Below are 57,671 nucleotides of genomic sequence, written 5' to 3'. Positions count from 1 at the left end.
AGGGGCCGGTGAGCTGCTCGCCGAAGACCTGCGCCTGGCGCAACAGTCTCTGGGCGAGATCACCGGGGCGTTCAGCTCCGACGACCTGCTCGGGCGGATATTCTCCAGCTTCTGTATCGGCAAGTAGGTCTCCGCCAGACTGTCTCGCTCCCCCCTTTCTGTAGATCCTATGTTTATGCACAAGCCTCGCAGGGCTTAGAAATCGTAGGAGCGGCGGGGGCGCCTAGCCCATGCCCGCGATGCTTTTTGCCGTCCCGTCCCGGATAAAATCCGGTGAAACCTAGCGTCTATAAAATTGCTCCCGGATTGCATCCGGGCTACCCCCCCATGGTCGCTAAGCGCTGCCGTGCTGGATTGCTACAAGCCGTTCTTGGAGCAGACCGTACTCCTTCATATTGTTGATGGGTTACGCCGCATCCGACCTCCTTTCTAATCCACTATTTCCTTCCTGCGCTAACCCCCCACTGCCTACCGAGCCCCTGAAAACTCTCTTTCTGTCATTCCGGCAGGCATCCGCCTGGGCGAAATATGTGCGACCACCCACTTTTTTACCCACCTAAGCCCTGTGGAAAACCGCCCCTGAGCCCAGTCCATAACCCGGTGATAAAACTGAGGATAAACGCCCCTGTGGATAACCATCACTTTCATCCACAGGCTGTCTACGGCTAGCGAACAGGCTGACGGCAGGATCAGCACAGCCTTTTGAAACGCTACAAGCCACGTGAACATTGGGCTGTAGCCATCTATCCACAGAAAAGCGCTGCATACTTAATAAACATAAAAACAAAGATCTATATAAATTCATTCTTTTATTCTTTATTAACCGTCAGCTCTGGAATGACCAAGGCAGGCTGGCTATTTTTTGTGCAAAAGGCTTCTTTCACACGGGCTAAATCCCTATACTTCCCGGCTTTCCAGCTTTTCAAAGCCAAAAGCCCCCCATTTCTCAACAGGCACGAGGTGCGTGGTGGATTTCCCTTCCCGTTTTCAGGTGATCGTGATCGGCGGTGGTCATGCCGGCACCGAAGCTGCTTTGGCAGCGGCACGCATGGGGGTAAAAACCCTGCTGCTGACCCACAACGTGGAAACCCTCGGCCAGATGAGCTGCAATCCGGCCATCGGCGGGATCGGCAAGAGCCACCTGGTCAAGGAAATCGATGCCCTGGGCGGCGCCATGGCAACGGCCACCGACAAGGGCGGCATCCAATTCCGCGTGCTCAACAGCCGCAAGGGCCCAGCCGTGCGCGCCACTCGCGCCCAGGCCGATCGGGTGCTGTACAAGGCGGCCATTCGCGAAACCCTGGAGAACCAGGCCAACCTGTGGATATTTCAGCAGGCCGCCGATGACCTGATCGTCGAGAACGATGAAGTCAAAGGCGTGGTCACCCAGATGGGCCTGCGCCTGTTCGCCGATTCGGTGGTCCTGACCACCGGCACCTTCCTCGGCGGACTTATCCACATCGGCATGCAGAACTATTCCGGCGGCCGCGCCGGCGATCCGCCGTCGATCGCCCTGGCCCAGCGCCTGCGCGAATTGCCGCTGCGCGTCGGTCGCCTGAAGACCGGCACACCACCGCGCATCGATGGCCGTTCGGTGGATTTTTCCGTGATGACCGAGCAACCGGGCGATACGCCGATTCCGCTGATGTCGTTCCTCGGCAGTCGGGAGCAGCATCCACGCCAGGTCAGTTGCTGGATCACCCACACCAATGCCCGGACCCACGAGATCATCGCCGCCAACCTCGATCGTTCGCCGATGTACTCCGGGGTGATCGAAGGCGTTGGCCCGCGTTACTGCCCGTCGATCGAAGACAAGATCCACCGTTTTGCCGACAAGGACAGCCATCAGGTATTTATCGAGCCTGAAGGCCTGACTACCCACGAGCTGTATCCCAATGGCATTTCCACTTCCCTGCCGTTCGACGTGCAGTTGCAGGTTGTGCGCTCCATTCGCGGCATGGAAAACGCCCATATCGTGCGGCCGGGCTACGCCATCGAGTACGACTACTTCGATCCGCGTGATCTGAAATACAGCCTGGAAACCAAGGTCATCGCCGGTTTGTTCTTCGCCGGCCAGATCAACGGCACCACCGGTTACGAAGAAGCCGGTGCCCAGGGTCTGCTCGCCGGTGCCAATGCGGCGTTGCGCGCCCAGGGCAAGGACAGCTGGTGTCCGCGTCGCGACGAGGCCTACATCGGCGTGCTGGTCGACGACCTGATCACCCTGGGCACCCAGGAGCCGTACCGCATGTTCACTTCGCGGGCCGAATACCGCCTGATCCTGCGCGAAGACAACGCCGACCTGCGCCTGACCGAAAAAGGCCGCGAGCTGGGCCTGGTCGATGACGTGCGCTGGGCCGCGTTCGCGACCAAGCGTGAAGCCATCGCCCTGGAAGAACAGCGCCTGAAAAGTACCTGGGTCCGCCCCGGCACACCCCAGGGCGAGGCGATTGCTGCGCGCTTCGGCACCCCGCTGACCCACGAGTACAACCTGCTCAACCTGTTGTCGCGCCCGGAGATCGACTACCTCGGCCTGGTCGAACTGACCGGCGCGGGAGCAGAAGACCCGCAGGTCGCCGAGCAGGTCGAGATCAAGACCAAGTACGCCGGCTACATCGACCGCCAACAGGATGAAATCGCCCGGCTGCGCGCCAGCGAAGACACCCAGTTGCCCGCGGATATCGATTACAACGGGATCTCCGGCCTGTCCAAGGAAATCCAGCACAAGCTCGGCAACACCCGTCCGCAGACCCTCGGTCAGGCCTCGCGGATTCCAGGGGTCACCCCGGCGGCGATTTCCCTGCTGCTGATCCACCTGAAAAAACGCGGAGCTGGTCGCCAGCTGGAGCAAAGCGCCTGATGTCTGTGGTAACCAGCAAGCACGCCGAAGAACTGGCGCAAGGCGCCCTCGAACTGGGTGTCGAGGTATCGCCCAAGCAACAACAGCAGCTGCTCGCCTACCTGGCGCTGCTGATCAAGTGGAACAAGGCCTACAACCTCACCGCGGTGCGTGATCCCGACGAAATGGTCTCGCGCCACCTGCTCGACAGCCTGAGTGTGCAACCCTTCGTCCTCGGTGCTGGGGACAACTGGCTGGACGTCGGCAGTGGCGGTGGCATGCCGGGCATCCCCCTGGCTATCCTGTTCCCCGAGCGGCGCTTCACTCTGCTCGACTCCAACGGCAAGAAGACCCGCTTCCTGACCCAGGTGAAGCTGGAACTGAAACTGGCCAACCTGGAAGTTATCCACAGCCGGGTCGAAGCCTTCAAGCCTGAGCAGGCATTCAGCGGCATTGTTTCCCGCGCCTTCAGCAGCCTGGAAGATTTTGCCAACTGGACCCGCCATCTCGGCGACGGCCAGAGCCAATGGCTGGCCATGAAAGGCGTGCATCCGGACGACGAACTGCAAGCCCTGCCGGCCGACTTCCGCCTGGCAGCCACCCATGTGCTCAAGGTTCCCGGTTGCCAAGGTCAGCGTCATCTGCTGATACTGCGTCGCTCGGTCTAAGGGGAACGCAACATGGCTAAAGTATTCGCAATCGCCAACCAGAAAGGCGGCGTGGGCAAGACCACCACCTGCATCAATCTGGCGGCCTCGCTGGTTGCGACCAAGCGCCGCGTGCTGCTGATCGACCTCGATCCCCAGGGCAACGCGACCATGGGCAGCGGTGTGGATAAGCATGCCCTGGAACATTCGATCTACGACGTGCTGATCGGCGAATGCAACCTGGTCGAGGCCATGCAGTACTCCGAGCACGGCGGTTACCAGCTGCTGCCCGCCAACCGTGACCTGACCGCCGCGGAAGTCGGCCTGCTGGAAATGAAAATGAAGGAGAGTCGCCTGCGTAACGCCTTGGCGCCGATCCGCGAGAACTACGACTACATCCTCATCGACTGCCCACCGGCGCTGTCGATGCTCACGGTCAATGCCCTGGTCGCCGCCGATGGGGTGATCATCCCCATGCAATGCGAGTATTTCGCCCTGGAAGGCTTGAGCGACCTGGTCAACAGCATCCAGCGCATCGCCCAGATGCTCAATCCTTCGCTGAAGATCGAAGGCCTGCTGCGCACCATGTACGACCCGCGCATCAGCCTGACCAACGATGTTTCGGCGCAGCTCAAGCAGCATTTCCCCGACACGCTGTACCAAACCGTTATTCCGCGCAACATCCGCCTGGCCGAGGCCCCCAGCTACGGCATGCCGGCGCTGGTATACGACAAGCAATCCCGCGGCGCCATCGCCTACCTGGCCTTGGCTGGCGAGCTGGTTCGCCGTCAGCGCGCCAGCGCCCACACCGCAACCGCATAAGGAATTCCGCATGGCCGCCAAGAAACGAGGGCTGGGACGAGGCTTGGACGCCCTGCTGGGTGGTACCACCGTCACTGCTCTGCAGGAAGAAGCCGCCCAGGCCGATAGCCGAGAGCTGCAATACGTGCCCCTGGATCTGATCCAGCGCGGCAAATACCAACCGCGGCGCGACATGGATGCCACTGCACTGGACGAACTGGCCCAGTCGATCAAGGCCCAGGGCGTGCTGCAGCCGATCGTGGTGCGGCCGATTGGCCAGGGCCGTTTCGAGATCGTTGCCGGCGAGCGGCGCTGGCGTGCCTGCCAGCAGGCTGGCCTGGAGAAGATCCCGGCGATGGTGCGCGAACTGCCCGACGAGGCGGCGATCGCCATGGCGCTGATCGAGAACATCCAGCGCGAAGACCTCAATCCGATCGACGAGGCCGTGGCCCTGCAACGGCTGCAGCAGGAATTCCAGCTGACCCAGCAACAGGTGGCCGAAGCCGTGGGCAAATCCCGCGTGACCATCAGCAACCTGCTGCGCCTGATCGGCCTGCCGGACGAGATCAAGACCCTGCTGTCCCATGGCGACCTGGAGATGGGCCACGCTCGTGCCCTGCTTGGTCTGCCGGCGGAACAACAGGTCGAAGGGGCGCGACACGTTGTCGCACGAGGGCTGACCGTACGGCAAACCGAGGCCCTGGTACGCCAGTGGTTGAACGGCAAACCCAAGGTCGAAGCAGCGGCCAAAAGCGACCCGGACATCAGTCGCCTGGAACAGCGCCTGGCCGAGCGCCTGGGCTCTCCGGTGCAGATCAAGCACGGGCAAAAGGGCAAAGGCCAACTGGTGATTCGCTACAACTCGCTGGATGAATTGCAGGGCGTCCTGGCCCACATTCGCTGAAACAATTGACCGTGTAGCGGCTTCACGGAAATCACTACCTGGCAGTTGAACCGGGGGGTATACGCCCCTATACTTTGCGCGCTTTTGTCGGCACGAAATATGCCAAGTCGTTGATTTGAGGCGGCCGACGCCGTAAGGACCGTGACGATGGATGTTCGCACGCCAAATCGCCTGCCCTTTCATCGTTTAGCGGTGTTTCCGGTCTTGCTGACCCAGCTGGCTGTACTACTGTTAGCGGCTGCGGTGCTGTACGCCACACGCGGAGCAGTAAGTGGTTATTCGGGATTGTGTGGCGGGCTGATTGCCTGGTTGCCGAATCTGTACTTTGCCCACAAGGCGTTCCGTTTCAGTGGAGCGCGGGCCGCCCAAGCGATAGTCCGGTCTTTTTATGCCGGTGAAGCGGGCAAACTGATTTTGACGGCAGTGCTGTTCGCACTGACCTTTGCAGGCGTGAAGCCATTGGATGCGCTGGCGGTATTCGGCGTATTCCTGCTGACCCAATTGGTCAACTGGTTCGCGCCCTTGCTAATGAAAACAAGATTTTTAAGACCTTAGCGCTCGAGGGATATATGGCAGCAGCAGAAACCGCTTCGGGTTATATCCAGCATCACTTGACCAACCTGACCTACGGTCAGCACCCGGTCAACGGCTGGAGCTTTGCCCACAACGTCAGGGAAGCTCAAGAAATGGGCTTCTGGGCATTCCATGTCGATACCCTGTTGGTGTCGGTGGTGCTCGGCCTGATCTTCATTCTGTTGTTCCGCGCCGCAGCCAAGCGCGCCACTTCCGGGCAACCGGGTGGTCTGCAGAATTTCGTCGAAGTACTGGTCGAGTTCGTCGATGGCAGTGTCAAAGACACCTTCCATGGTCGCAACGCGCTGATCGCACCGCTGGGTCTGACCATCTTCGTCTGGGTCTTCCTGATGAACTTCATGGATCTGATCCCGGTGGATTGGCTGCCGCTGCTGGCTGCAACCCTCGTCGGCGATCCGCACCTGTACTTCCGCGTGGTGCCGACCACCGATCCAAACGCAACCCTGGGCCTGGCCCTGTCGGTGTTTGCCCTGATCCTCTACTACAGCATCAAGGTCAAAGGTATCGGCGGTTTCATTGGTGAGCTGACCCTGCACCCGTTCGGCAGCAAGAACATCCTGATCCAGGCCCTGTTCGTGCCGGTCAACTTGCTGCTCGAGTTGGTGACCCTGGTCGCCAAGCCGATTTCCCTGGCTCTGCGTCTGTTCGGCAACCTCTACGCCGGCGAACTGATCTTCATTCTTATCGCAGTCATGTTCAGTGGCGGTTTGCTGCTGGGCGGTCTGGGTATCGTCTTGCAGTGGGCGTGGGCCGTCTTCCACATCCTGATCATCGTGCTGCAAGCGTTCATCTTCATGATGCTGACCATCGTCTACCTGTCGATGGCGCACGAAGACAACCACTAAGCGCGCGACGCGCATCCTGATGCCCTTCCCCGACGGGGAAACGGCAGATCAGGCTGCGCTCTGCTCAAGGTGGACGCCCGCAAGGGCAACACAGGCAATGATTTAGCTTTACCGCTTTACCTTAGAAAACCTTAAACCAATACGACATAAAAGTCGGGAGGAAAGATGGAAACTGTAGTTGGTCTGACCGCGATCGCTGTAGCACTGCTGATTGGCCTGGGTGCCCTGGGTACCGCCATTGGTTTCGGCCTGCTGGGCGGTAAGTTCCTGGAAGGCGCTGCGCGTCAACCGGAAATGGTTCCGATGCTGCAAGTCAAGATGTTCATCGTCGCCGGTCTGCTCGACGCCGTGACCATGATCGGCGTTGGTATCGCACTGTTCTTCACCTTCGCGAACCCCTTCGTTGGTCAAATTGCAGGCTAATCACTCGAGTATTCGAGTGGATTGGTTTGACGGACAACGAACGAGCGAGGTGTTGGCGTGAACATTAATGCAACCCTGATTGGCCAGTCCGTTGCCTTCTTCATCTTCGTGCTGTTCTGCATGAAGTTCGTATGGCCTCCGGTCATTACGGCTTTGCAGGATCGTCAAAAGAAGATTGCAGATGGACTGGACGCTGCCAGCCGTGCGGCTCGTGACCTGGAGTTGGCCCATGAAAAAGTGGCTCAACAACTGCGCGACGCCAAAGGCCAAGCAGCCGAAATCATTGAGCAAGCCAAGAAACGTGGAACCCAGATCGTCGACGAAGCCCGTGAACAGGCCCGTGTCGAAGCTGACCGCGTGAAGGCTCAGGCTCAGGCCGAGATCGAACAGGAACTGAACAGCGTCAAAGACATGCTGCGCGCCCAATTGGGTAGCCTGGCCGTCAGCGGTGCCGAGAAGATCCTGGGCGCATCCATCGACCAAAACGCGCATGCGGAGCTGGTTTCCAAACTGGCAGCCGAAATTTAAGCGAGGGCGCGATCATGGCAGAACTGACCACGCTGGCCCGACCTTACGCCAAGGCTGCTTTCGAGTATGCCCAGGCCCACCAGCAACTGGCCTCTTGGTCAGCCATGCTTGGCCTGGCCGCTGAGGTGTCGCAAGACGACACCATCCAGCGCATGCTCACGGCTCCGCGTCTGACGAGTACAGATAAGTCCACCACCTTCAGCGAGGTGTGTGGTGACAAGTTCGACGCCCAGGTACGCAATTTCATCCATATCGTCGCCGAAAATGATCGTCTGGCCCTGTTGCCGGAGATCGCCGATCTGTTCGAGCTGTATAAAGCCGAACAGGAAAAATCGGTCGACGTGGATGTCACCAGTGCCTTCGCATTGAGCGATGAACAGCAAGACAAACTCGCCAAGGTTCTCAGTGCACGGCTCGGCCGGGAAGTGCGCCTGCATGCTACGGAGGATGCCAGCCTGATAGGTGGTGTCGTGATCCGCGCCGGCGACCTGGTAATCGATGGCTCAGTTCGCGGCAAGATCGCGAAGCTGGCCGAAGCATTGAAATCTTGAGTTTGAAGGGGCAGCAGAGCTATGCAGCAACTCAATCCTTCCGAAATAAGTGAAATCATCAAGGGGCGTATCGAGAAACTCGATGTCGCCTCGCAAGCCCGTAACGAAGGCACAGTCGTCAGCGTGTCCGACGGTATCGTGCGGATCCATGGTCTGGCCGACGTAATGTACGGCGAAATGATCGAGTTCCCGGGTGCCGTCTACGGCATGGCGATGAACCTCGAGCGCGACTCTGTCGGCGCCGTGGTTCTCGGTGCCTATCAGTCGTTGGCTGAAGGCATGAGCGCCAAGTGCACCGGCCGCATCCTCGAAGTACCGGTAGGTCCGGAACTGCTGGGTCGCGTGGTCGATGCCCTGGGTAACCCGGTTGACGGTAAAGGCCCTCTGAACAACGTCCTCAGTGACGCGGTTGAGAAGGTTGCACCGGGCGTGATCTGGCGTAAGTCGGTCGACCAGCCGGTGCAAACCGGTTACAAGGCCGTCGACGCCATGATCCCGGTTGGCCGTGGCCAGCGCGAACTGATCATTGGCGACCGTCAGATCGGTAAAACCGCTCTGGCGATCGATGCCATCATCAACCAGAAGAACAGCGGCATTAAGTGCGTCTACGTGGCAATCGGTCAGAAGCAATCGACCATCGCCAACGTAGTACGCAAGCTGGAAGAAAACGGTGCCCTGGCTAACACCATCATCGTTGCCGCCAGTGCTTCCGAATCCGCTGCGCTGCAATTCATCGCACCGTACTCCGGTTGCACCATGGGCGAGTACTTCCGCGACCGCGGCGAAGACGCGCTGATCGTCTATGACGATCTGTCCAAGCAAGCAGTGGCGTACCGCCAGATTTCCCTGCTGCTGCGCCGTCCGCCAGGCCGTGAAGCCTACCCGGGCGACGTGTTCTATCTCCACAGCCGTCTGCTGGAGCGCGCCTCGCGTGTTTCCGAAGAGTATGTCGAGAAGTTCACCAATGGTGCCGTGACTGGCAAGACCGGTTCCCTGACCGCTCTGCCGATCATCGAAACCCAGGCTGGCGACGTTTCCGCGTTCGTTCCGACCAACGTGATCTCGATCACCGACGGTCAGATCTTCCTGGAATCGGCCATGTTCAACTCCGGCATCCGTCCGGCAGTGAACGCCGGTGTCTCGGTTTCCCGCGTAGGTGGTGCCGCTCAGACCAAGATCATCAAGAAGCTTTCCGGTGGTATCCGTACCGCTCTGGCTCAGTACCGTGAACTGGCGGCTTTCGCCCAGTTCGCCTCCGACCTGGACGAAGCCACCCGCAAGCAGCTCGAGCATGGTCAGCGCGTTACCGAGCTGATGAAGCAGAAGCAATACGCGCCGATGTCCATCGCCGACATGTCGCTGTCCCTGTACTCGGCCGAGCGTGGCTACCTGCAGGACATCGAAATCGCAAAAATCGGCAGCTTCGAACAAGCTCTGATTGCTTACTTCAACCGCGATCACGCCGACTTGATGGCGAAGATCAACGTGAAGGGTGACTTCAATGACGAAATCGACGCTGGCCTGAAAGCCGGTATCGAGAAGTTCAAGGCCACCCAAACCTGGTAAGCCGCAGCGGAGGTCTGATGACCTCCGCCTGCTAACCCGATAGGTGTCAAATGGCAGGCGCAAAAGAGATTCGCAGCAAGATTGCGAGCATCAAAAGCACGCAAAAGATCACCAGCGCCATGGAAAAGGTAGCTGTCAGCAAGATGCGCAAGGCTCAAATGCGCATGTCTGCCAGCCGTCCTTACGCGGAGCGCATCCGCCAGGTGATTGGTCATCTGGCCAACGCCAACCCGGAATACCGTCATCCCTTCATGATCGAGCGTGAAGTAAAGCGCGTCGGTTATGTGGTGGTGAGCAGTGACCGCGGCTTGTGTGGTGGCCTCAATACCAACCTGTTCAAGGCCCTGGTCAAGGACATGGTGGTAAACCGCGAACAGGGTGTAGAGATCGACCTCTGCGTGATTGGTGGCAAGGGTGCGGCTTTCTTCCGCAGCTTTGGCGGCAATGTCGTTGCTGCGATCAGCCACCTGGGCGAGGAACCGTCGATCAACGATCTGATCGGTAGCGTCAAGGTCATGCTCGATGCATACCTCAATGGTCGTATCGACCGTTTGTCCGTGGTCTCGAACAAGTTCATCAACACCATGACGCAACAGCCGACAGTGGAACAGTTGATTCCCCTGGTCGCTGATTCGGATCAAAAGCTCAAGCATCACTGGGACTATCTCTATGAACCCGATGCCAAGGAGCTGCTGGACGGCTTGATGGTGCGCTACGTGGAGTCGCAGGTGTACCAGGCGGTGGTCGAGAACAACGCGGCTGAACAAGCGGCGCGGATGATCGCGATGAAGAACGCTACCGACAACGCCGGTGATCTGATCAGCGATTTGCAGCTGATCTACAACAAGGCGCGTCAGGCGGCGATCACCCAAGAGATCTCGGAAATCGTTGGCGGCGCTGCCGCGGTCTGATACCGGTTCATATATTCAGAGGATCCAGCTATGAGTAGCGGACGTATCGTACAAATCATCGGCGCCGTGATCGACGTGGAATTCCCACGCGATCAGGTTCCGAGCATCTACGACGCCTTGAAAGTTCAAGGCGCCGAAACCACCCTGGAAGTTCAGCAGCAGCTGGGCGACGGCGTGGTGCGTACCATTGCGATGGGCTCGACCGAAGGCTTGAAGCGCGGTCTGGACGTCAACAACACTGGCGCAGCCATCTCCGTACCTGTCGGTAAAGCGACCCTGGGCCGGATCATGGACGTACTGGGCAACCCGATCGACGAAGCCGGTCCGATTGGCGAAGAAGAGCGTTGGGGCATTCACCGTCCTGCGCCGTCTTTCGCTGAACAGGCCGGCGGCAACGACCTGCTGGAAACCGGCATCAAGGTTATCGACCTGATCTGCCCGTTCGCCAAGGGCGGTAAAGTCGGTCTGTTCGGTGGTGCCGGTGTCGGCAAGACCGTAAACATGATGGAACTGATCCGTAACATCGCCATCGAGCACAGCGGTTACTCCGTGTTCGCCGGTGTGGGCGAGCGTACCCGTGAGGGTAACGACTTCTACCACGAGATGAAGGACTCCAACGTTCTCGACAAGGTAGCCCTGGTTTACGGTCAGATGAACGAGCCACCAGGCAACCGTCTGCGCGTAGCACTGACCGGCCTGACCATGGCCGAGAAGTTCCGCGACGAAGGTAACGACGTTCTGCTGTTCGTCGACAACATCTACCGCTACACCCTGGCCGGTACCGAAGTATCCGCACTGCTGGGCCGTATGCCTTCCGCGGTGGGTTACCAGCCGACCCTGGCCGAAGAGATGGGCATCCTGCAGGAGCGCATCACCTCGACCAAGAACGGTTCGATCACCTCGATCCAGGCGGTATACGTACCTGCAGATGACTTGACCGACCCGAGCCCGGCGACCACCTTCGCCCACTTGGACGCCACCGTCGTACTGTCCCGTGACATCGCTTCCCTGGGTATCTACCCGGCGGTCGACCCGCTCGACTCCACCTCGCGTCAGCTCGACCCGAACGTGATCGGTCAGGAGCACTACGACACCGCCCGTGGCGTGCAGTACGTGCTGCAGCGTTACAAGGAACTGAAGGACATCATCGCGATCCTGGGTATGGACGAGCTGTCGGAAGCCGACAAGCAGTTGGTATCCCGTGCGCGCAAGATCCAGCGTTTCCTGTCGCAGCCGTTCTTCGTGGCCGAAGTATTCACCGGTTCGCCTGGCAAGTACGTCTCCCTGAAGGACACCATCGCTGGTTTCAGCGGTATCCTCAAAGGTGATTACGATCACCTGCCGGAGCAGGCGTTCTACATGGTCGGCGGCATCGAAGAAGCCATCGAGAAAGCGAAGAAACTGTAATCACCCGTGCGCCCGGAGACGGGCGCTGACGGTCTGGTTGAACGCGTAGCGAGTGAAGGCTAGGCAAGGCGAAAACCGGTGAAAAAGCGCAGTTTGCTCTGGTAAATGAGCATTTTGAGCCGGCTTTCAACGCAGCATAGTCGAGCGCATTATCGTTCAAATGACCGATACGTGAGGTTAGAAATGGCTATGACAGTCCATTGCGACATCGTCAGCGCAGAAGGCGAGATTTTCTCCGGTCTGGTCGAGATGGTGATTGCGCACGGCAACCTGGGTGATATGGGTATCGCTCCAGGCCACGCGCCGCTGATCACCGACCTCAAACCGGGTCCGATTCGCCTGATCAAGCAAGGTGGCGAAGCCGAGGTGTATTACATCTCCGGCGGCTTTCTTGAAGTGCAGCCGAACATGATCAAGGTTTTGGCCGATACCGTGCAGCGTGCTGCCGACCTCGACGAAGCCTCTGCTCAGGAAGCCGTCAAGGCTGCCGAGAAGGCCCTGCATGAAAAAGGCGCTGAGTTCGACTACGGTTCCGCCGCCGCTCGTCTGGCCGAGGCCGCAGCTCAGCTGCGCACCGTCCAGCAGCTGCGCAAGAAGTACGGCGGTAGCTGATACCGTTCTACTTCATTGCAAGTCAGTAAAAGGGTAGCCTTGGCTACCCTTTTTCTTTGTCCGCATTTTCTGGATCAGTGTCTGCCTATGTCTCTCGATATCGTCATCCTCGCCGCCGGCCAAGGCACCCGCATGCGTTCCGCCTTGCCGAAAGTCCTCCATCCGATCGCCGGTAAATCCATGCTCGCCCACGTCATCGACCGCGCCCGGGAGCTTTCGCCTGCCGGCATCCATGTGGTGATCGGGCATGGCGCGGACCTGGTGCGCGAGCGACTGGCGGCAGATGACCTGAACTTCGTCCTGCAGAGCGAACAACTGGGCACCGGTCATGCCGTGGCTCAGGCCCTGCCCGCGCTGACCGCCGAGCGCGTGCTGATCCTCTATGGCGATGTGCCGCTGATCGAGACCGCCACCCTCGAGCGTCTGCTCGAGCAGGTCGGCGCCGAGCAGCTTGGGCTATTGACCGTCGACCTCATCGATCCGACTGGCTACGGCCGCATCGTTCGCGATGGCGCCGGGGTGGTCAAGGCGATCGTCGAGCACAAGGACGCCACCCCCGAGCAGCGGCAGATCTGCGAAGGCAACACCGGCATCCTCGCCGTACCGGGCAAACGCCTGGGCGACTGGCTGGGCCGGCTGTCCAACAGCAATGCCCAGGGCGAGTACTACCTGACCGACGTGATCGCCATGGCCGTGGCCGATGGCCTGGTGGTGGCCACCGAACAGCCGTTGGATGCCATGGAAGTGCAGGGCGCCAACGACCGCATGCAGCTGGCCGAACTGGAGCGGCATTACCAGCAGCGCGCCGCGCGCAACCTGATGGTCCAGGGCGTGACCCTGCGCGATCCGGCGCGTTTCGACCTGCGTGGCGAAGTGACGGTAGGCCGCGACGTGCTGATCGACATCAACGTGATCCTCGAAGGCCGGGTGGTCATCGAAGACGGTGTGCAGATCGGCCCGAACTGCGTGATCAAGGACAGCACCCTGCGCCAGGGCGCAGTGGTCAAGGCCAACAGCCATCTGGACGGTGCCGAAATGGGCGCGGGCAGCGATTGCGGTCCGTTCGCTCGCCTGCGTCCCGGCAGCGTGCTCGGCGCCAAGGCGCATGTCGGCAACTTCGTCGAACTGAAGAATGCCGTGCTGGGCGCAGGCGCCAAGGCCGGGCACCTGAGCTACCTGGGCGATGCCGAAATCGGCGCCCGCAGCAATATCGGCGCCGGCACCATCACCTGCAACTACGACGGCGCCAACAAGTTCAAGACGGTGCTCGGCGAGGACGTGTTCATCGGCTCCAACAGCGCGCTGGTGGCGCCGGTGACCCTGGGCGACGGCGCCACCACCGGCGCCGGTTCGGTGGTGACCAGCGATGTGCCGGCCAACACCCTGGCGGTCGCACGCGCCACGCAGCGCAACATCGACGGCTGGAAGCGCCCGACCAAGAAGTGACCCTGGCGCAGGTTGATCCGGCCTGGCGACTGGTAGGCCAGCCATGGCCTGGGTTGCCTTCCTCGGCAAGACGCCTGTGGTTGATCATTGTGGGGGGGCCGGGGCAAGCTACGGCCTCTCGTATCAGCGCGGACCGAAGCCCATGAAGACCGTCGCAGTCGTGTTGTTCCCGGACCTGTTGCTGCTCGATGTGGCCGGGCCCATGGAGGTCTTCTCCATCGCCAATCGCTACCTCGATCCGGGCGATTGCTATGAGATATCCACAGTCGGCTCGGATGAATTGCGCGTGCGCGCCTCCAATGGCGTCGTGCTCACGGCGGATATGCATATCGACGACGCGCCAGGGACCTACGACGTCTTGTTGGTGCCGGGTGGGCCGGGTGCCTACAACGAAGTGTATCCAAGGCTCCAGTGCTGGTTGCGCACCGTGGCCGCCAAGGTTGGCTGCCTGGGCTCGATCTGCACCGGGGCCTTTATCCTGGGCCAGGCAGGCCTGCTCGATGGCCGGCGGGTCACCACGCACTGGAACTACACGGAGAGACTGGCCAAGCGGTTTCCCAACGCCCGGGTCGAAACCGACCAGATCTTCGTCAGAGACGGAACGCTGATTACCTCGGGCGGCGTCACCAGCGGGATCGATCTGGCCCTGTCCATCGTCGCCGAGGATCATGGCAAGCAAATAGCCCTGGCCGTTGCCAAGGTGCTGTTGGTGGTGATGAGGCGCCAGGGCGGGCAGATGCAGTTCAGTCCCTTGGTTGCCTCGGTGGCCAAGGAGGACTCGCCGATTAGCAGAGTGCAGAACTACGTCCTCGAGCACGTGACCGAGGAGTTCAGCGTCGAGCGGATGGCCAGCCTGGCGGCCATGAGCTCGCGGCACTTTGCGCGGATATTTACCCGCGAGGTGAATATGACGCCCATGGAGTTCGTCCAGAGTGCGCGAATCGATAGCGCCAGGGGACTTCTGGAAACCAGCGACCTGCCGCTGAAAACGGTGGCTTACCGCAGTGGCTTCGGCAGTGTGCGGCATATGCGCTATCTGTTCAGCGAAAGGCTGGGGCTGACGCCGAGCCAATATCGACGGCAATTCAGCTAGTTCTCCGGTGTCCGTATCGGGCAGCGGGTTGGCCGTATCTGTCCGCTTATAGGCATTTCCTGCGCGCGGATGTCTGGGACGATAGCCAGGAATCCTCAAGATGGAGTGGCGCTCGACGTCGGGCGGGATCGGCGATCGCAGCGCTTCGTGCGCATGAACACATTCAGAAGCATTCAGGCCGAAGAAATACTGCAATTCGGTTCGTTCTGCTATTACGTGCAGCGCCGCCTGGTATTGGATGGTGGTAGGCCGCTGCGCGTCGGCAGCAAGGCGCTGGATATCCTGCACCTGCTGGTGACGAACGCCGGCACCGTGGTGAGCAAGGCGGCCATCATTGCACATGTATGGCCCGCAACGGTGGTCGAAGAGATCAACCTGCGGGTGCATATTGCCGCCTTGCGCCGGGCGCTCGGCGATGGGCGGGACGGCCAGCGCTACATCGTCAATATCCCCCAGCGGGGTTATTCCTTCGTTGCCGATGTGCAGTCGCGTGAAGCAGAGGTTGCTGATCTACCCCGGCGGGCCGCAGGGCCCGGCCCAACGCTGCCGGCCCGGCTGTCCCGGATCGAAGGCCGTGATCCGATTGTGGCTCTGCTGGTCCGGCAATTGCCGGCTCGACGCCTGATGACGCTGGTCGCCGCTGGCGGCATGGGCAAGACAGCGGTGGCCGTGCGGGCGGCCGAAGTGCTGGCGGAATGCTACGAAGATGGGGTTGTCTTCATCGATCTTGCTGCGCTGGCCGATCCGGCGCTGGTAGCGGCCAGGGTGGCCGGTGCACTCGGCCTGAGCGTTCCCGCTCGGGATCCCGTCACCTGTATCGGCGACTATCTGCGGTCGCGCCACCTGCTGTTGCTGCTGGACAATTGCGAGCACCTGATCGATGCCTGCGCCACTCTGGTCGAGCACTTGCTCAAGGCCGCCCCGCGCCTGTCGATTCTGGCCACCAGCCGCGAGCCGTTGCTGGCCGAGGGCGAGTGTGTGCAGCGCCTGATGCCGCTGACCCTTCCCGCGGACTCGGCCCAGTTGAGCGCAGCGGATGCCTTGACCTATTCGGCGCTGCAGCTGTTCGTCAGTCGTGTGGCCTCCCACCAGGAGAGCTTCAGCCTGCGCGACCGGGATGTACCGCTGGTCGTGGGTATCTGTCGGCGTCTGGATGGTTCTCCCCTGGCAATCGAGTTGGCTGCTGCACGGGTCGATGCGTTTGGTCTGGAGGGCTTGCGCGCGCAATTGGCGGGCGCCTTTCTGCTGTCGATGCAGGGGCAACGCACTGCCCTGGCCCGACAGCAGTCGCTGCGGGCTTCGCTGGACTGGAGCTATGCGCTACTGACCCCGATCGAACAGTTCGTGCTGCAACGGTTCGCACTGTTCAAGGTGGCCGTCACCCTGGATCAGGCCATCAGCGTCATCGCCTGCAAGGCTGTGGGCAGCGCCGGTATTTTTGATGCGGTTATCCAGTTGGTGGCCAAGTCATTGCTGTTGGCCGAGATGGGCGATGAAGTCGTGCACTACCGGTTGCTCAATTGCACCCGTGCCTATGCCCTGGAAAAACTGCAGGAAAGCGATGAGTTCCGGCTTGTCCGGGAGCGCTATGCCCGGCATCGGGACATGCGCCTGCTCAAACCGAACCGCGCCTCTTGATGCCTGTGGCCGTCAGGGCGACTCAGGCCAGGCGCTATCCCTGCAGTTCGTCGAGCAGCTGTTTGGCCTTGAGCAGGTCGGGTGTGGCAAAGCCCTCGCTGAAGCGCCCGTATACCGCCGCCAGCAGCACATAGGCATCCTGGCGGCGACCTTGCCGCTGCCGCAGTTGCGCCAGACTCGTGGCGCAGCGCAGTTCCCAGGCCAGGGCACCCTGCTGACGGGCAATAGCGGCGGCCTGTGCCAGCAGGCATTCGGCGGCGATCTGATCCGGCTGCTGCCGGGCAAGCAGGCGGGTGGCCTTCACCCGCAGGATCTCCGCGGTGACCCATCCGGCTTCGCCGGACGCTGCCCGGTCGAGTACGGCCTCATCGGCGAAGCGTGGGTCCAGGGTCGCCAGGGTATCGCTGATCAATCCCTGGTAATCCGCCATGCTCGGCGCATGCTCGCTTCCGGCCAGCGCCGAATAATGCCGAGCCCAGGTGTGAAAGAAGCGCAGGTTATGCGCCAGGGCGCGCTCGTGGAACAACCTGAGCAGGTTGTCGGCCGCTGCACTGTTGCCGTTGTACTGGGCGATAACCCAGGCAGAGAGGGCAAGCGTGTAACAGATCGATGTGCCGTGGTCGATCCGCAGCGCGGTCTGCAGGGCTTGATCGGCCATCTGCCAGGCCTGTTCGGGATAGCCCTGAAGCCACAGCGTTCGCGCCATCAGGGTCAGGACTGCCACCTCCTGGTCATATTGCACGCCGAAGCCCTGGGTGAAGTGGTTACGCCTTTCGTCCCGGCTCAGGTGGGCCCGCGCTTGTTCGGCAAAGCGCCGCGCCAGTGTCTGATTCCCGGCGAAATGCTCAGCCAGCCCTTGCAGGCGGATCGCGCTTGGCGCCAGCTCGGCAGGGCCGAGGCGGCACAGCTTGTTGAAGTGTCGGGTCTGCTCCAGAGCCTCCCGATAGTGGCCGCTACTCAGGTTGACGGCCATGAGTCCGGATATGGCGTTGAGTTCGGCGTTGAAGTCGTTGCATCGTTCTGCCAGCTGCCGAGCCATGACGAAGGCCGCAATCGTCGCGGGTTTGCCGCCTTGCGTGTGGTACCAGGCGTTGCCCTGGACAAGCCGGAGCGCCAACTCGAGCTGCGGGCAGGGCGCCACCTGGCCTTGCAGCACTGCCAGGGCCTTGCCCACATAGCGTTCATGTTCCTTCAACAGGGATAGCGCTTGCCACAGCGCCGTCGACGCAACGGTCAGGCGCACCGCCAGAGCACCTATCCCGGTCGCCGAGAACCCCCAGTCGAGTGCGCTGCGCAGGTCATCCAGGCAATACGCATAACGATCCAGCCAGCGCTGGCGCGGTATTTTTCCCCACTCCTGATGGGCATGGCTCAGCAAGGTGGAACAGTTTTCCGCCTGACGCTGCTGGGTGGCCGGCAGCTCGCCGGCATGGCGCAATTTCTCCAGGGCATAGGTGCGGGTGGTCTCCAGCAGGCGGTAATACACCTGATCCTCCACTATCTTCACCTGCACCAGCGATTTGCCCACCAGTTGGCCTATCGACTGGGGCACCTGGTCCGCGGCGATATCGCTTGCCGCGATCACGGCGCTGGCCGACTCGAGCGTGAAGCGCCCGCGAAATATGCCGAGGCGGCGCAGGCAGGCCTGGTCCCGCGGCGTCAGCAGGTCATGGCTCCAGTCCAGCGTGGAATACAGGGTTTTCTGGCGCGGCAGGGCGGTTCGACGTCCAGGCGGGAGCAAGCGGAAATCGGCGCTGAGTTGCGCCAGCACGCCGCGCATGCCCAGGTTGCCGATCTGCGCCGCGGCCAGCTCGATCGCCAGGGGGATACCATCCAAGCGGCGGCACAACTCACTGGCGATCGGCAGCTCGCTGTCGGTCAACTCGAAAGCGTCCTGGCTGGCCCTGGCGCGCTCCACCAGCAACTGCAGGGCGGTGAAGCGCAAGGCCTGTTCCCGGTCCTCGGCGCCGACTGGCGGCGGGCATTCCAGAGGTCCAATGCGACGGACATATTCGTCCTCGATGCGCAGGGCTTCGCGACTGGTCGCCAGGATGTGCAGGCGTGGGCTGGCCTTCAACAGGGCGTCGGCGAGGACGGCGATGACATCGATCAGGTGTTCGCAGTTATCCAGCACCAGCAGCATTTGCCGAGCGGCCAGGAAGTTCGCCAAATCGTCGACCGGCTCATCACTGTGACGGGGCAGCTTGAGCGTCGCGGCCAGTTTCGCGGCCACCGCCGCGGGCTCGTTGAGCGGCGCCAGGTCGAGCAGGTAGACGCCCTGCGGATAATGCTCCAGGAGCAATTCGGCCACGTGCAGGGCCACCATGGTCTTGCCTATTCCCCCCGGTCCCACGAGGGTCACCAGGCGCTGTTTGCGTACCAGCTTCACCAGCCTGGACACCACCTCGGCGCGGCCGATTATTCGGCTCAGGTGAGGGGGCAGATTGCTTGGCGGCGCGCTCTGTTGCACGCCATCGGTGCCGTTTTCAGTTTCCTGCCACGAGAGCGGGGCGACCAGGCTGTAGCCGCGCTGAGGTACGTTGATGATGTAGCGCTGGCCGCTGTGACCATCCCCCAGGGCCTTGCGCAGGGCGGCCACATGCACGCGCAAGTTGATCTCTTCGACCACGCTGTCAGGCCAGACCCGGGCGATCAGTTGATCCTTGCCGACCACCGCGCCGGCGTTCTCCAGCAGCATCAGCAGGATGTCCATCGCACGGCTGCCAAGACGCAAGGGCCGGTCGATCTCGAGCACCAGGCGTCTGTGTGGATAGATCCGGTAGGGGCCCAGCGTGACGACTCGCTCGCTGGTAATGGTCGATGGTTGGCTCATGCCCTTTCCTGCATCCGCCGCTGGTTTTTAACGGAAGGCGTGCCTGTCTTGCGCGGCCTATATCCAAGCATGTTGCTCAGGCTTTTCCGTAAATGCAAACAGCTTAAAAAAATAATCCAGGAAAATCAGACGCCTGGCAGCGCCGCAGGGTAGTCGCTGTGGCCGGTTGCCGAGGGGGCGGCACAACGACGATTAACAACCCTTAACTCGCCCTCTTCCCGGCTGCCGCCGAAGATGAAATTCAAGCAGGCCCCGGTCGCTTTTCGCCAGCAGTGGGTCGCGTCGGTCGGCGTCACGGCATGCACCCGCGGTAGCCGTGCTAGCCGTTCTCTCCCCAGGATATTGTCGAGGACCATCCAATGAGCACCCTCACCACTCGCGACGGCGTCGAGCTTTATTACAAGGACTGGGGCAGCGGTCAGCCCATCGTGTTCAGCCATGGCTGGCCGTTGAACGCCGACAGCTGGGAGTCGCAGATGCTGTTCCTGGCGGCCAACGGCTACCGCGTGATCGCCCACGACCGCCGTGGTCACGGACGTTCCAGCCAGCCCTGGGACGGCAACGACATGGACCACTACGCCGACGATCTGGCCGAACTGATCGAGGCGCTCGACCTCAAGGACGCGGTGCTGCTCGGCTTCTCCACCGGGGGTGGCGAAGTGGCGCGCTACATCGGCCGCCACGGCACCCGGCGGGTCGCCAAGGCCGGGCTGATCTCGGCGGTGCCGCCGTTGATGCTGCAGACCGAGAGCAACCCCGACGGCGTGCCGATGGAGGTGTTCGACGGCCTTCGCGCCGGTTCCATCGCCAACCGCTCGCAGCTCTACCAGGACATCGCCAGCGGCCCCTTCTTCGGTTTCAACCGCCCTGGCGCGGTGGTTTCCCAGGGCCTGATCGATGCCTTCTGGATGCAGGGCATGCTCGCGGGGCACAAGAACACCTACGACTGCATCGCGGCCTTTTCCGCCACCGACTTCACCGACGACCTGAAGAAATTCGATGTGCCGACCCTGGTGGTGCACGGCGACGACGACCAGATCGTGCCGATAGGCACTGCCGGCCGGGCCTCGGCCAGGCTGGTGGCCGATGCCCAGCTGCTGGTGTACCCGGGCGCGCCCCATGGTCTGACGGATACCCACAAGGATCGGCTGAATGCCGACCTGTTGGCGTTTATCCAGCGTTGATGACAGTGCCTGTCTGCCGCTGCGGGTCACCCGCTCGGCGGCAGGCAATTCTTCACCGACTACTTGCATGAACCAAAAGGAAACCACCATGGCCATCGCCACAGCTGCCCCCGGCAAGACCCTGCTCAACCCGAGCGATCACACCCTGATCATGATCGATCACCAGTCGCAGATGTCCTTCGCCACCAAGTCGATCGATGCCGTCACCCTGCGCAACAATGCCGCGTTGGTGGCCAAGGCCGCCAAGGAGTTCGGGGTATCGACCATCCTCACCACCGTCGCCGAGAAGAGCTTCTCCGGGCCGATCTTCGACGAGATCAAGTCGGTGTTCCCCGACTACCAGGTGATCGACCGCACCAGCATGAACACCTGGGAAGACCCGCGTATCGCCGTCGAGGTCAATGCCGCGGACAGGCAGAAGATCGTCCTGGCCGGCCTGTGGACCTCGGTGTGCATCGTCGGCCCGGCGCTGTCGGCCATCGACCAGGGTTTCGAGGTGTATGTGATCGCCGATGCCTGTGGCGATGTGTCCGACGAGGCGCACGAGATGGCCATGCAGCGCATGATCCAGCTCGGCGCCCGGCCCATGACCTCGCTGCAATACCTGCTGGAGCTGCAGCGTGACTGGGCGCGCGGCGAGACCTACGAACAGACCGTGAAAACCTCGATCGAACACGGTGGCGCCTACGGCCTGGGGCTGATCTACGCCAAGACCATGTTCAACGCCTCGGAAGGCCACTGAGCAGCGGCGCCACACGCCCCCGTGTGGTGCTTGCCCCGATCGACGGAGAGATGAGCATGCGCGATCCGGTTGACTGGGCCCTGCTGTTCCTCAGGGTCAGTGGTTCGCTGCTGTTGCTGCAGCTGCATGGCTTGCCCAAGTTGCTGCATTTCAGCCAGGAAGCACAGGTGATCGAGGACCCACTCGGCCTTGGCGGTGTGCTGACCCTGAGCCTGGCGATTTTCGCCGAAGTGCTCTGTCCGCTGCTGATCCTGTTCGGCCTGTTCACCCGCCTGGCCTGCCTGCCCATCGTGTTTCTGCTGCTGGTCTCGCTGCTGCTGGTGCACCCGCAGTGGAGCCTTGGCGCAGGGCAGTTTGCCTGGTTGTTGTTGATCGTCTTCACCACCCTCGCCATTGCGGGCGGCGGCCGTATTGCCATCGGCCGGCGATTGATCGACCCGCAAGGCAGGCTGCTATGGATTCACTGAGGCAACGGGCGTTGCCGGGAGAGGCTATGGACGAGCTCGAAATAGTCACCCTGATCGTGCGTCACCGGGTAAAGGCAGGTCGGGAGGCGGCGTATGAACAGTGGCTGCGGCGTACCACCCGGATTGCCAGCACCTACCCCGGTCACCTGGGGGTGAACGTCATGCGTGACCTGGGCCAGTTCGTCTGTGTGCTGCGCTTCGCCGGGACCGGGGAGCTGCAACACTGGCTGGACTCCAGCGAACGCCGGCATCTGATCGAGGAGGTGGCGCCCTTGCTCGCCGAGGGCGATCAGACGCAGATCGAGGCGGGCCGCGAATTCTGGTTCACCCCGAGTCCGCTGGCGCCACCGGTGCGCTGGAAGCAGGCGTGCATCACCTTCCTGGTGATCCTGCCCCTGAGCCTGCTGGTGCCACTGCTCTGGCAGCCGCTGTTCGCTCGTCTACCCTGGTTGGGTGGCTATATCGCCAGCAACGTGCTGATCACCCTGAGCATCGTCCTGCTGGTCGTCTACCTGTTCATGCCCAGGGTGACGGCCCTGTTCGCCACCTGGCTGAAACCCCGTTGAGGGGCGGAGGACAGCATGAGCCATGACCAAACCGATCGCGGCCGCCGCCGCTTCCTCGCCAGCAGTTCCGTGGTCGGAGCCACTGGCGCCCTGTGGTCCGCCTTGCCGTTTGCCGCGGCTGCCGGCCTATCACCTAGCCATTCCATGAATTCCAAGGGGAGTGCCATGAACGCCGATCTGATCCTGTTCAATGGTCGTCTGCACACGGTCGACCGCGAAAACCCCAGCGCCACCGCCGTGGCGATCAAGGATGGGCGCTTCGTCGCCGTCGGTAGCGACGCCGAGGCCATGGCCCTGCGCGGCAGCGCCACCCGGGTCATCGATCTGCAGCGGCGCACCGTGGTGCCCGGTCTCAACGACTCGCACCTGCACCTGATCCGCGGCGGCCTCAACTACAACCTGGAGCTGCGCTGGGAGGGCGTGCCCTCGCTCGCCGATGCGCTGCGCCTGCTCAAGCAGCAGGCCGAGCGCACCCCGGCACCGCAGTGGGTGCGGGTGGTGGGCGGCTGGAACGAATTCCAGTTCGCCGAAAAGCGCATGCCGACCCTCGACGAGCTCAATCAGGTCGCGCCGGAGACCCCGGTGTTCGTCCTTCACCTCTACGACCGCGCGCTGCTCAACCGCGCCGCGTTGAGGGCGGTCGGCTACACCAAGGACACGCCGAATCCGCCGGGCGGGGAAATCCAGCGCGACGCCAGGGGCGAGCCCACCGGCATGCTGGTGGCCAAGCCCAATGCGATGATCCTCTATGCGACCCTGGCCAAGGGGCCGAAGCTGCCGCTGGAGTACCAGGTCAACTCGACCCGCCAGTTCATGCGCGAACTCAACCGCCTGGGCGTGACCAGCGCCATCGACGCCGGCGGCGGCTTCCAGAACTACCCGGACGACTATGCGGTGATCGAGGAGCTGGCCAAGGCCGATCAGCTCAGCGTGCGCATCGCCTACAACCTGTTTACCCAGCGACCCAAGGAAGAACTCGCCGACTTCAAGAACTGGACCGGCTCGGTCAAGCTGCACCAGGGTGACGATTTCCTCCGGCACAACGGCGCGGGCGAGATGCTGGTGTTCTCCGCCGCCGACTTCGAGGATTTCGTCGAACCGCGCCCGGACCTGGCCGCCAGCATGGAGGAGGAGCTGGAGCCGGTGGTGCGCCACCTGGTCGAGCAGCGCTGGCCGTTCCGCCTGCACGCCACCTACGACGAATCCATCTCGCGCATGCTCGACGTGTTCGAGAAGGTCAACCGCGACATGCCCTTCAACGGCCTGCCCTGGTTCTTCGACCACGCCGAGACCATCAGCCCGAAGAACATCGAGCGGGTACGGGCGCTGGGCGGCGGCATCGCGATCCAGGACCGCATGGCGTTCCAGGGCGAGTACTTCGTCGACCGTTATGGCCAGCAGGCCGCCGAGCAGACCCCGCCGATCCAGCGCATGCTCGCCGAGGGCATACCGGTCGGCGCCGGCACCGACGCCACCCGGGTGTCCAGCTACAATCCCTGGACCTCGTTGTACTGGCTGGTCAGCGGGCGCACCGTCGGCGGCATGGCGCTTTATCCACAGGGGCTTGCCCGCGACACCGCGCTGCAACTGTTCACCCACGGCAGCGCCTGGTTCTCATCCGAGCAGGGCAAGAAGGGCCAGATCAAGGTCGGCCAGCTGGCCGACCTGATCGCCCTGTCGGCGGACTTCTTCAGCGTCGAGGAGGAGGCGATCAAATGGATCGAATCGGTCCTGACCATCGTCGACGGCAAGGTGGTGTACGGCGCCGGCGAGTTCGGCAAGCTGTCGCCGCCGCCCATACCGGTCATGCCGGACTGGTCGCCGGTGGTCAACGTGCCCGGGCACTGGCGCCCGTCCGCACCGCTGGTGGCCCAGGTGCACCAGTGCGTCGGGTCCTGCGCGGTGCACGCGCACAGTCACGAAAGGGCGCGCCTGTCCTCGGTTCCGGTCAGCGACTTCCAGGGTTTCTGGGGTGCTTTCGGTTGCTCCTGCTTTGCCTTCTGACATGAGCACGGTGCCTGCGTCATCCGCCTGGAGCCCGCTGGGCTATACGACCTTCCGCTGGTTGTGGCTGGCCAGCATCGCCTCGAACATCGGCACCTGGATGCATGAGGTGGGTGCCGGCTGGCTGATGACCTCGCTGTCCGCCAGCCCGATGCATGTGGCGCTGGTCCAGGTCGTCGGCTCCGCACCGATGTTCTTTCTCGCCTTACCGGCGGGCGCCCTGGCCGATATCGTCGATCGGCGTCGCTACCTGCTGCTGGTGCAGCTGTGGATGGCCGCGGTCGCCATGACCCTGGCCCTGCTGACCCTGGGCGGGCAGATCACGGTCAACCTGCTGTTGCTGCTGACCCTGGGCATGGGCATCGGTACGGCATTGATGATGCCCGCCTGGTCGGCCCTGACCCCCGAACTGGTGGACAAGGCCGACCTGCCCGCCGCCATCGCCTTGTCCAGCGTCGGGGTCAACGTCGCGCGGGCGATCGGTCCGGCAATCGCCGGCGTGCTGGTCAGCCTGAGCGGACCCTGGGCGACCTTCGCCCTCAATGCGCTATCGTTCTTCGCGGTGATCGCGGTGCTGTTCTTCTGGCGGCGCGAGGTGGCCCCGGCGGTCTTGCCGGCGGAACGCCTGGCCGGGGCGATACGCGCCGGCTGGCGCTACAGCCGCAGTTCCAGGCCGCTGCAGGCGGTGATGGTGCGGGCGCTGGCGTTCTTCCTCGGCGCCAGTGGCGGCATGGCGCTGCTGCCGCTGATCGTCCGACGCGAGCTGCAGGGCAGCGCCGCCGACTTCGGCCTGTTGCTCGGCAGCGTTGGCGTCGGCGCGGTGGCCGGGGCCATGCTGCTGCCGCGCCTGCGGCCATTGATCCGCCTGGATTGGCTGGTGGCACTGGCCAGCCTGGTGTATGCGCTGGTGATCCTCGCCCTGGCCTTCGTCCGCGATTTGCGCGTGCTGATTCCGGTGATGCTACTCAGCGGCGCGGCCTGGATCGCGGTGCTGTCGAGCCTGCAAGTGGCGGCGCAGACCTCGGTGCCGGCCTGGGTGCGCGCCCGGGCACTGTCGGTGTACATCCTGGTGTTCTTCGGCAGCATGGCCGCCGGCGGCACGCTCTGGGGTTTGGTCGCCAGCCACAGCTCGATCCCGCTGGCGCTGTGCGCCGCCGCCGTCGCCCTGCTGCTGGGCATCCCGACGATGGCGCGCTTCAAGTTGCCGGTGACGGACGCCGAAGACCTGGCGCCGTCGCTGCACTGGCCGGTGCCGGTGCGGGTCGATGGCCAGGAGCAGGACCAGGACCGCGGGCCGGTGATGGTCACCCTCGAATATGACATTGCTCCCGAACACTGGTTGGAATTCCAGGCGGCCATGGCCGAGGTGCGGCGCATGCGCCAGCGCAATGGCTCGTTCTCCTGGGGGCTGGTGCAGGACACGGAAAACCCGCGGCGCTGGTCGGAATTCTTCTTCGACGAGTCCTGGCTCGAGCACTTGCGCCACCACAACCGGGTCACCCGCGCCGAGCAACGCATAGAGGCGCGGGCCAGGCGATTTCAATCCGCAGGCATAGCGATTCAGATCCGCCACCTGTTATCCGGACAGGCTGGCTGATACAGGCTTTCGCTCGACAAGACGAGCGGAGCAACACGCTGGTGTGAACCACCAGCGGCAGCACACATCCATCATCCAAAGGAGTCAACCATGAGCACCCTAACTCCCTACAAGCGCCTGGATAAGAATGACGCGGTAGTCCTGTTGGTCGATCACCAGACGGGCCTGATCTCCCTGGTCCAGGACTTTTCGCCGAACGAGTTCAAGAACAACGTGCTGGCCCTGGCCGATCTGGCCAAGTTCTTCGAATTGCCGACCATCCTCACCACCAGCTTCGAGCAGGGACCCAATGGCCCGCTGGTGCCCGAGCTCAAGGCGATGTTCCCGGACGCGCCCTATATCGCGCGCCCCGGGCAGATCAATGCCTGGGATAACGAGGACTTCGTCAAGGCGATCAAGGCCACCGGCCGCAAGCAGTTGATCATTGCCGGCGTGGTCACCGACGTCTGCGTGGCCTTTCCGACCCTGTCCGCCCTGGCCGAAGGCTTCGACGTGTTCGTCGTCACCGACGCCTCCGGCACCTTCAACGAAACCGTGCAGCAGGCGGCCTGGGCACGCATGAGCGCCGCCGGCGCGCAGATGATGAACTGGTTCGCCGTGGCCTGTGAGCTGCACCGCGACTGGCGCAACGACATCGAAGGCCTGGGCAACCTGCTGTCCGAGCGCATTCCCAACTACCGCAACCTGATGAACAGCTACGCGGCGCTGACCAAGTAAGGCCCTGGCGCCCACCTGCGGGTGGGCGCCTCTCGATGCTGGCGCGACCGTGCCCGACAACCTCGATATCCGCCGGCGCGGCGCGTGCGGCAGCTGCGGGTTCGGCGCGCGTTGTCCCTCGCAAAGACCAGGCAATGGCTGATCCAGGAGCTCAGGCATGAATCGCAATGACATGCGCAAGGTGGATCTGCACCTGTTGATCATCTTCGAGGCTCTGATGCACGAGCGTAATCTGACCCGTGCCTCGGAGAAGCTGTTTCTCGGCCAGCCGGCGATCAGCCATGCGCTGGCCCGCCTCAGAGACTTCTTCAATGACCCCTTGTTGATCCGCAGCGGCCGCGCGATGGAGCCGACCACGCGTGCACTGGAAATCTTCGAGCAGCTGCGCCCGGCGTTGGACGCGATGTCGAATGCGCTCAGTTATGCCCAGGCATTCGACCCGGCGACCAGCAAGCAGACCTTCCGGATCGGCTTGTCGGACGATGTCGAATGCGGGCTGTTGCCACCGCTGCTGAAAAACCTGCGCCAGGAAGCGCCGAACCTGGTGATCGTCATCCGCCGCAGCAACTTCCTGCTGCTGCCCGCGCAACTGGAGTCGGGGGAAATCTCCGTGGGGGTCAGCTACGTCATGGACCTGCCGGCGAACGCCAAGTGCCGGACCTTGCGCTCGATCAAGACCCTGGTGCTGCGTGCGGACGACCGGCCGGGCCCGCTCACTCTCGATGAATACTGCTGCCGGCCGCACGCGCTGGTGTCCTTTTCCGGCGACCTGAACGGCAATATCGACCGCGACTTCGCCCGTATCGGGCGCACGCGCAATGTGGTCCTGGCCGTACCGCAATTCAACGGCTTGCGCGCGCTGCTGGCCGATTCGGAGGTGCTCGCCACGGTGCCGGACTATGCGGCGGCCGAACTCGTCGCGGCGGGTGGCCTGCGCGCCGAACCGCCGCCCTTCGAGATCGCCCAGGCGAAGTTGTCGATGGCCTGGAGCAGCGCCCAGGACAACGACTGCGCGGAACGTTGGCTGCGCTCGAAAATCATCCAGTTCATGGCCAGCGAGGATTGATGGGTGGCGCCCGTATGCCGGCCGTAACCGTGCCTGTCGGTCGATTATCGCGCGGTTACAGCCCCGGCCCTGGCCGACGGCCGTTGCCGTCGACCCGGCGCTTCAATCCGCACTCGCCGCCAGCGAATCCTTGAGATAGTCGATCAGCAGGCGAACCAGCACCGAGCCTTGCCGATGCTGCGGGTACACCGCGAATACCTTTGCCGAGGGCAGCTGGTACGCCTGCAGCACGGGTACCAGGCTGCCCGCCTCAAGCGCGGCGCCGACGATAAAGGTCGGCAGCATGGCGAGGCCGAGCCCGGCGACAGCGGCATCGCGGACCAGCTCGCCATTGTTCACCCGCAGGCGCCCGCGCACCGCAATGCGCTCGAGCCGACCCTCGATCCAGTAGCTCCAGTCGACGGCCTTGGTGTGCCCATAGAGCAGGCAATCATGCTGGCGCACCTCGGCCGGCGTCTGGGGCGCACCGCGCCGACTCAGGTACGCCGGGCTGCAGCAGGTCACCGTCTCGAGCGGCGCAATCTGCCGCGCCACCAATGTCGAATCCTCCAGCATGCCGATACGCACGGCCATGTCGTAGCCCTCGCCGAGCAGATCGACCGTGCGATCGCTCAGGTCCAGCTCGATACTCACCTCCGGATACCGCAGGAGGAACCCGGGCAGCAGGGGGCTCAGGTGCAGGGTGCCGAACGACATGGGCGCCGACAGGCGCAGAACCCCGCGCGGCGCGGCGCTTTGCCGGGAGATCGACTGCTCGGCTTCGGCCACGTCGTCGAGTATTCGGCGCGCCCGCTCGTAATAGCTCAGGCCCAGCGTCGTCGCGTTCAGCTTGCGCGTCGAGCGATTGATCAGGCGCACCCCCAGGCGCGCTTCCAGCGCCGTCAGCCGACGACTGACGAACTGCTTCGACAGGCCCAGGGCGTCCGCCGCCGCGGTAAAGCTCTTGCAGTCCAGCACGCTGACGAACAGGCGCATATCCTCGAGCTGGTTCATTGTCTCTCCCTGGTGGACGATTAAACACATTTCAAGTCATTACTCGATTCCTTAGTGGACAGTAATCTGTTTTCACGGTGCTGAACACAGCCCCCCAAGCCAACCAGGAGAATCCCCATGACGTCCATCACCCATGCCCGCGCCACCCTGACCGGCCCCGTGACCGAAATTCGCAAGGCCTCCGAGCGCGGCTTCGCCGACCATGGTTGGTTGAAATCCCGCCACAGCTTTTCCTTCGCCTCCTACTACGATCCGGAGCAGGTGGGGTTTTCCGACCTGCTGGTGATCAACGACGACCGGGTGGCGGCGGGCGGTGGTTTCGGCAAACACCCACACCGCGACATGGAAATCTTTTCCTACGTGCTCGACGGCGCGCTGGCGCACAAGGACAGCCTCGGCACCGGCTCGGTGATCCGCCCCGGTGACGTGCAGTTGATGAGCGCCGGAACCGGTGTCGCCCACAGCGAATACAACGCCAGCGCCGCAGCGCCCGTGCACTTCCTGCAGATCTGGGTAGTGCCGGCGAAAAAAGGCATCGCGCCGCGCTATCAGCAGCAGCATTTTTCCGCCGAGGAAAAGCGCGGCCAGCTGCGCCTGGTGCTGTCGCCGGATGGCGCCGACGGCTCGCTGACCATCAATCAGGATGCGCGGGTCTACGCCGGCCTGTTCGATGGCGCCGAGCGAGCGGCGCTGCCCCTGCCCGTTGGCCGACACGCCTATGTCCATGTGGCCGCAGGGTCGCTGAGCGTGAACGGACAGCGGCTGCAGGAGGGCGACGGCCTGAAGGTTCGCCAGGCCGATAAGCTCGAGTTCAGCCATGGCGAAAAGGCTGAGGTGCTGGTTTTCGATCTGCGTCCGGGCGAACGACCAACCCTGTAAGCGCTAACCTCGCCGCGCCAACGCTCAGAGCCCATCTGAGCGTTGGCGCGTCTGCCTGTGCGGTGGCTCCAGAAAGATGATCCGCAGCGCGATCGCCATGGCCGATCCGTGGAACCCCGGCGGCCAGCGAGACCGGCCGCAGCCTGCTGGTCCAGGGCGTAAGCCATCGCGTGGTCGCATGGCTAGCATCGCCTTTGGTCGTTTTCCGGCTTGACGAACATGCTTCATTAGGTTTTGATTCGCGTAATTATCTTTCGAATCGAAACTTAGCATGTCGAAACGCAACACTCCGCAACGTCGGCACACCATCCTCGCCTTGCTCGCCGAGCAGGGCGAGGTGAGTGTGGATGAGTTGGCCAAGCGTTTCGAAACCTCGGAAGTGACCATCCGCAAGGACCTCGCCGCCCTGGAGAAAAACGGCCTGCTGCTGCGCCGCTATGGCGGTGCGGTGCCGCTGCCGCAGGAGCTGATCGGCGATGTCGGCCAGCCGATTTCCAAGTACAAGCAGGCCATCGCCCGCGCCGGCGTGGCGCGGATCCGCGAGCATGCGCGGATCATCATCGACAGCGGCACCACCACGGCGGCGATGATTCCGCAGCTCGGCCACAAACCCGGCCTGGTGGTGATGACCAACTCGCTGAACGTGGCCCGCGCCCTCAGCGAACTGGAACACGAGCCGGTGCTGCTGATGACCGGCGGCACCTGGGATCCGCATTCGGAGTCGTTCCAGGGTCAGGTCGCCGAACAGGTGCTGCGCTCCTACGACTTCGACCAGCTGTTTATCGGTGCCGACGGCATCGACCTGGCCCGCGGCACCACCACCTTCAACGAGCTGCTCGGCCTGTCGCGGGTGATGGCCGAGGTGGCCCGCGAAGTGGTGGTGATGGTCGAGAGCGACAAGATCGGCCGCAAGATTCCCAACCTGGAACTGCCCTGGAGCAGCGTCCATACCCTGATCACCGACGAGCGCCTCAGCGATGAGGTGCGTGAACAACTGACGGCGCGCGGAGTCAACCTGATCTGCGCCGCCTTAGAGCATAAATAGGAGAAGACTATGTGTGGCATCGTGGGCGCCGTCGCCGAACGCAACATCACCGCCGTGCTGGTGGAAGGCCTGAAACGCCTGGAATACCGCGGCTACGACAGCGCCGGTGTGGCGCTGCTGAATGAACAGGGCCAGCTCGAACGCCGCCGTCGGGTGGGCAAGGTCAGCGAACTGCAGGCCGCGCTGAACGACGAGCCGCTGGCCGGGCGCCTGGGTATCGCCCACACCCGCTGGGCCACCCACGGTGCACCGAGCGAGCGCAACGCCCACCCGCATTTCTCGGGCCAAGAGCTGGCGGTGGTGCACAACGGCATCATCGAAAACCACGAGCAACTGCGCGCACAACTGAAAGACCTGGGCTATGTGTTCAGCTCGGATACCGACACCGAAGTCATCGTCCACCTGCTCGAGCACAAGCTGCAGAGCCTGGGCGACCTGACCGCCGCGCTCAAGGCCGCGGTCAAGGAACTGCACGGCGCCTACGGCCTGGCGGTGATCAGCGCGCAGCAGCCGGATCGCCTGCTCGCCGCCCGCAGCGGCAGCCCGCTGGTGATCGGCCTGGGTCTGGGCGAGAACTTCCTCGCCTCGGATCAACTGGCGCTGCGCCAGGTCACCGACCGTTTCATGTACCTGGAAGAAGGCGATATCGCCGAGATCCGCCGCGATGGCGTGCAGATCTGGGATGTCGACGGCAAGCCGGTCGCGCGCGAAAGCGTGCAGTACCACGAAGGCGCCGAGGCCGCGGACAAGGGCGCGTTCCGCCACTTCATGCTCAAGGAAATCTTTGAGCAGCCCAAGGTGGTCCAGCGCACCCTGGAAGGTCGCCTGGGCAGCAACCAGGTGCTGGTCCAGGCGTTCGGCCCGCAAGCCGCCGAGTTGTTCGCCAAGGTCAGGAACGTGCAGATCGTCGCCTGTGGCACCAGCTATCACGCCGGCATGGTCGCTCGTTACTGGCTGGAAGAGCTGGCCGGGATTCCCTGCCAGATCGAGGTGGCCAGCGAATTCCGCTACCGCAAGGTGGTGGTGCAGCCGGCTACCCTGTTCATCAGCATTTCCCAGTCCGGCGAAACCGCCGACACCCTGGCCGCGCTGCGCAATGCCAAGGCGCTGAGCCCCGAGCAGGGCGGTTACCTGGCCAGCCTGGCGATCTGCAACGTCGGCATCAGCTCGCTGGTGCGCGAGTCCGACCTGTGCCTGCTGACCCAGGCCGGCCCGGAAATCGGTGTGGCCTCGACCAAGGCCTTCACCACCCAGCTGGTCGCCCTGATGCTGCTCACCCTGTCCCTCGGCCAAGTACGCGGCACCTTGGATAAACACTTGGAGGCCGAGCTGGTCGACGAACTGCGCCGCCTGCCGACCCGCCTCGGCGAAGCCCTGGCCATGGATACGGTGGTGGAGAAGATCGCCGAACTGTTCGCCGAGAAGCACCACGCGCTGTTCCTCGGCCGTGGCGCGCAGTACCCGGTGGCCATGGAAGGTGCGCTCAAGCTCAAGGAAATCTCCTACATCCATGCCGAAGCCTACCCGGCCGGCGAGCTCAAGCACGGCCCGCTGGCCCTGGTCGACAGCGACATGCCGGTGGTCACGGTGGCGCCGAACAACGAGCTGCTGGAGAAGCTCAAATCCAACCTGCAGGAAGTGCGCGCCCGTGGCGGCGAGCTGATCGTGTTCGCCGACCAGCAGGCCGGCATGACCAATGGTGAAGGCACCCATGTTGTGCAAATGCCGCACATCCACGATGCCCTGGCGCCGATCCTCTACACCATCCCGCTGCAGCTGCTGTCCTACTACGTCGCCGTGTTGAAAGGCACCGACGTCGACCAGCCGCGCAACCTGGCGAAGTCGGTGACGGTGGAATAAGTTATCCACAGCTGATCGAAACAACAAAAATCGCAGCCGAGGGCTGCGATTTTTTTATCCGCATGCAGGACATAGCCCATGGATCGATTCCAGGAAATGCAGGTCTTCGCCGCCGTCGCCCAGGAGCAAGGCTTCTCGGCGGCGGCGCGGCGTCTGGGGTTGTCGGCAGCCAGTGTCACCCGCGCGGTGGCGGCGCTTGAGCGGCGCATTGGCACTCAGTTGCTGACGCGTACCACCCGCAGCGTGCACTTGAGCGAGGCGGGTCAGCGTTATCTGGAAGACTGTCGCAGGATTCTGGCCGAGGTGCAGGAAGCCGAGGATTCGGCAGCCGGGAGCCACGCCCAGCCCCGTGGGCAACTGACGATCACCGCGCCGGTGTTGTTCGGCGAGTTGTTCGTCACCCCGGTCATGGTCGGTTACCTGACGCAATTCCCCGATGTCAGCATCAACGCGCTACTGGTCGACCGGGTGGTGAGCATGGTCGAGGAGGGCGTCGATGTGGCGGTGCGCATCGGTGAGTTGCCTGACAGCAATCAGCATGCGATTCGCGTGGGCGAAGTGCGCCGGGTGATCTGCGCGTCCCCTGGATTCCTGACCGAGCACGGTCGGCCTCGCCATCCTGCAGAGTTGAGCGCCGCCCCGATCGTCGCCACCTCGTCCATTGGCCAGCTCCGAAGCTGGCCGTTCCTCGATGCGGGCGAGCCGATCAGCGTGCGTGCGGAACCGCGTCTTGTGGTCACCGCCAATCAGGCGGCTATCACTGCCGCCGCCATGGGACTGGGGCTGACCCGAGTGCTGTCGTATCAAGTGGCGAGCAAGGTCGCCGCCGGTGAGCTGGAAATCGTTCTGGCTGACTTCGAACTGCCGGCATGGCCCATTCATGTGGTCTACCAGGGCGGGCGCAAGGCCCCGGTGCGGGTGCGTAGTTTTGTCGACTTCGCGGTCAAGGTGCTGCGCGAACACCCGGCCCTGCGCGGCTGAAGGGTTATTGCGCTGGCTGAAATAATGGATTGCGTTTGCTGGTTATTCTGCTGTTTTGCTGGTGGGCGGAAGATAGCTCCCATCGGCGCTGATCGTTCCTGAACGGCGCCATCGCCCAGCGGAGTCGACCATGCACGCGATCAAACTCTACAACTTCCCCCGTTCCGGCCATGCTCACCGTGTCGAGCTGATGCTGTCTCTGTTGCAACTGCCGACCGAGCTGATCTTTGTCGATTTGGCCAAGGGCGCGCACAAGCAGGCGGATTTTCTTGCGCTCAACTCCTTTGGCCAGGTCCCGGTGATTGATGATCAAGGCGTGGTGCTGGCCGATTCCAATGCGATCCTGGTCTACCTGGCGCAGAAATACGGCGACGGTCACTGGTTGCCAACCGATCCGCTCGGGGCGGCCAAGGTGCAGCGCTGGTTGTCGGTCGCCGCCGGGCCGATTGCCTTCGGTCCCGCCAGGGCAAGGCTGATCACCGTGTTTGGGGCGCCTTACAACGCGCAGGAGGTGATCGCTTATTCCCACAGCTGGCTCAACGTGATCGATCAGGAACTGGGCGCCACGGCCTATCTGGCCGGTAGCGAGCCGACTATCGCCGACATCGCCGCGTACAGCTACATCGCCCATGCACCGGAAGGCAATGTGTCGCTGGACGACTACGCCAACATCCGCGCCTGGCTGGCGCGGATTGAAGCCTTGCCAGGGTTTGTCGGCATGCCGCGCACCGTCGCCGGGTTGCAAAAAACTGCCTGATGCTCACGGCCCGACTCCGCCGGGCCGTTCTGATTGCGCGAGGAGCGCAGGGGAGAAGCCGTTATGCAACCTTCACCTTGGCACGCAGGCGAGCAACAGTTGCAGGCTCACGTGGGTGTCGCCGAGCGCATGGACGCCTTGGGTCGCCGGGTGATTCGCGGCGAGATGCCGGATCAGCACCGCACCTTCTATCAGCAACTGCCATTCATGCTGTACGGCGCGGTGGATGCCGACGGCAACCCCTGGGCCAGCATTCTCGAAGGGCCGCCGGGCTTTGCGCAGGCGCCCGCGTCTGCGCTGTTGCAGGTCGGCAGCCTGCCTGGCAGCGACGACCCGGCACAACTGCACGACGGGGCGGCGATCGGCCTGCTCGGTATCGAGCTGCACAGCCGCCGGCGCAACCGGCTCAATGGTCGAGTCGGTGCGGTAACGGCGAGCGGCTTCGAGGTGAAGGTGGAGCAATCCTTCGGCAATTGCCCGCAATACATTCAATTGCGCCAGTTTCGCCCGGTGCCCTTGGCGGATCCGGCGACCCGTAGCGCGCAGCGCCTCGATGGGCTGGATGACGCGGCCAAAGCCATGATCGCCGGCGCCGATACCTTCTTCGTCGCCAGTTATGTGGACGTCGATGGCCAGCGCTCGGTGGACGTTTCTCATCGCGGTGGCCAGGCCGGTTTCGTCCAGGTAGAGGGCAATCGCCTGACCATCCCGGACTTCGCCGGCAACCTGTTCTTCAATACCCTGGGCAACCTGCTGATCAACCCTCGAGCCGGTTTGCTGTTCATCGATTTCGAATCGGGCGACCTGCTGCACCTCAGCGGTCGCACCCAGGTCATCCTCGACGGCCCGCAGGTCGACGCCTTTCAGGGGGCCGAGCGGCTGTGGACGGTCGAGGTGGAGCGCGTGGTGCGTCGGCCCGCCGCGCTGGCCTTGCGCTGGCGCTTTGACGGCCTGTCGCCCAGCAGTTTGCTGACCGGCAGCTGGGCGCAGGCGAACGCCCGCCTGCAAGCCCAGGCCCTGGGGGATCGCTGGCGGCCGCTGCGAGTGACGCGCATCGAACAGGAAAGCCGCCACATCCGCTCGATCTATCTGCAGCCTGCCGATGGCGCCGGGTTGCCGCTGTTTCAGGCCGGGCAACATCTGCCTTTGCGCTTCAACCTTGCAGGCGCCGTGCACATCCGCACCTACAGCCTGTCGAGCGCGCCGTCAGATGACTTTTTCCGCATCAGCGTCAAGCGTGATGGCTTGGTGTCCAGCCACCTGCATGAACAGATTCGGGTCGGCGATGTGCTGGAAGCGCGGGCGCCGCAGGGACATTTCAGCGTGGCCGCCACTGAGCGTCGGCCGCTGGTGCTACTGGCCGCCGGCGTCGGCATCACGCCGCTGCTGTCGATGCTGCGCGAGGTGGTCTATCAAGGCCTGCGCACGCGGCGCATCCGGCCTACCTGGTTGTTGCAGAGTTCGCGGACCTTGGCCGATCAGCCGTTTCGTCCCGAGCTGGAGCGCTTGCTCGACGGCCTCGGTGACGCGGTGCGCGTGCTGCGTTTGCTCAGCCAGCCGGAATCCGAAGCGCGGGAGGGCGAAGACTTCGACCTGACCGGGCGCATCGATGCCGACCTGCTCAAGACCATTCTCGAGGTGGAGGACCACGAGCAAGTGGATTTTGTCCTCTGTGGCCCGGGAAGTTTCACCCAGGGGCTGTACGACAGCCTGCGGGATCTGCACATCCGCGACTCGAGGATTCATGCCGAAACCTTTGGCCCGTCGACGCTGCGGCGCAAGCCGGACCCGGACGCGCTGGTCGTCGCGCAACCAGCGGCCGCCAGCGTTTCGGTGCCCGTCGTGTTCCAGCGCTCGGCCACAGAGGCGTGCTGGCAGCCGGACGGCGGCAGTTTGCTGGAGTTGGCGGAAAGCCGTGGCCTGCGCCCGGAATTCAGTTGCCGCGGCGGTTCGTGCGGGACCTGCAGGACGCGCCTGATCAGCGGCGAGGTGAATTATCCACAGCCGCCTGCGGAGGTTCCCGACGCAGGCGAGGTGCTGATCTGTTGTGCGGTGCCGGCGCAGGGTTCGCAGCCACTGGTGCTCGACCTGTAACACCTTGTCCTGCAGAGATCGTGATTTTTGGGGGGATGTTTGCGACGGGGTCTGTCGGTTGTTGGGTCGGAAGGGAAATGGACAGGCTTTGGGGGGCGCTGCAAATTCAGCCGGATAATAGGGGGCAGACCACGGTTTCACTTGAATGACCAAGCAGAAGCAAAAACCGTGGTCCCCTATTACCTTCTGGACAGTTTCGATTACTTCGCCAGTTCGCACTTCTGCAGGTGTGCTTGGGCGGTTGCTTCCGGGATCACTTCAAGTTTGGCGCCACCCACGAATACGCCCATTTTGATGGACTGACGTACATAGTGGTTTTGCCCAGCGACGGCCAGCAGGTCGATGGCGTTGTCGCTGAATTCGGATTCGGTGGCGATGACGCGCTTGCCCGGGTTCACCAGACGGTAGAAGTAGGTGCGGTTGGCTGTCTCGCCAATCACTTCCCCATCGACCTTGACGGTCTTCTTCAGCGCTTGGCCGGCGAAGCTGTCGCGGTAGATATACAGCCCGGCCTTATCAGCGGGTGGGGCGGGGTAGGCCTTCAGTGCGGTGTCGGCTGAAGGGCTGTCCATAGGTACGGATGCACAACCAGTAAGAACGGCGAAGCCGAGCATGGTGATAAACAGCTTGAAGCGGTTTTGCATGGGGAAATCCTTTTCAGGAGAGGTTGGATAAGGCTCTAACGCGGCGCCTACAGGGCCTTCGCGGCGCGATTATGGCAGATTGATATCACCTTGGGCACTGGTGTTTGCTGATGTCTGGTTGCGGGGTAATAGGGGGGCAGACCACGGTTACGTTTGAATGATCAAGCAGAAGCGAAAAACCGTGGTCCCCTATTACTCCTTACTGCTCAAGCCGCCTCGCAGTGCAGGCTACGCAGCAGGCCTTGCCGCATGGCCCGGTCAAGCACCTGCTGCAACGGCGGGGCGGCGAAGAATGCCTGCATCTGCGCCGCCGATTGCCAGCGACTTTCCAACACCCACAGCGCTGCATCGTGCGGCAGCCGCCGCACCTCGACGCCCAGACAACCTGGCATGCCCCGCACGGGCTCACGCAGGTCATGCAGGCACAGCCCCAACTGCTCGGTGCGGCCATCCATGGCCTGCAGCACAGAGGTATGACTAGGCATCGGCGTGCTCTCCAGATTTACAGGCTCAGTAGGGGCTGGCGGTCGGCCGCACGATCAGCTCGCTGACATCGACATCCGCGGGCTGCTCGACGGCATAGGCGATGGCGCGGGCAATCGCATCCGGGGTGATGGCGACCTTGCGAAACGCCTTCATCGCCTCACGGCTCGGCGCATCGGAAATGCTGTCCGCCAACTCCGACTCGACCACCCCCGGCGATACCAGGGTGACGCGAATATCACCGCCCACTTCCTGGCGCAAGCCTTCGGAAATGGCGCGCACGGCGTACTTGGTTGCGCAATACACCGCACCGGTCGGCACCACACTGTAAGCACCGATGGAGGCGATATTGACGAACTGGCCGCTGCGCTGACGCTGCATCACCGGTAATGCGGCGGCGATGCCGTGCAGGACGCCACGGATATTGACGTCGATCATGCGGTTCCACTCTTCCACCTTAAGTGCATCGAGGCGCGACAACGGCATGACCCCGGCGTTATTGATCAGCACATCGACCCGGCCGTACTGCGCCAGAGCCGCATCGACAAACGCCTGGGTGTCGGCCTGACTGGTCACATCCAGGCGGCGGTACTCGGCGCTGCCACCGGCCGCGCGGATCTCGCCAACCAGTTGCTCCAGGCGTTCGGTACGCCGTGCGCCGAGCAGCAGCCGCGCGCCCTGCTCGGCCAGCAAGCGCGCACAGGCCTCGCCGATACCGCTGCTGGCACCGGTGATCAGAATGACTTTGTCTTGAATATTCAACATGGCGAAATCTCCGCTGGTAAGCGGCAAGGCGTGCCGCGACACCAACAGATTCCGCCAGACAGCCTGTGCAGGGTTAGACGATTCCTGGCGGATTATTGCCTAAAACTGTAATCACCCATGCAAATGCCCAACCCACGAAAATCCCGCCTGCCTTGCATGCCTAGAGATAAAGGCCAGTAAAATCGGGTGATTTGCCTATTTGTGGTGAATGATTGCCTGATCCTGCAATGCATCATGCGCAGCGCAGACTTGCCTGAAAAACCGGACTAGTCTGCAGGCAGACACAGGAGCCCTGCCCACATGACCCCCCTCGTCAGCCAACCAGCCCTCGACGACAGCCTGGCCTCTCGCCAGGCCGAACTGGCCGCCTTGATCCAGCGCCATTGTCCGGGCGATGGCCTGCATGGCAGCGCAATTCCCGGTCTCGACCTGGCCTGCGCGACCCAACCCAGCCTGCCCATACCGACGCTGTACCGGCCATGCCTGTGCATCATTGCCCAGGGCCGCAAGGATGTGCGCCTCGCGGGTGAGCAGTACACCTACGACCCGCTGAACTACCTGGTGGCCTCGGTCACACTGCCGGTTACCGGTCAGGTGATCGACGCGACCCCCGAGCATCCCTACCTGAGCCTGCGCCTGGACATCGATCCGGCGCTGATCACCAGCCTGATCGCCGACCTGGGGCCCATCGGCGTGCCCAATCCCGGCCCACGCCGGGCGCTGTACCTGGATCGCCTGGACACCCAGCTGCTCGACACCGTGTTGCGCCTGCTGCGCCTGCTGGAGACGCCGCGCGATATCGCCATGCTCGCGCCGCTGGCCCTGCGCGAGATTTTCTACCGCCTGCTGCACAGCCCCCAGGGCCACCGCCTGTACGAGATCGCCATCGCCGACAGCCAGGGCCAGCGCATCACCCGCGCCATCGAATGGCTGAACCAGCATTTCGACCAACCCATGCGTATCGAGGACCTGGCCCGCGAGGTCAACCTCAGCACCTCGACCCTGCACCACCGCTTCAAGGCAGTCACCGCCCTCAGCCCACTGCAATATCAGAAGCAATTGCGCCTGCAGGAAGCGCGGCGCCTGATGCTCTGCGAAGGCCTGGAAGCCGCCTCGGCAAGTTACCGGGTCGGCTATGAAAGCCCGTCGCAGTTCAGCCGCGAATACAGCCGCCTGTTCGGTGCGCCGCCACTGCGCGATCTGGCCCGTTTTAGAAACTCTGCATAGGACAATCGGGGACACGGATTCGCTTGAGTGATCAAGCAGAAGCGAAAAACCGTGGTCTGTTCCTTATTACTCCTGCGGGGCTTTTTGATAGCGATGGCTTAAGCGGCGAAGCCACCGTCGATCGAGAGGCTGGCGCCGGTGACGTAACCCGCCTCGGGACCGGCGAGGTAGGCAACGAATGCGGCGATTTCTTCGGCGCGGCCGTAGCGCTCGATCGCCATCAGGCCCTTCATGGTTGCCGCGAAGTCACCGTTCTCCGGATTCATGTCGGTGTCCACCGGCCCCGGCTGCACATTGTTCACCGTGATGCCGCGAGGGCCTAGATCGCGCGCCATGCCACGGGTCAGTCCGACAATGGCCGATTTGCTCATGGCGTAAACACTGCCACCGGCGAAGGGCATGCGGTCGGCATTGGTGCTGCCGATGGTGATGATGCGGCCACCTTCGGTCATGTGCCGCGCGGCTTCCTGACTGGCAACGAACACGCTGCGTACGTTGACGGCCAGGGTGCGGTCGAAATCTTCCAGACTGAAATCTTCGATCGGTGCAATCGCCAGCACTCCGGCATTGTTCACCAGGATGTCGATACGCCCGAAGTGGCTCAGCGTCTGGCTGACGGCGCCACGTACGGCGTCGGCGTCGGCGCTGTCGGCCTTGATGGCGAGGGCACGGCCGCCGGCCGCTTCGATGCCTCGTACCAGCTCGGCGGCTTTGTCCGCCGAGCTTACATAGGTGATGGCCACAGCCGCACCTTCGTGGGCCAGGCGCTCGGCGATGGCGGCGCCGATGCCCCGCGAGCCGCCCTGGATCAGGGCGACTTTGCCAGTGAGGTTGTTACTGCTGGGAGTGGTGATGCTCGACATGCTCGTTGCTCCGATTGAACGGGCGACTTGCCCGGATGAAACGAGTATCTACCGTCGATTGCATATCGATAATCCATCAATCACTCTGTTCACTCGATCCTTTTGGTTTACGGAGACGCTATGGAAACGCTCGCGGGCCTCGACTGTTTCGTGCGCAGCGCCGAGGCCGGCAGTTTTGCCGAGGCCGCACGCCGCCTGGGGATAACGCCCGCCGCAGTGGGCAAGAGCGTGGCCAAGCTGGAGGCCAGTCTCGGTGTGCGTCTGTTTCAGCGCAGTACCCGCAGCCTGACCCTGACCGAAGCCGGCGAGCGTTTCCTGCTCGAAGTCCGCGGCGGCCTGAGCAGCATTCAGCGCGCCGTAGCCAACCTGGCTAGCGCCGCCGGGCAGCCCGCCGGTACGCTCAAGGTCAGCATGGGCGTTATCTTTGGTCGCGATTACGTCGTGCCGATGCTGGGTGCCTTTCTGCAGCGCTATCCGGCGATAACGCCCGATTGGCACTTCGATAACAGCCCGGTCGACCTGATCGCTCAAGGCTTCGATGCCGCCATCAGCGGCGCGATGGAACTGTCGCCCGGGGTGGTGGCGCGCAAGTTGGCACCGGCCCGCCGGGTCCTGGTGGCCTCTGCCCGTTATCTGGATGCTCATCCGCCTGCGGCGGTACCGAGCGACCTGGCGCAACATGCCGGCATCCTGGTTCGCTCGCCACAGACGGGGCGGGTCCGCCCCTGGACGCTACGCAATCGCAGCAACGCAGAAGCGGCTATCGAACTGCCGGTACGCATAACCATGACCGATCCGGATGCCGCCTGCCGCGCGGCGGAAATGGGGTTGGGCATCGCCTTGGTCAGCTTGCCGCACGCCCTTCCCTATCTGGACCAGGGCAGCCTGTTGCGGGTGCTGCCCGATTGGTATGTGGACGCGGGGCATATAGCGGTGTACTTCTCCGCGCATACCTTGCTGCCGGCGAAAACCCGCGTCTTTGTGGATTGCCTGGTCGAGCATTTCAAAGCGCAGAATCTGGCTGAGCGGTTTTCCTGCTGAGCCAGATGCGGCGGCGATAGATAATAGGGGACAGACCACGATTTCGCTTGAATGATTAAGCAGAAGCGAAGAACCGTGGTCTGTCCCCTATTATTCGAGAGCCTGCCTGCGGTCTATGGCTTGGGCGCAAGCGGCCCAAAGAACCCGACGATGCGATGCAACTTGCCGTCGGGCGACAACTCACCGAAGTCAACTCCCTCCATAAACACCTTCCCATCCGCAAGCACCATGCGCCAGGTGAAGCGAAGCTTCCCGTGATGCATATCGATCCCACTGGTAAGTTCAAAGTGGGCTCCCGGGAACTGCTCAAAGAACCCGCCGATGTGATCGACGAGTTCTTTTCTGCCTGCGGTGTGTGCGGTGGGGTCGGTATAAGTGCCGTCCTCTGCCCATACGCGGTTGAGCAATTGCTGTCTGAGCGCGCGGTCAGGTTCGCTCCACGCACCCGTGTAAAGCGTGATCAGTTCGGACAGTTCCATGCGTACTCTCCTCTTTGCGGTTGCGGAAAACGGTTCGTTCGTCACGACGTGCTGAATGAGGCCCAACGATTAAGCTGAGGGGCGGCTTTAGCCCGCCCCAGCGAACGAAGTGAGTGATTTCAGCGACATTTTATGCTTATCGCGATTGCAACATTTTATCTATTACGGGGTCCATTTTTGCTTTTGTGCCCTTCCATTTCGTCATGTCTAAACCACCTTTGCCATTCAGATGATATTCACCATAAGCGATTTGCCGGCCAGCATTTTTAATTCTTATTTCAGCGTGAGAAAGGTAAGGCGTAAAATCCCAAGAGCGCAAGGCCGTATAGGTCAAAACGTATTCGCATTTGCTAGTGGCGTTGTTCGAAATAATTTCTGTTGAAATGCCATTTCGTTCGAAGCCGTCTTCAACAACCTGGACAAAGTCAGTAACCAGAACTTTTGGATTTTCTTGAATGCACACATGGCTGATTTTTAACGCAGGATCTACTGGCCTAACATCAATTGACGTGCATCCACTTGCCGTAATCATAACCGCTGAGATAAATGCAAATTTATTCATGGTGCCCTCTCTAATATAGTGCCCTGCATAACTTTTAGGTTAAGGGGCGTCCGCTGGCGGACGTCCCAATGAGCGAAGCGAACGATGTGAATCGTTTGTTAGGCTTATGCGGGTTGTGCTATGGATTGCGATTGGCCATTTTCTTCTTGGGCGTCGAGGAATGCGCGGCGGAAGTTTAGTGGGCTAGAAATTCCAGGTACTGGTGCTTGAGGATTGCCCGCTCCGGACACAACGATAGATCCAAAATTGAAAATACGACCAATAATTCCTTGGTTGACTTGAATGCTTTCAATTTTTTGAATATTAATTTCGATTGTAGAGCGACTAATAAGACCAAATTTGGCGATTACACGCTTGTTGGTAATTGCAAGTTCCGTTGTGAAATACCTAATTGCCGCTGCGATCCAGAATAGAAGCCCGATACCGAAAAAGCCAATAAGGATCAAGCCTACAACCATTAGTGGTAGTAGCGACCAAATACTAATTTTCCCTTGATAAATAACTTTCTCGCCTTTTGTAAGAGCGCTTTCTATGTAACTTCCCATGTGTGTATCTCCTTGGTTGATAAATCTATTTTTGGTAAAATCTAACGCCCGTCATCACCGGTGACAAACCTGCGCGAAGCAGAGGTTTGGCATCCGGTGCATGGGTTGGTTATGCATTGTTGATAAATAATGCGACGTTCTCATTTTCCGAACTTTACTTTAATAACATTAGTTCCATCAATTAGCTCTATTCTTTGTGCCAGCTTCCACTTAGGGTTTTGTGCCCATATAACACCCGTGCCGTCAAGCCGTATGCCACAACCACAATGCGACATGAGCCCTCCATTAATTTGTCCACCGCCGAAAGTTGTAGACTCCGGCGATAACTGAATATTAGTACCGCCGATATTCATATTTACTTCGACCGCAGTAATTGGAAATTTCACTGAGTCGTTATCCTTAAGCACGTCATTCTTGTATCTTCTAGACGCCTCATCGGAGCTGTTCAGTTCCAAGAATTTTAAATAAAGAAAATCTCCGTTTGCGTACTTCACTTCCAGTTCTTTACCTTGTGGAGGGCAACGAAGATCAATTGGACTGCCAATATTTTCCCATGAGTTATCTTCTACTACTAATCGCTCTTCGGCATTAATACTCAACATGTTAATACTCAAACGCAAATAGCCCTCATCGTCTCGTTTTAATGAAACGAGTTCATGACCATCGATTACTATTATTCTGGGCGTTTCATAGTAAAAAATACCACCGACTACGGCCAAAAGGTCGCGTCTTAGCCACTCCAAGTTTCCTTTTACAAATTTTGCATTCGTTCTATCTGACTTTAATGCATGGAGTTGTTCGATTGTGTACGCACCACCATCTGCTTTCTTGTGATGCTGTGCGCATAGAGCAATCATTCCACGTGGTTCATTATGAGGGCGAACACTTACTGGTGGGTCAAAATGGTGATACTCAAGATATGGATTTCCGCATCCCTTAACAGGGCAGCCAAAGCCAACCTCGCTTCTTAAAATCTCCTTCACTTTAGGAGGTATGGCTTTTCTCATAACTTTCGTCATTTACTTTACAATCATCCGTGTGTGAAATGCATAACGTTTGATTAGATAACAGGGCAATCGAGGGCAGACCATGGTTTCGCTTGAGTGATCAAACAGAAGCGAAAACCGTGCCCCTCTATTACTTTACTAGCCACCGAGTCCAATTAAAACACCACCGCCCGACATTGAGTTACGAGAGAACGTAGAACCGCCAACAGTCATGGAGGAAGAGTTACCGAATAAATTCAGGCCAATAGGCCTCATGTCCAGTTCATCTACTATTGCGCTATCATCAGATATGGCTTTAACGCTTAGCACAAGCTTCCCCTGAATAGTCACAACTACAGAGCCCGAAATTTCTTTAACTTCGACAGCAGGGTGTTTTGATACAGAATTCTCTACTACAGACAGAAATTCCTTGGTCTCGGAATTATTTAATGCTTGAAGCCAAATTTGTGGCTTTTCCCCTTTCCCTATTATTAAAGGTAACGTTTCTCCGATTGCAGCTATGTGACCACCACCATTAATAGTGTTACTGCAAACAACTAGGCTTTCATATGGCCGGTATGACTTAGGTAGATTATTTCGCGTAAAAGTCATTGCTGCTCTCCTTTTACTACCCGACGTTGTTTAGGAGAGTTTGTAAAATGCTCCTGAATATTTTTCATTATGAGCTTTCTGTCATTTGGTAGAGCAACTCCTATCAGATACAATACAATACAGACCAAAATACCTGCACCTAGCGCTAACCACTCGCCGAAATATATCTGCTGCTGTACGCCAGCCAATTGGGATGCTCCTTTCCCAAATAGGTTTAATCCAAAACCAAAGGTTGCTAAAAGAATGCTGTTTGCCCAGTTAAACGTAATAGGTTTACCGTTTTTTATGTGCTCAAAGTCGAGAGCGGTCAAAGGGTAATCTGCCTGCCATGTACCTATCGTGGCACCAGATAAAAACCCATGCACAGATATGGTTTCCGTTATGTTCTGGCCTTCTATTCGATTACTCATTCAAAGTTCCATTCTAAAAATCACAGCTTTAGTAATAATTAAAAAACTTCGTTATTGAATAGCCCAGCATCCCAGATAAGCCCGCCTGCACGCCACCGACGCTTATCGTAAGCGCCTCACAGTTCAAGCCATTACCTGTAACGGCAGTCAGCAGTGGGTAATCGCGTGGTCGCGTGTTTTCCCGCAACCGATTCGGCGCGGATAAGTGCTGTCTGGGCAGCTTGCCGCTGCCGTGCGTCGAGCGCAGTGCGCAACGACCAAGCGGGGCGGCATGGCGCGGCGCTGCTATGGCAAGCCTGGGCCAATCGGGTGATGGGCAACACATACCAAATATCCTTTTGGTAACGGCTGACGCGGAGGCTGGCACCGGGCCAGCAAAGGTAGCTCGACCTTAAGCACTCGGCGGCTAAACGGCAAGTCGCCTTTCGCCTCCCCCCTATGCGCAGCCGCTATGCCAGCGGATGGGTCGCGCAGGCGCAACCACCCTGCGGTTGTGGATAACTGCGCTGGGGAAGGGCCAGGTTTGGCTGGAGCCGCGGCCGAGCTGAACGCTGCACGCCTCGCCGCGAACGCCTGGAGACGCTCTCGCGACGGTGCTGGCTATGTTCCCAAGCGCTGACCGGCAGCAGGCTGGCGCCTACCGCCGGAATCTGTCCACCGCCTTGGCATCAGTGCCCGTGCATATGCTCGATCAGCGCGCGCTGTCGGCTGGCCTGGCTGCTGACCTGGTCGGCGAGGTCGAGGGTGTCGCGTTGCAGTTGCAGGCTGTGGCTGGCCAGGCCTTGCAGGGCGTGGATTTTCTGGTTGATCTCCTCGGCGGCCTGGCTCTGCTGGTGGCCGGCGGCGGCGATCTGGCTGCTGATGCCGGCGATCTCGCCGATGCGCAGGGTGATGTGCGCCAGGGCCTGGGCGGTGGCGTCGACCTGTTCGACGCTGGCCCGCGACTGTTGCAGGCCCTGCTGCATGGCCTTGACCACCTGCGCCGTGCCCTGGCGCAGGGCTTCGATCATGCCCTGGATTTCGTCGGTGGAGGCCTGGGTGCGCTGGGCCAGGGAGCGTACCTCGTCGGCCACCACGGCGAAGCCGCGGCCGTTGTCGCCGGCCCGCGCCGCCTCGATGGCGGCATTCAGGGCCAGCAGGTTGGTCTGCTCGGCGATGCTGCGGATCACCGCGAGTATCCCGCCGATGCTCTGGCTGTGCTGGCTCAGGGCGGTGACGGCCGCAGCCGATTGGTCGAGGGTGGCGGCGAGGGCGGCGATGCTCTGGTGCGCATTGCCCACCTGGCGCTGGCCATCGTCGCTCAAGGCCTGCGCCTGCTGGGTCTGTTCGGCGGCATTGCGGGTGTTGCCCGCCACTTCCTGGATGGTCGCGCTGAGCTGTTCGACTGCGGCGCTGATGCCATCCAGGGCCTGTTGCTGCTGCTCGGCCGCCTGATTGCTGGTGCCGAGCAGTTGCCGGGTATGGTCGGCATGGGCGCTGACCCGGCTGCTGCTGTCGCCGATGCGCGCCACCATGGAGGCCAGACGCGCCTCCTGCAGACGGTTGCTCAGCTGCAACTGGCCGACTTCGTCGATCCGCCCGGTGTAGATCAGCTGCTTGATCGGGTGCTCGACGATGCGCCGACTGTCCGCCACCAGCGCGGCGAAGGGCTTGCCGTGCAGGCTCAACAGCAGCCAGCAGAGGCTGGCGCTCGCGGCCAGCACGGCGCCGCCCAGCTGCGGGCTGTGGCTCAGGGCGAGCAGGCCGAGCGGGCTGAAGGCCAGCAGCGCCAGCAGGGACTGGGCGCGCTGGCGGGTCAGCCATTGCCAGCGCAATGCCGCCGGCTGCCTGCCCTGGCTGCGGGTGCGGTAGATGGCGCTGGCGCGCTGGATCGCCTCGGCCTGGGGCAGGCGATAGATGGCCTGGTATTCGCGCACCTTGCCGTCTTCCAGCACCGGGCTGATAAAGGCGTCGACCCAGAACGGCTGGCCGTCGGCCCGGCGGTTCTGCAGCATGCCCATCCAGGACTGGCCGCGGCCGAGGGTCGCCCAGAGATCCTTGATCGGCCCCGGCGGCATCTCCGGGTGACGCAGGCAGCTGGCGGGGCGGCCGAGCAGGGCGCTTTCGCCGAAGCCGGCCAGACGGCACAGCGCCGGGCTGGCGTAGAGGATGTTGGCCTGGCTGTCGGTCAGCAACAGCAGTTGTTGCTGGGCTTGAGCCTGGCCTGGGTCTGGCGCGCGCTGGGACATGGCTTCCGATCCGTAATAAAGGTGGCGGCAGACGCACGGGCCAGCGTTGCCGTGCCGCGCGGGCGCCGCCTGAGTTGAATTCGGGGGTAGTGAGCAAACCGCCCGGCGTGCTGCCGGGCGGTTGCGGGGGGTATTGCCTGTCAGTTACCGGTCGCGCGCATGTGCTGCACGCTGAACATTTCCGGCTTGCTCATTGCCGGGTCGACCTGACCCTTGAACTGGCCGGTGGTGCAGTGCATGGCCTGCACGTCGATCATGCTGAAGCTGTCGTCGATCGACACACCGCTGCCCTTGTTCTTCGCCAGGTGATGATCGGGGTGGGCCTGGCCGATGGTGAAGGTCTTCCACAGGCTGCCCTTGCGGTCATAGGAAATGGTGCGCGGCACGGTGAAGGTCTGCGCATCCACGTAGTGCACGCGCTTGGACAGCGGGTGGCTGCCTTCGACCGGCGCCGACTCGACCTCGTAGACCTTGCGCAGCTGCCAGGTGATGTTGGGGAAACAGCCGCCCTGGCCGGCGAAGGCCACCACCTGGTAGCCGTCGCTGTCCTTGTGGGTTTCGCTGTCCAGGGTCAGGTCGTTGTGGTTGTAGAAGGGCATCAACAGGAACTTGGTGCCCTTGTAGCTCCAGTTCATGTCGGAGATGCGCCCGTTGTAACCCTCGAAATCCTCGATCATCAGGTCCGAGCCGAGGAAGGCGTCGGTTACCTGGCCGGTGGCCAGGCGGCGCACGCGGCGCTGGAAGCCCAGGTAGAGCCAGGAGTTGTCGCGCTTGAGGTCGTCCTCGGCGCGGTGGATCAGCAGCTGGGTGTTGCGCACGTCATAGGGTTCCAGAACCTTGACGTAGATGCCGCGAAACAGCTGCGAGGGGTTCGGCGTGATCGCCGGCAGCGGCTGCTGGTTGACCCGGCCGGTGAAGTTGAGGAAGTGGAAGTCGAACTTGATGGTGCGCTCGACCTTGGCCGAGTCCATGTCGCGGTACTTCCAGTAGAACGGCGAGATGGCCGCGCTGTCGCCCCAGTTGTAGCCGTACTTGTAGTTCCAGGCCAGCTTCTCGCCGGCGCGCGGGTCATTGGCGTCCGGCTCCTGGGGGAAGGGCCGGCCGGCGACCCAGCCTTCGATCTCGCCGGGCTTGGCGCCGAGCTTGACCTTGTCCTGGCCCTGCCGGGTGGCCTCGACATAGTTGGGGTGCAGGTCGAAGGAGGTGGTCTCGCCGACCTGCATGTCCAGCCAGCCCTTCTCGATAAAGCCATAGAAGGCCGGATCGATGATGTCCTTGAACTGGGCGACGTTGGCCTTGTTGATGGTCAGGCCGGCGCTGAGCCCGGCAAACGCCGGTTTCTCGGCCTGGTAGGGGTAGAACGAGTTGTCGATCACGGCCGAGTCGGCCTGGGCGACACCTGCGCTCATGGCCAGGGCAAGGGCGGCGAAACGGAAGCGGAATTGCTTGTTCATGGGTCTTCCTCGTGGTGATCAGAAGCTGTAGCGCAGGGTCAGTTGCAGTTCGTCTTCCTTTTGCGCCATGCCGATAGGGCCGGCGCGGAAACGACCGAGGGGTTCATAGCCGGACAGGCCAAGGCTCATGCCTTCCGGTTGGCCGGCGCTGGTGAAGGGGTCCCAGGGGTTGCAGGTACGGCAGTCGTCGTACTCGCGGGCGCCGCGACCGACCTTGATGTTGGCGCCGGCGGTGATCTTCAGGTTGTCGCTGAACAGGTACTCGACACTCGGGGCGATGGCCGTGGCCTGGGCCTTGAAGTCATGCGCGGCGAGCAACTGCGGGCTGAGCCGATCGTTCATCCACCAGCCCTTGACCAGCAGGGTGCCGATCCAGTTCTGCTCCCAGTCCGGCATGCCGACCTTGCCCAGTGCGCGTGTCTCCTCCTGGTGTTCGTGGATGTGCTGGCCGAACAGTTGCGCCGAGAACAGGAAGGCGCGGCCCGGGTTGAGCAGCGGGATGAAGATGTTCTTGTCCGCGCCGATCACGTAGCGGGTCACGTCGGATTCGGAGAACAGCCGCGACTGCAGGGTGTTGGCGAACTCCTCGCCCTCGGTGTGCGCCACTTCGACGCGGAATACCGTGTCGATCGCCTGCGAGTAGTAGTCCATCGAGCCGCCGAGCAGGTTGACCCGCGGGAAGTGGATGTCGAAGGCGATCAGGCTCGGCCACACCGCGGTCTCGCCGGTGAAGGCGTTGGTCGCCGGGATGCCGCCACGCAGCGAAGGCAGTTGCGAGCGGTAGGTCAGCGCATTGAGGCTGAAGCCGAAGTCGCCGTAGACGCCTTCCAGCTTGATCCCGAACTGAGTGTTGGACAGGCTCCAGGACGGCATGTGCGCCTTGCGGATACCGATCTGGCCGGGGCCGAAGTCGGTGGCGATGTTGCCGTTGGCGAAGTTGGCCACGGTGCCGCCGTTTTCCCACAGGTTGTTCATGCCGCGGAAGAAGCAGGCCGCGTCGAGGATCGAGTTGGGCCCGCCGCACTGGCCGAGGTTGTGCGGACGGAACTTGTCGAAGTTCCACACGAACGACAGGTTGAGGTCGTCGAACAGCTCGCCGGCGCCCATGCGCCAGTCGGCCTTGGCGATCCACATGGGGATGCGGATGTCTTCCAGCTCGTCATAGATGTTGTTGCGCGAATAGTCGACCGGGTTGATCACGTCGAGCACGCGGAACAGGTCGGTGCGGCCCCAGATCACCTGCTGCTTGCCCAGGCGCCAGCTGAGGATGTCGCCGTTGGGCAGCTCATTGTCGAAGTCGGCGTAGAGCTCGCGGATGAAGTCCAGGCGCTCGTTGAACTCGGGGAAGCGCAGGTCGTCGCTGCTGGCGTCCAGGTAGTCGTCGATGCAGCCGCGGCTGTCCTTGTCGCAGGGCCGCACCGGCACGCCGAAGGCCACGCCGCCGCGGGTTTTGTGCAGGTTCTCGCCGAGTACGATCATGCCCTCGTTGGGGTTGCGCGCCTGGTCGAAGCCGAGCAGGGTGCCGGGCACCGTCAGGCCGCCACCGTGGGGCACGCTGTTGCCGGCCACGCTGTTCTCCAGCTCGATGGCGCCCCCCGCGCCGCTGCCGTACTCGCTGCTGTTGAGGTCGTAGACGCCGTCGTAGGTGCCACGGAAAGTGGCGTGGAAAGCGGTGTTGTTGAAGTTCAGCTGGCCGAGGTCGCCGAACTTGCGGTCGGCGTTGACCTGCAGGGTGTTGCGGAATTTCGACAGGCCGACGCTATCGCGGGCGAAGGTGGCGTTCTCGACGAAACCGGTGACCTGCATCTCCTCGTCGGCCAGGACCGCGGCCAGCGGGGTCAGGCCGCAGCCCGCGCCCGCCAGCGTGGCCAGGGTCCAGTGTTTCAGGCTTTTTCTTATTCTTGTCTGCATGGCAGAACCTCTTGCGGTGGGTTGTTGGTGCACGCCGGCTCAGGCCGGTTGGCGCGCCTCGGACAGCAGTCCGCCGCCCTGCTCCCGAAGGGCGGTCGACAGTGGATCGGTGGCAATTGGGGTGGCGTCGGGGCTGGTCGGTTCGGCGTCCTGGTCGGCGTGGATCACGCCGTCCGCATCGACGTAGGCATCGGTGATGAAGCGCGGCTTGAACACCAGCACCCAGGCCGGGGCCAGCAACATGGCGGCGATGCCGTTGATCACGATCATCACGCACAGCAGCTTGGCGGCGTCGGCCTGGAAACGCAGGTCGGAGAGCAGCGCCCACATGATGATGCCGGCCATCAGGGTCAGCGCGGTGAAGCTGATCGCCATGCCGGTGGTGGCGATGGCGCGGTGCACCGCGGCGGACAGGTTGCCGCTCTTGACCATCTCCTCGCGGATGCGGTCCATCATGTAGATCGAGTAGTCGATGCCGACGCCGATGCCCACGGCGATCACCGGCACCGTGTTGATGTCGATGCTCATCCCGGCCAGGCCCATGTAGGCGTAGGTCAGCACGGTGGCGAAGAGCATCGCCATCAGCATCATCAGGCCGGCGTGCCAGCTGGTGTAGAACACCATGACGAAGGCGAAGATCAGCAGGAACACCAGCGGCAGCACCAGCAGGTTGGTCTCGAACGCCGACTCGTTCATCGCCGCGGCGACGCCGAGGGTGCCGCCGGCCAGGCGGATGCTCAGGCCGGGGACTTCCTCGCCGTGTTCGGCGATCCACTGCTTGGCCATGTGCATGGCGCGGCGGATGGTCTCGCCCTGGCGGTCCTTGTAATAGAACACCAGGTTGGCGATGCGGTCGTCGGTGTCGTTGAACTCGTCCAGCGCCCCTGGGATCGGGCTGGAGGCCATGTAGGTGAACATCAGCCCGCCGACGTAATCGGCGTCATGGGGGATCTGGAACCAGCGCGGATCGTCGTTGTGCATCAGCCGGTTGACCTGCTTGACCAGGTCCGGCAGGCCCTTGCTGCCGCCCACCGTCGGGTCGCCGAGCATGTGCGCCTGCAGCGACTGCAGGGCGCGCAGCACTTCCGGGCGCTTGATCCCGCCGTTCTCGGCGTGCTCGGCGATGATGTACAGCTCCTCGGAGCCGGGGAAGCGCTGGTTGATCTGCTTGGACGACAGGTTGTAGTCGTGCTCGGGATAGAGGATCGGCGAGCCGGGTTCGGAGTCGCCGATGCGCACCTGCGCCGACGCCCACAGCCCGGCGACAATCGCCAGGGCGGCCAGCCACAGCAGCTTGCGCGCGGCGCCGGGGCGCGACACGGTGGCGGCGCAGGTGGCGCCGATATGGCGCAGGAAGGTTTCCTTGATTTCGGGATGCTTCGGCTGCGGCAGGATCGACAGCAGCAGCGGCACGCCGATCAGCACCGAGAAGATCACCGTGGTCGCCCACAGCGAGGCGTAGATGCCCAGCTTGGTGTTCAGCGCGATCGAGCCGATGGCGATCAGCGCCAGGCCGATGGCGTCCGAGGCGATGCCCAGGGTGCCGGGGCGGAACAGGCTGTCGAAGGTGGCGCGTGCGGCCAGCTGGCCGTTGCCGCGCTCGCGCACTTCGGCGTAGTAACGCTCCACCAGCTGCACGCCGTGGCTCATGGCCCGCGCGGCGATCAGGAAGGGAATCACCAGGCCCAGCGGATCGAGGTTGTAGCCCAGCAGGCTGATGATGCCCAGGCCCCAGATGGTCGAGATCAGCACCCCGCCAAGCGGGATCAGCACGCCGTAGGCCTTGCGGAAATGGAACACCAGCAGGGCCAGCATGGCCAACACGGTGAACACGAAGATCTGCAGGATCTGCTCCATGTAGGTGTAGGCCCAGCCGACCAGCACCGGCTGGCCGGTGGCGTACAGCTTGACGCCGTCGCGCACTTCCGCCTGGCGCAGGGCCTGCAGCTGGGCGAAGGTCTGTGCGTAGTCGAGCTGGCCCTCGATCAGCTGCGCCTTGACCAGCGCCACCTTGAGGTCGGGCGATACCAGCGGCCCGTAGACCCGCGGGTTGGCCACCACGTCGGCCTTCATCGCCGCCAGCTGGGCGTCGTCGAGCGCGCCGAATTCGGGCTGGTAGTAGGGTTCGGAGTTGATGCTGCCGACCTCGGTCAGCCAGATCTTGCGCGAGTTGCGGTGGGTCAGGCTGCTGACCAGGTTGTGGTTGACCCCCGGCAGGTTGTCCACCGCCTGGGTGACCCGGTCGAGGGTGGCCAGGTTGGCGTTGCTGAACAGGTCGCCGTCCTCGAACTCGACGCCGATCACCAGCACGTTGGCGCCGCCGAAGGTGTCCTTGATGCTGTTGTGCAGCTGGATATACGGGTGTTCCTGCGGCAGCAGGTCGGCGAAGTCGGTATAGACCTTGAGCGCCGGGATCTGCAGGGCGAAGAACAGGGTCAGCGCGCCGATCAGCGCCAGCACCCGGCGCGGGTTACGGAACAGCCAGAGTTTGGCCAGGTAGAAGAAATGGGTGAAGCGGTGCATGGACATGGTCATAGCCTCACTGAGCCTGGGCGGCCAGGGCCGGGCGGGTATCGAGGTTGAGCAACAGGCCGCGGCCGCCGGCCACGGTCAGACGATGGTCGTCGCTGCCGACGGCGCGCAGGTAAGTCGGCGCATTCGGCGTGGGCAATGCCTGCCAGCGCTCGCCGCTCAGACGCAGCACGCTGCTGTGATCGCCGATGGCGAACAGGCCGTCGCGGTTGGCGCTGAAGTTGAAGATCGGTGCGGCGGACGGAGTGTCCTGGCGTTGCCAGCTCTGGCCGGCGTCGACGGTGTGGTAGATGAAGCCATTGAGGCCGCCGACCCAGCCTTCATCCAGGCTGACGAAGCGGCTGGCGTGCGGGTAGAACTCCTCCGGCAGGCGGCCGCTGGCCTGCCAGCTTCGGCCGCCGTCGCGACTGCTGAAGAGCAGGCCGAACTCGCCGGTGACCACCGCCTGCTGCGCGTCGAGAAACTGCAGGGTGGTGAGCATGGCGTCTTCGTCCAGGCTGGTTTCATCCCAGTTGGCGCCCTGGTCCCGGCTGTTGAGCAGGGTGGTGAAGCCGCCCGCCGCCCACCAGGCGCCATCGGGTGTACAGGTCGCGGTGAGCATCTGCTCCTGGGTCGGCAGCGCCTGGGCATTCCAGCTCAGGCCCTGATCGGCGCTGTGCCACAGCTGGTTGTCGAAACCGAGGGCGATGAAACTGCCGTCCGGGCAGGCATCCACATCGATCAGACCGGGTTGCCCCGGCAGTTGCTGGCGCTGCCAGGTCAGGCCCTGGTCCTGGCTGACCAGGACCACGCCGTCGTTGCCGACCAGCACGCTGACTGCCGCGTTGCTGGCCAACGCCTGGTAATGATCGGTGCGCAGGCTGGCGTGGCTGGTTGCCTCGCCGACCGCCGCCAGATTCAGTTCGGCCTCGCAGCCGGTCAGCAACACGGGCAGCAGAAGCAGGGCAAGGGTGGTACGAGGCCGACGCGAGGTGGCAATAGCGCAGGGCAGGCCGTTACGCGGCTTGGGAGTGAAGCTCATTACGGGTCACCACTTGGATTGTTGTTGTCTTGCAGCGGTTGGTGACCCTAGAGCAACGCCTGTGCCAGTCTCCTGTATTGGTTTGCAAGTTACTGAAACGTATTTGTTTTTATGTTCTGTGAGGCTTGTTCGGCGGGGAATTGCAGCGCGGCGGGGCGCCTTGCCTTTGAGCAAATAATCAAATCGCCCGGAGCTTTATCCATTTGGTAAAACAGCCTCGAGAGGTCCGCCGGTCTGCCGTTGGCCGAGCCGGAGGATGCCCGCTTGTTGGGCGTTTCTTGAGCATTTCCGCGGTGGCGCCTCGGCATCGGGCAGGCCGTCCCGCCGGTAACCCGTCTAGTCCGGCGATATGCCGCTGCTGGCGCGCTTGATGCAACGAACCTGGCAACGCAGCTGAAGCCCTTGGTCAGCCAAGGGCTTCGCAGGTTGGAGCCGGCCATGAACAGTACCCACCCGCTTTTCCAGGCAAGCGCAACGCGCGGGGCACGCCAGGTGCTCTGGGATATCGATGCGGACGTCGAGCCGCCACTGGGCGCACACCTGGTCACGCCGCGCCATGGCTATTGCCATCACGGCATCTATGTCGGCAACGGGCGAGTGGTGCATTACGCCGGGTTGTGCGAATCGCTGCAGGCCGGGCCGGTGGAAGAGGTGCCGCTCGAGCGGTTCACGGCGAACCGGCCGGTGTGGATCGAGTACCGTCCCCTACCCGGCTTCGCGGCCGGGCAGGTGGTGGCCAGGGCCCGCTCGCGGCTTGGCGAGAGCCGCTATCGGCTGCTGACCAACAACTGCGAGCACTTCTGCACCTGGTGCCGCTATGGCTGCCCGCGCAGCGACCAGGTGCGCGGTCTGTTGGCTCGTCCCCTGGCGGCGCTGGGCCTGGTCTGGCGCCTGCTGCCCAGGCTGCTGGTGCGGGCCTGTCCGCAGTTGCAGCGGCTCAGTCAGGTCTCGATGCCGATCTTCTTCAGCCGGTAGGCCAGGGCCGGGCGGGTCAGCGCGTAGGGTGGGCCGGGTGGCGTTCCGCTTCAGCCCACCAAGATTGCGACGTTCAGGATCGGTGGGCTAAAGCCCACCCTACGCCGTCCGGCCCACCCTTCATGGCGATCCAGAGGTGCTGGGTGCACGAGCGTTCCCGGCTTGCGCCGTGTCATTGATTAAGGCTGAGCCCCAGCTACGTGTTGCATGCTGCGATGTCTTGTAGATCCTATGTTCATGTGCAAGGACTGCGACACCGTAGGGTGGATGACGCTTCACCCATCCACCATCAACGATGGCGGATGAAAAAGGCGTCATCCACCCTACATAGCTGCGATGTCTTGTGGGAGGCGCGACCCCGCGGCGAATGCAGCCCGAAGGGCTGTCTGCTCATCGCTTGGCGGATACAGCGAAAAGCTCGCCCCGAGGTCACGGAACGCCGCCCGGACCCTCCTACGAACCGCAGGCAATTCGCGCCTGGCGATACAACACGTAGTCGGGACAGAGCCTTGATTAATCGGCGGTTCTCACGAGCGCCGATGGGTATCGCTACGCTCAACCGCATCCTACAAAGACCCGGAGGCGCTCAGGCCTCGATGCCGATCTTCTTCAGCCGGTAGGCCAGGGCCGGGCGGGTCAGGCCGAGGATGCGCGCGGCGCCGGAGACGTTGTTATTGGCGCGCTGCATGGCTTCGCGCATCAGCTGTTCTTCGATGGCGTCCAGGCTCAGCCCGGAACCCAATACCTGTTCGATCCAGTTCTGCTCGGCGGCCGGTTGCAGCAGGGTGCCTTCGTTGGACAGCCGGCTCTCGAGCAATTCTTCCATCTGCAACTGCGGGAACAGCGCCTCGATACTGATGCTCTCGTTGCTCTCGGTGAGGATGATGCCGCGCTCGATGACGTTCTCCAGCTCACGGATATTGCCCGGCCAGGGGTAGTGCATGCAGGCCTCCATGGCCAGGTCGGAAAGGCCCAGGGTCTTCTTGTTGTATTCGCTGTGGAAGCGCTTGAGGAAATGCTCCACCAGCAGCGGGATATCCTCCAGGCGTTCGCGCAGGGGCGGGATGCTGACCGGGAACACGTTGAGCCGGTAGAACAGGTCGGCGCGAAACTTGCCGGTCTTGACCGCCTCAGTGAGGCTTTCGTTGGTGGCGGCGATTACCCGCACGTCGACCTTGCGCGTGCGGTTGTCGCCGACCCGTTCCAGTTCGCCTTCCTGCAATACCCGCAGCAGGGTGGCCTGGGCGCGCGGGCTCAGCTCGACCACTTCGTCGAGGAAGATGGTGCCCTGGTTGGCCCGCTCGAAACGGCCCATGCGCGACTGCAGCGCGCCGGTGAAGGCGCCCTTTTCCACGCCGAACAGCTCCGCTTCGATCAGGTCCGGTGGAATGGCGGCGCAGTTGACCGCGACGAACGGCTGTTCGGCGCGGGCGCTGCGCAGGTGCACGCTGCGCGCAATCACCTCCTTGCCCACCCCGCTTTCGCCGAGCAGCAGCACCGAGACCTTGCCCTGGGCGGCCTTGTCGATCATCTGGCAGACCTTGGTGTAGGCCTGGGACTGGCCGATGCCGTAGTACTGGCCTTCCTGGCGTTGCAGGCTGGTGCGCAGCGAGGCCAGTTGCGACTGCAACTCGTAGAGTTCCTCGATGATCGGATCGTTCTTGAAATACTGCTTGAACGCCTCGGCGTCGTCCCATTCCTCGGCCAGCTTGCCGACGATCCGGCATTTGTCGTCGCCGCGGCCGCGGCAGGTGATCTCCTTGAAGATCACCTCGCGGCCCATGAACGAGGAGGAGTAGCTGCAGGCGTAGCCGAGCAGGGTCCAGCACACCGGGTCGGCCATCGGCCCCAGTTCGCTCTGGCAGATTTCCACCTCGAAGGAGTCGACCCACTCCACCTCGACGTAGAAACGCCCGGTTTCGATGTCGATATCCAGCTCGGTGGGGATCGCCTTGACCAGGCCCTTGAGCGAATGCAGCTGCGGGCCGGCGAGGAAGATGTCCAGCTCGCTGCAATGCGGGCGCAGCTTGCGCGCCAGCTCGGCGTCCTTGAGGCCGGACTGATAGCCCAGGCGCAGGAAGAAGCCCTTGGCCCGCTCGATGCCGAGGATGCTCACCAGCTCGCGGCGAAAACTGCCCATGGCGGAAACCTGCATCAGCAACATGCGCTGTTCGCCGAACCAGATCTTGCCTTCCATGCTTTGAAAACGGATCTGTTTGCTCAGATCCTGAAAGTCCGAATGTTGCAGTTGTGGCTTGTACCTGATTGCCATGGCAATAGGACCCCTGATTGTTCTTGTAAGGGGAGAACCACCTCGGGCCGGTTTCCCTTCAGCCCCTGAAG

General features: G+C 62.4%; 52 protein-coding genes (1 of these 52 running past the window's edge). 34 read left to right on the top strand and 18 right to left on the bottom strand.

The features are described from left to right. The 17 genes from mnmE to G9C89_RS11605 form a co-directional block, all read left to right on the top strand. Positions 1-127 carry the 3' portion of a tRNA uridine-5-carboxymethylaminomethyl(34) synthesis GTPase MnmE gene (gene mnmE, locus G9C89_RS11685; RefSeq protein WP_172148061.1) on the top strand. Its footprint begins 1,241 nt before the window's first position, so only the last 127 of its 1,368 coding nucleotides appear in the window; its start codon lies off the left edge, out of view; the stop codon is at positions 125-127. An 840-nt stretch (positions 128-967) separates the two neighbouring features. Further along, positions 968-2,860 (top strand): tRNA uridine-5-carboxymethylaminomethyl(34) synthesis enzyme MnmG, encoded by a 1,893-nt coding sequence (gene mnmG / locus G9C89_RS11680; RefSeq protein ID WP_172148060.1) that lies wholly within the window; start codon positions 968-970, stop codon positions 2,858-2,860. Further along, entirely contained in the window at positions 2,860-3,507 is a 648-nt protein-coding gene (gene rsmG, locus G9C89_RS11675) for a 16S rRNA (guanine(527)-N(7))-methyltransferase RsmG (protein ID WP_172148059.1), read from the top strand. Before mnmG ends, rsmG begins: the two co-directional genes overlap by 1 nt. Positions 3,508-3,519: 12 nt before the next feature. Continuing rightward, the gene (locus tag G9C89_RS11670; RefSeq protein ID WP_172148058.1) at positions 3,520-4,308 is read left to right on the top strand and encodes a ParA family protein; all 789 of its coding nucleotides are present in this window, start codon (positions 3,520-3,522) and stop codon (positions 4,306-4,308) included. 10 nt (positions 4,309-4,318) lie between these two features. Then, positions 4,319-5,191: a ParB/RepB/Spo0J family partition protein gene (locus tag G9C89_RS11665; protein ID WP_172148057.1), complete on the top strand. Its 873-nt coding sequence runs from the start codon at positions 4,319-4,321 to the stop codon at positions 5,189-5,191. Positions 5,192-5,338: 147 nt separating this feature from the next. After that, positions 5,339-5,746: a F0F1 ATP synthase subunit I gene (locus G9C89_RS11660; protein ID WP_172148056.1), complete on the top strand. Its 408-nt coding sequence runs from the start codon at positions 5,339-5,341 to the stop codon at positions 5,744-5,746. A 14-nt stretch (positions 5,747-5,760) separates the two neighbouring features. Then, a complete protein-coding gene (gene atpB, locus G9C89_RS11655; RefSeq protein WP_172148055.1) occupies positions 5,761-6,630 on the top strand; it encodes a F0F1 ATP synthase subunit A in 870 nt (289 codons plus the stop codon). 165 nt (positions 6,631-6,795) lie between these two features. Continuing rightward, positions 6,796-7,053, top strand: coding sequence for a F0F1 ATP synthase subunit C (gene atpE / locus G9C89_RS11650; RefSeq protein ID WP_003097235.1), 258 nt, complete (start codon positions 6,796-6,798; stop codon positions 7,051-7,053). A 57-nt stretch (positions 7,054-7,110) separates the two neighbouring features. Beyond that, complete coding sequence (locus tag G9C89_RS11645; RefSeq protein ID WP_172148054.1) at positions 7,111-7,581, top strand: F0F1 ATP synthase subunit B; 471 nt, start codon at positions 7,111-7,113, stop codon at positions 7,579-7,581. A 14-nt stretch (positions 7,582-7,595) separates the two neighbouring features. Continuing rightward, entirely contained in the window at positions 7,596-8,132 is a 537-nt protein-coding gene (locus tag G9C89_RS11640) for a F0F1 ATP synthase subunit delta (protein ID WP_172148053.1), read from the top strand. A gap of 21 nt (positions 8,133-8,153) precedes the next feature. After that, a complete protein-coding gene (gene atpA, locus G9C89_RS11635) occupies positions 8,154-9,698 on the top strand; it encodes a F0F1 ATP synthase subunit alpha (protein ID WP_172148052.1) in 1,545 nt (514 codons plus the stop codon). Positions 9,699-9,748: 50 nt separating this feature from the next. After that, positions 9,749-10,609: a F0F1 ATP synthase subunit gamma gene (gene atpG / locus G9C89_RS11630; RefSeq protein ID WP_172148051.1), complete on the top strand. Its 861-nt coding sequence runs from the start codon at positions 9,749-9,751 to the stop codon at positions 10,607-10,609. Between the two features lie 30 nt (positions 10,610-10,639). Then, entirely contained in the window at positions 10,640-12,016 is a 1,377-nt protein-coding gene (atpD, locus tag G9C89_RS11625) for a F0F1 ATP synthase subunit beta (RefSeq protein WP_172148050.1), read from the top strand. 183 nt (positions 12,017-12,199) lie between these two features. After that, positions 12,200-12,628, top strand: coding sequence for a F0F1 ATP synthase subunit epsilon (locus G9C89_RS11620; RefSeq protein WP_172148049.1), 429 nt, complete (start codon positions 12,200-12,202; stop codon positions 12,626-12,628). Between the two features lie 87 nt (positions 12,629-12,715). Continuing rightward, positions 12,716-14,074, top strand: coding sequence for a bifunctional UDP-N-acetylglucosamine diphosphorylase/glucosamine-1-phosphate N-acetyltransferase GlmU (glmU, locus tag G9C89_RS11615; protein ID WP_172148048.1), 1,359 nt, complete (start codon positions 12,716-12,718; stop codon positions 14,072-14,074). A 142-nt stretch (positions 14,075-14,216) separates the two neighbouring features. Further along, complete coding sequence (locus tag G9C89_RS11610) at positions 14,217-15,167, top strand: GlxA family transcriptional regulator (RefSeq protein ID WP_172148047.1); 951 nt, start codon at positions 14,217-14,219, stop codon at positions 15,165-15,167. Positions 15,168-15,320: 153 nt separating this feature from the next. Continuing rightward, complete coding sequence (locus tag G9C89_RS11605; RefSeq protein WP_172148046.1) at positions 15,321-16,805, top strand: ATP-binding protein; 1,485 nt, start codon at positions 15,321-15,323, stop codon at positions 16,803-16,805. A gap of 34 nt (positions 16,806-16,839) precedes the next feature. Here the strand turns inward: G9C89_RS11605 and G9C89_RS11600 are convergent, their stop codons facing one another. After that, on the bottom strand, positions 16,840-19,638 hold the full coding sequence (locus tag G9C89_RS11600; RefSeq protein WP_172148045.1) for an ATP-binding protein: 2,799 nt from the start codon (positions 19,636-19,638) through the stop codon (positions 16,840-16,842). A gap of 359 nt (positions 19,639-19,997) precedes the next feature. Between G9C89_RS11600 and G9C89_RS11595 the strand changes: the two genes are divergently transcribed. From G9C89_RS11595 to G9C89_RS11560, 8 genes are all read left to right on the top strand, one after another. Next, positions 19,998-20,822 (top strand): alpha/beta fold hydrolase, encoded by an 825-nt coding sequence (locus tag G9C89_RS11595; protein ID WP_172148044.1) that lies wholly within the window; start codon positions 19,998-20,000, stop codon positions 20,820-20,822. 88 nt (positions 20,823-20,910) lie between these two features. Then, positions 20,911-21,564 carry a hydrolase gene (locus tag G9C89_RS11590; protein ID WP_172148043.1) on the top strand — a complete coding sequence of 218 codons (654 nt, stop codon included), beginning with the start codon at positions 20,911-20,913 and terminating at the stop codon, positions 21,562-21,564. A gap of 56 nt (positions 21,565-21,620) precedes the next feature. Beyond that, on the top strand, positions 21,621-22,031 hold the full coding sequence (locus tag G9C89_RS11585) for a DoxX family protein (RefSeq protein WP_390623795.1): 411 nt from the start codon (positions 21,621-21,623) through the stop codon (positions 22,029-22,031). A 26-nt stretch (positions 22,032-22,057) separates the two neighbouring features. Beyond that, on the top strand, positions 22,058-22,597 hold the full coding sequence (locus G9C89_RS11580; protein WP_172148041.1) for an antibiotic biosynthesis monooxygenase: 540 nt from the start codon (positions 22,058-22,060) through the stop codon (positions 22,595-22,597). Between the two features lie 165 nt (positions 22,598-22,762). After that, on the top strand, positions 22,763-24,601 hold the full coding sequence (locus tag G9C89_RS11575; RefSeq protein WP_172148345.1) for an amidohydrolase: 1,839 nt from the start codon (positions 22,763-22,765) through the stop codon (positions 24,599-24,601). A 1-nt stretch (position 24,602) separates the two neighbouring features. After that, positions 24,603-26,198 carry an MFS transporter gene (locus G9C89_RS11570; RefSeq protein ID WP_172148040.1) on the top strand — a complete coding sequence of 532 codons (1,596 nt, stop codon included), beginning with the start codon at positions 24,603-24,605 and terminating at the stop codon, positions 26,196-26,198. A 90-nt stretch (positions 26,199-26,288) separates the two neighbouring features. Next, positions 26,289-26,915 carry an isochorismate family cysteine hydrolase YcaC gene (gene ycaC / locus G9C89_RS11565; RefSeq protein ID WP_172148039.1) on the top strand — a complete coding sequence of 209 codons (627 nt, stop codon included), beginning with the start codon at positions 26,289-26,291 and terminating at the stop codon, positions 26,913-26,915. A gap of 157 nt (positions 26,916-27,072) precedes the next feature. Next, positions 27,073-27,981 (top strand): LysR family transcriptional regulator, encoded by a 909-nt coding sequence (locus tag G9C89_RS11560; RefSeq protein WP_172148038.1) that lies wholly within the window; start codon positions 27,073-27,075, stop codon positions 27,979-27,981. A 102-nt stretch (positions 27,982-28,083) separates the two neighbouring features. Here G9C89_RS11560 and G9C89_RS11555 read toward each other — a convergent pair whose 3' ends face one another. Beyond that, positions 28,084-28,974, bottom strand: a complete 891-nt coding sequence (locus G9C89_RS11555; RefSeq protein WP_172148037.1) for a LysR family transcriptional regulator — start codon at positions 28,972-28,974, stop codon at positions 28,084-28,086. 159 nt (positions 28,975-29,133) lie between these two features. Here G9C89_RS11555 and G9C89_RS11550 point away from each other — a divergent pair, with 159 nt between their 5' ends. From G9C89_RS11550 to G9C89_RS11525, 6 genes are all read left to right on the top strand, one after another. Next, complete coding sequence (locus G9C89_RS11550) at positions 29,134-29,853, top strand: pirin family protein (protein WP_172148343.1); 720 nt, start codon at positions 29,134-29,136, stop codon at positions 29,851-29,853. Positions 29,854-30,124: 271 nt separating this feature from the next. After that, positions 30,125-30,898: a DeoR/GlpR family DNA-binding transcription regulator gene (locus G9C89_RS11545; RefSeq protein WP_172148036.1), complete on the top strand. Its 774-nt coding sequence runs from the start codon at positions 30,125-30,127 to the stop codon at positions 30,896-30,898. 9 nt (positions 30,899-30,907) lie between these two features. Beyond that, a complete protein-coding gene (gene glmS, locus G9C89_RS11540) occupies positions 30,908-32,758 on the top strand; it encodes a glutamine--fructose-6-phosphate transaminase (isomerizing) (RefSeq protein ID WP_172148035.1) in 1,851 nt (616 codons plus the stop codon). A gap of 78 nt (positions 32,759-32,836) precedes the next feature. After that, entirely contained in the window at positions 32,837-33,739 is a 903-nt protein-coding gene (locus G9C89_RS11535; protein WP_172148034.1) for a LysR family transcriptional regulator, read from the top strand. 130 nt (positions 33,740-33,869) lie between these two features. After that, a complete protein-coding gene (locus G9C89_RS11530; protein WP_172148033.1) occupies positions 33,870-34,496 on the top strand; it encodes a glutathione S-transferase family protein in 627 nt (208 codons plus the stop codon). A gap of 63 nt (positions 34,497-34,559) precedes the next feature. Continuing rightward, positions 34,560-36,590, top strand: a complete 2,031-nt coding sequence (locus G9C89_RS11525) for a 2Fe-2S iron-sulfur cluster-binding protein (RefSeq protein ID WP_172148032.1) — start codon at positions 34,560-34,562, stop codon at positions 36,588-36,590. A gap of 200 nt (positions 36,591-36,790) precedes the next feature. On the opposite strand, the gene G9C89_RS11520 is transcribed toward G9C89_RS11525, so the two are convergent. From G9C89_RS11520 to G9C89_RS11510, 3 genes are all read right to left on the bottom strand, one after another. After that, positions 36,791-37,234 carry a DUF2846 domain-containing protein gene (locus tag G9C89_RS11520; RefSeq protein WP_172148031.1) on the bottom strand — a complete coding sequence of 148 codons (444 nt, stop codon included), beginning with the start codon at positions 37,232-37,234 and terminating at the stop codon, positions 36,791-36,793. A gap of 206 nt (positions 37,235-37,440) precedes the next feature. Beyond that, on the bottom strand, positions 37,441-37,719 hold the full coding sequence (locus G9C89_RS11515) for an antibiotic biosynthesis monooxygenase (protein ID WP_172148030.1): 279 nt from the start codon (positions 37,717-37,719) through the stop codon (positions 37,441-37,443). Between the two features lie 25 nt (positions 37,720-37,744). Further along, entirely contained in the window at positions 37,745-38,482 is a 738-nt protein-coding gene (locus G9C89_RS11510; RefSeq protein WP_172148029.1) for an SDR family oxidoreductase, read from the bottom strand. A gap of 300 nt (positions 38,483-38,782) precedes the next feature. Between G9C89_RS11510 and G9C89_RS11505 the strand changes: the two genes are divergently transcribed. Then, positions 38,783-39,709, top strand: a complete 927-nt coding sequence (locus G9C89_RS11505; protein WP_172148028.1) for an AraC family transcriptional regulator — start codon at positions 38,783-38,785, stop codon at positions 39,707-39,709. A 98-nt stretch (positions 39,710-39,807) separates the two neighbouring features. Here G9C89_RS11505 and G9C89_RS11500 read toward each other — a convergent pair whose 3' ends face one another. Next, entirely contained in the window at positions 39,808-40,572 is a 765-nt protein-coding gene (locus G9C89_RS11500; protein ID WP_172148027.1) for a 3-oxoacyl-ACP reductase family protein, read from the bottom strand. 120 nt (positions 40,573-40,692) lie between these two features. Here G9C89_RS11500 and G9C89_RS11495 point away from each other — a divergent pair, with 120 nt between their 5' ends. Beyond that, positions 40,693-41,613, top strand: coding sequence for a LysR family transcriptional regulator (locus tag G9C89_RS11495; protein WP_172148026.1), 921 nt, complete (start codon positions 40,693-40,695; stop codon positions 41,611-41,613). Positions 41,614-41,726: 113 nt separating this feature from the next. Here the strand turns inward: G9C89_RS11495 and G9C89_RS11490 are convergent, their stop codons facing one another. From G9C89_RS11490 to G9C89_RS11440, 11 genes are all read right to left on the bottom strand, one after another. Beyond that, complete coding sequence (locus G9C89_RS11490; protein WP_172148025.1) at positions 41,727-42,092, bottom strand: nuclear transport factor 2 family protein; 366 nt, start codon at positions 42,090-42,092, stop codon at positions 41,727-41,729. 136 nt (positions 42,093-42,228) lie between these two features. Continuing rightward, the gene (locus G9C89_RS11485) at positions 42,229-42,654 is read right to left on the bottom strand and encodes an Sbal_3080 family lipoprotein (protein WP_172148024.1); all 426 of its coding nucleotides are present in this window, start codon (positions 42,652-42,654) and stop codon (positions 42,229-42,231) included. Between the two features lie 104 nt (positions 42,655-42,758). Next, positions 42,759-43,199, bottom strand: coding sequence for a PH domain-containing protein (locus G9C89_RS11480; protein WP_172148023.1), 441 nt, complete (start codon positions 43,197-43,199; stop codon positions 42,759-42,761). 140 nt (positions 43,200-43,339) lie between these two features. After that, positions 43,340-44,206 carry an HNH endonuclease gene (locus tag G9C89_RS11475; protein ID WP_172148022.1) on the bottom strand — a complete coding sequence of 289 codons (867 nt, stop codon included), beginning with the start codon at positions 44,204-44,206 and terminating at the stop codon, positions 43,340-43,342. Positions 44,207-44,344: 138 nt separating this feature from the next. Then, the gene (locus G9C89_RS11470; protein WP_172148021.1) at positions 44,345-44,797 is read right to left on the bottom strand and encodes a hypothetical protein; all 453 of its coding nucleotides are present in this window, start codon (positions 44,795-44,797) and stop codon (positions 44,345-44,347) included. After that, positions 44,794-45,207 (bottom strand): hypothetical protein, encoded by a 414-nt coding sequence (locus tag G9C89_RS11465; RefSeq protein WP_172148020.1) that lies wholly within the window; start codon positions 45,205-45,207, stop codon positions 44,794-44,796. Before G9C89_RS11465 ends, G9C89_RS11470 begins: the two co-directional genes overlap by 4 nt. A 668-nt stretch (positions 45,208-45,875) precedes the next feature. After that, positions 45,876-47,435 (bottom strand): methyl-accepting chemotaxis protein, encoded by a 1,560-nt coding sequence (locus tag G9C89_RS11460; RefSeq protein WP_172148019.1) that lies wholly within the window; start codon positions 47,433-47,435, stop codon positions 45,876-45,878. A gap of 140 nt (positions 47,436-47,575) precedes the next feature. Next, positions 47,576-48,889 carry a DUF1329 domain-containing protein gene (locus G9C89_RS11455; protein WP_172148018.1) on the bottom strand — a complete coding sequence of 438 codons (1,314 nt, stop codon included), beginning with the start codon at positions 48,887-48,889 and terminating at the stop codon, positions 47,576-47,578. Positions 48,890-48,907: 18 nt separating this feature from the next. Next, positions 48,908-50,800 carry a DUF1302 family protein gene (locus G9C89_RS11450; RefSeq protein ID WP_172148017.1) on the bottom strand — a complete coding sequence of 631 codons (1,893 nt, stop codon included), beginning with the start codon at positions 50,798-50,800 and terminating at the stop codon, positions 48,908-48,910. A gap of 39 nt (positions 50,801-50,839) precedes the next feature. Then, positions 50,840-53,329, bottom strand: coding sequence for an efflux RND transporter permease subunit (locus G9C89_RS11445; RefSeq protein WP_218575927.1), 2,490 nt, complete (start codon positions 53,327-53,329; stop codon positions 50,840-50,842). 10 nt (positions 53,330-53,339) lie between these two features. Then, positions 53,340-54,353 (bottom strand): WD40/YVTN/BNR-like repeat-containing protein, encoded by a 1,014-nt coding sequence (locus G9C89_RS11440; RefSeq protein ID WP_172148016.1) that lies wholly within the window; start codon positions 54,351-54,353, stop codon positions 53,340-53,342. Positions 54,354-54,791: 438 nt separating this feature from the next. On the opposite strand from G9C89_RS11440, the gene G9C89_RS11435 reads away from it, so the two are divergent. Beyond that, complete coding sequence (locus tag G9C89_RS11435; RefSeq protein WP_172148015.1) at positions 54,792-55,328, top strand: lecithin retinol acyltransferase family protein; 537 nt, start codon at positions 54,792-54,794, stop codon at positions 55,326-55,328. 586 nt (positions 55,329-55,914) lie between these two features. Here the strand turns inward: G9C89_RS11435 and G9C89_RS11430 are convergent. Further along, positions 55,915-57,600 carry a sigma-54-dependent Fis family transcriptional regulator gene (locus G9C89_RS11430; protein ID WP_172148014.1) on the bottom strand — a complete coding sequence of 562 codons (1,686 nt, stop codon included), beginning with the start codon at positions 57,598-57,600 and terminating at the stop codon, positions 55,915-55,917. Positions 57,601-57,671: the final 71 nt, after the last annotated feature.

The organism is Pseudomonas tumuqii (assembly GCF_013184545.1).
Lineage (GTDB): Bacteria > Pseudomonadota > Gammaproteobacteria > Pseudomonadales > Pseudomonadaceae > Aquipseudomonas > Aquipseudomonas tumuqii.
The sequence above is the reverse complement of the archived record's forward strand: the minus strand, read 5'-3'. Positions and strand labels throughout refer to the sequence as shown.

Coding starts and splice junctions, on each gene's coding strand:
- rsmG (WP_172148059.1), top strand. CDS start 2,860: ATGTCTGTGGTAACCAGCAAGCACGCCGAAGAACTGGCGCAAGGCGCC.
- G9C89_RS11670 (WP_172148058.1), top strand. CDS start 3,520: ATGGCTAAAGTATTCGCAATCGCCAACCAGAAAGGCGGCGTGGGCAAG.
- G9C89_RS11665 (WP_172148057.1), top strand. CDS start 4,319: ATGGCCGCCAAGAAACGAGGGCTGGGACGAGGCTTGGACGCCCTGCTG.
- G9C89_RS11660 (WP_172148056.1), top strand. CDS start 5,339: ATGGATGTTCGCACGCCAAATCGCCTGCCCTTTCATCGTTTAGCGGTG.
- atpB (WP_172148055.1), top strand. CDS start 5,761: ATGGCAGCAGCAGAAACCGCTTCGGGTTATATCCAGCATCACTTGACC.
- atpE (WP_003097235.1), top strand. CDS start 6,796: ATGGAAACTGTAGTTGGTCTGACCGCGATCGCTGTAGCACTGCTGATT.
- G9C89_RS11640 (WP_172148053.1), top strand. CDS start 7,596: ATGGCAGAACTGACCACGCTGGCCCGACCTTACGCCAAGGCTGCTTTC.
- atpA (WP_172148052.1), top strand. CDS start 8,154: ATGCAGCAACTCAATCCTTCCGAAATAAGTGAAATCATCAAGGGGCGT.
- atpG (WP_172148051.1), top strand. CDS start 9,749: ATGGCAGGCGCAAAAGAGATTCGCAGCAAGATTGCGAGCATCAAAAGC.
- atpD (WP_172148050.1), top strand. CDS start 10,640: ATGAGTAGCGGACGTATCGTACAAATCATCGGCGCCGTGATCGACGTG.
- G9C89_RS11620 (WP_172148049.1), top strand. CDS start 12,200: ATGGCTATGACAGTCCATTGCGACATCGTCAGCGCAGAAGGCGAGATT.
- glmU (WP_172148048.1), top strand. CDS start 12,716: ATGTCTCTCGATATCGTCATCCTCGCCGCCGGCCAAGGCACCCGCATG.
- G9C89_RS11610 (WP_172148047.1), top strand. CDS start 14,217: ATGAAGACCGTCGCAGTCGTGTTGTTCCCGGACCTGTTGCTGCTCGAT.
- G9C89_RS11605 (WP_172148046.1), top strand. CDS start 15,321: ATGAACACATTCAGAAGCATTCAGGCCGAAGAAATACTGCAATTCGGT.
- G9C89_RS11600 (WP_172148045.1), bottom strand. CDS start 19,638: ATGAGCCAACCATCGACCATTACCAGCGAGCGAGTCGTCACGCTGGGC.
- G9C89_RS11595 (WP_172148044.1), top strand. CDS start 19,998: ATGAGCACCCTCACCACTCGCGACGGCGTCGAGCTTTATTACAAGGAC.
- G9C89_RS11590 (WP_172148043.1), top strand. CDS start 20,911: ATGGCCATCGCCACAGCTGCCCCCGGCAAGACCCTGCTCAACCCGAGC.
- G9C89_RS11585 (WP_390623795.1), top strand. CDS start 21,621: ATGCGCGATCCGGTTGACTGGGCCCTGCTGTTCCTCAGGGTCAGTGGT.
- G9C89_RS11580 (WP_172148041.1), top strand. CDS start 22,058: ATGGACGAGCTCGAAATAGTCACCCTGATCGTGCGTCACCGGGTAAAG.
- G9C89_RS11575 (WP_172148345.1), top strand. CDS start 22,763: ATGAACGCCGATCTGATCCTGTTCAATGGTCGTCTGCACACGGTCGAC.
- G9C89_RS11570 (WP_172148040.1), top strand. CDS start 24,603: ATGAGCACGGTGCCTGCGTCATCCGCCTGGAGCCCGCTGGGCTATACG.
- ycaC (WP_172148039.1), top strand. CDS start 26,289: ATGAGCACCCTAACTCCCTACAAGCGCCTGGATAAGAATGACGCGGTA.
- G9C89_RS11560 (WP_172148038.1), top strand. CDS start 27,073: ATGAATCGCAATGACATGCGCAAGGTGGATCTGCACCTGTTGATCATC.
- G9C89_RS11555 (WP_172148037.1), bottom strand. CDS start 28,974: ATGAACCAGCTCGAGGATATGCGCCTGTTCGTCAGCGTGCTGGACTGC.
- G9C89_RS11545 (WP_172148036.1), top strand. CDS start 30,125: ATGTCGAAACGCAACACTCCGCAACGTCGGCACACCATCCTCGCCTTG.
- glmS (WP_172148035.1), top strand. CDS start 30,908: ATGTGTGGCATCGTGGGCGCCGTCGCCGAACGCAACATCACCGCCGTG.
- G9C89_RS11535 (WP_172148034.1), top strand. CDS start 32,837: ATGGATCGATTCCAGGAAATGCAGGTCTTCGCCGCCGTCGCCCAGGAG.
- G9C89_RS11530 (WP_172148033.1), top strand. CDS start 33,870: ATGCACGCGATCAAACTCTACAACTTCCCCCGTTCCGGCCATGCTCAC.
- G9C89_RS11525 (WP_172148032.1), top strand. CDS start 34,560: ATGCAACCTTCACCTTGGCACGCAGGCGAGCAACAGTTGCAGGCTCAC.
- G9C89_RS11520 (WP_172148031.1), bottom strand. CDS start 37,234: ATGCAAAACCGCTTCAAGCTGTTTATCACCATGCTCGGCTTCGCCGTT.
- G9C89_RS11515 (WP_172148030.1), bottom strand. CDS start 37,719: ATGCCTAGTCATACCTCTGTGCTGCAGGCCATGGATGGCCGCACCGAG.
- G9C89_RS11510 (WP_172148029.1), bottom strand. CDS start 38,482: ATGTTGAATATTCAAGACAAAGTCATTCTGATCACCGGTGCCAGCAGC.
- G9C89_RS11505 (WP_172148028.1), top strand. CDS start 38,783: ATGACCCCCCTCGTCAGCCAACCAGCCCTCGACGACAGCCTGGCCTCT.
- G9C89_RS11500 (WP_172148027.1), bottom strand. CDS start 40,572: ATGTCGAGCATCACCACTCCCAGCAGTAACAACCTCACTGGCAAAGTC.
- G9C89_RS11495 (WP_172148026.1), top strand. CDS start 40,693: ATGGAAACGCTCGCGGGCCTCGACTGTTTCGTGCGCAGCGCCGAGGCC.
- G9C89_RS11490 (WP_172148025.1), bottom strand. CDS start 42,092: ATGGAACTGTCCGAACTGATCACGCTTTACACGGGTGCGTGGAGCGAA.
- G9C89_RS11485 (WP_172148024.1), bottom strand. CDS start 42,654: ATGAATAAATTTGCATTTATCTCAGCGGTTATGATTACGGCAAGTGGA.
- G9C89_RS11480 (WP_172148023.1), bottom strand. CDS start 43,199: ATGGGAAGTTACATAGAAAGCGCTCTTACAAAAGGCGAGAAAGTTATT.
- G9C89_RS11475 (WP_172148022.1), bottom strand. CDS start 44,206: ATGAGAAAAGCCATACCTCCTAAAGTGAAGGAGATTTTAAGAAGCGAG.
- G9C89_RS11470 (WP_172148021.1), bottom strand. CDS start 44,797: ATGACTTTTACGCGAAATAATCTACCTAAGTCATACCGGCCATATGAA.
- G9C89_RS11465 (WP_172148020.1), bottom strand. CDS start 45,207: ATGAGTAATCGAATAGAAGGCCAGAACATAACGGAAACCATATCTGTG.
- G9C89_RS11460 (WP_172148019.1), bottom strand. CDS start 47,435: ATGTCCCAGCGCGCGCCAGACCCAGGCCAGGCTCAAGCCCAGCAACAA.
- G9C89_RS11455 (WP_172148018.1), bottom strand. CDS start 48,889: ATGAACAAGCAATTCCGCTTCCGTTTCGCCGCCCTTGCCCTGGCCATG.
- G9C89_RS11450 (WP_172148017.1), bottom strand. CDS start 50,800: ATGCAGACAAGAATAAGAAAAAGCCTGAAACACTGGACCCTGGCCACG.
- G9C89_RS11445 (WP_218575927.1), bottom strand. CDS start 53,329: ATGTCCATGCACCGCTTCACCCATTTCTTCTACCTGGCCAAACTCTGG.
- G9C89_RS11440 (WP_172148016.1), bottom strand. CDS start 54,353: ATGAGCTTCACTCCCAAGCCGCGTAACGGCCTGCCCTGCGCTATTGCC.
- G9C89_RS11435 (WP_172148015.1), top strand. CDS start 54,792: ATGAACAGTACCCACCCGCTTTTCCAGGCAAGCGCAACGCGCGGGGCA.
- G9C89_RS11430 (WP_172148014.1), bottom strand. CDS start 57,600: ATGGCAATCAGGTACAAGCCACAACTGCAACATTCGGACTTTCAGGAT.